Below are 57,671 nucleotides of genomic sequence, written 5' to 3' on the forward strand. Positions count from 1 at the left end.
ACGGAACCGGTGAACCTTCCGTGTTGTTGACATATAATTTATTGATGTCTTCAATGTTCATACGGTAACTGTTATCCGCCTGTGTCACGACACGGAAGTTACGGCCGTAGCGCGTGAAATCATTGATGTAAGCGGAACCCAAGTAGGATGAAATCGTGCTGTAGATAGAAGATATAGGCACAAGCATCTTTTTCGCCTGCTCCCTATTTACCGCAATTTTAAAGTTTGGCGAATTTGAATTGAAGAGGGTATAGGCCATTCCGATTTCAGGCCGCTGGTTTGCGGCACCCAAGAACTTGCCCACGACAGCCTCGAACTGTTTGATATCTACCGTTTGCTGATCTTGGATCATAAGTGAAAAACCTCCAGACGTTCCCAAACCTGGAATAGCAGGCGGGGTTACCGCAAGTACGCGTGCTTTGCCGTAGCTTGCATACTTACCCATGATAGCACCGGTAATATCCGCAGCGGTACGCTTACGCTCCGCCCAAGGTTTTAGCGATACAAACAAGGTCGCGGCATTCGACTTAAATGATCTGTTCAAAATATTGATACCAGCAATCAACGTCACGTGCTCTATCTCTGGAAAATCTTTCCGGAACTGATCGTTTAATTCCGTCAAGACCGCGGCGGTACGGCTGGCTGATGAGCCCTCCGGCAAGTTAACTCCTGCGAAGAAAGAACCATTGTCCTCCGTCGGAATAAAGCCTGTTGGCTTGGTAGTAAACATGTAGCCTGTGCCAATGAAAATACATAGCAGAATAATCAGGGCCAATGGCGCGCGGCGTATCGATACCCGGACACCTTTGGAATATTTGTGCGTTACACGCTCAAACCATAAGTTAAACTTGTAGAAGAATTTGTTCAAGCCTTTCGCGTCTTTGTTGACCGATGTCGGCTTTAATAGCAAGGAGCACAAGGCCGGCGTTAGCGATAAGGCAATAAAAGCCGAAAGCATAACTGAAACCGCAATAGTTATCGCAAATTGCTGGTAAAGCTTACCAACCATACCTGGGATAAAACCAACGGGTATAAATACCGCGGCCAAAATCAAGGCAATCGCAATAACGGGGGCGGTGATATCTTTCATCGCACGAACCGTAGCCTCGCGGGCACTCATTTTGTAATGATCAATATAATGCTGCACCGCTTCTACCACCACAATCGCATCATCCACAACAATACCGATGGCTAAGACGAAGGCTAACAATGTTAAATTATTAATGGAAAAACCAAATAAGGTAAAGAAGATAAAAGTACCGACAACCGATACCGGTATGGCCAACACCGGAATCAGCGTAGCTCTCCAGGATTGTAGGAAGAAAAATACAACCAAGGTCACCAAAATCAAGGCTTCCACCAAGGTGTGGATTACCGAATCGATCGACGCGTGAACTACTGAAACCGTCTCATAACCCACGACATAGTCCACATCCTGCGGGAATGATTGTTTCATTTGGTCCAAAGCTGCATATATACCCTCGGCTGTTTCCACGGCGTTACCTCCTGGTGTTTGTGCCACCATCATACCCGTAGAAATCATCCCATCTGTGCGGGTGGTGGTCGCGTAGCTGAATTGACCTAGCTCTACACGCGCAACATCTTTCAATAGAACAATGGATCCATCCCGGTTTGATTTTACGATAATTTCTTCAAAATCTTCTACAGAAGATAGATCCGAGTCGGTGATCACGGGGTATTCGAAGACCTGCGAATTTTGTAGGGGCGGCGCACCTACGGAACCACCTGGAATGCGAAGATTTTGTTCGGATATGGCTGTTGATACATCAGCGGGCGTTAACCGTAGTGCCGTCAGTTTATTGGCGTCGAGCCACACACGCATAGAAAACGGTTGACCAAATGCCGTAACATCACCCACGCCCTTTACCCGTAGGATAGCGTCTTTTACATATAAGTTGGCGTAGTTGGCCAAAAACTTATCATCGCGTGTTCCTTTGGGGGATACTAAAGACACCAGCATTAAAATGTCGGTGTTGGCTTTTCTCGTTACTACCCCTAAACGACGAACAGCTTCCGGCAAGGCCGGTTCCGCGATACCTACACGGTTTTGGACATCCAATGTCGCTACGTCAATATCTGTCCCCACTTCGAATGTCACGGTAATCGTCGACTGTCCGTTTGAGGTACTGTTCGACGACATGTAGATCATCCCTGGCGTACCGTTGATCTGGCTTTCAATAGGCGTAGTCACCGTTTGCTCAACGGTTTGTGCATCAGCGCCAGTATAGTTGGCCGTCACCGTCACCGTAGGTGGCGCTATGGATGGGTATTGACTGATTGGCAATGTCATGATGGAAATCGTACCAATGATCATAATCAAGATCGAGATAACGATTGCCGTGACAGGCCTTTTTATAAATACTTCTGAGATCATTTTATTTTTTTTAGTTTAGGACTTTAACGACTATTTCTGTGGAGCGTTATTGGCAGCAGGAGGATTCTCTACGACCTTCGCACCATTTCTCACATTCATCAGACCGTCAACAATTATTTTTTCACCCGCCTCAACGCCGGATTCCACCACTACATTTTCACCGACCTTCAGTCCTAATTTTACAGGACGGATTTCGGCTTGGCTGCTGTCATTAACCACAAATACATTGTACACACCTAATTGATCTTGTACACCTTTGAATGGAATAATAGCCTGTTCGCTGGATGAGGTACTCTTCACGTTTACGGTAAGGTTCATACCTGCACGTAATACATTTTGCGGGTTGCTAAACGTAGCGCGAACAGCAATGGTACCAGTTCTTGGGTCAACCGCTCGGTCGATGATCGAAACGCGACCAAAATCGGTATATGTCGTTCCATCAGGAAGCACGGCACTGATTTCTGTCGCTGATTTGCCAGATTGATAGGCTGCATATTCAGCAATTTCTCGTTCACTGATCTGAAACTCCACGGTGATGGGGTCAATGGTGCTGATGGTGTTGATCTCTGTGGTTCCGGGCGATACCAAAGCGCCTACACGAACCATGGAAATGCCGACCACACCACTGTACGGCGCACGTATAACCGCACGCTGTAGGTTCGTCTGTGCTGTGGTTAAAGCTGCTTGTGCCGACTGTACCTGTGCTTTTTGGTTACTTACTTCGGTCAATGCATTGTCCAACGTCTGTTTTGCAATCGCATCTTTATCGGCCAATGTTTGGTAGCGTGTCAAATCTTTTTCCCCGCGCTGTAAGGTAGCTTTCGCTATTTCTACAGCTGCTTTCGCCTGATCCACTGCTGCCTGGTATCGGATACGGTCGATCTCATAAAGCACTTGGCCTTTAGCCACAGATGCTCCATCGGTTACATTTATTTTCGTTACATACCCGCTCACTTCGGCAAAAATCTTGGTTTCCTGCAATGGGATAACACTGCCGGGGTAGCTCTTTATGCCTGATACAATCTGTTTTTCAACAGCAACGGTCGATACGGGAACGGCAGGCTGTTCTTGACCAGCCCCTTGTTGTTGCTTGGCCGGTTTGTCGCCAGACCCACAAGATTGCCAGAACAATCCTGAACTTATGATTAATGCCGAAAATAAAAAGTTCTTATTCATGGTTTCGTGTATTTCTTTATTTAATAAGGTTTGTTACTCTGTGATATCAACTGTTCCTAAAGCGCGTTGGATATCTAGCTTGCTAGCCAACACAGCATACAAGGCATTTAGATAATTTAGTTGGCTCGTCTTCAAATCTGTTTCTGCAGTCATCAACTCCAGGTAGGTTTTTACACCCGCATCGTACTGTAATTTGATGGTATTGTAAACATCTTCGGAAAGCTCCATGTTTCCTTTAGCATTGCGCCATTCATTCATATTCGAACGGTAGTTTGCCATGGCTGCCGAATACTCGGTGCTGATCTGGTTTTCCAGGTTTCGAAGATCCCAAGCTATGCGCTCTTCCTGCAATTCGGATTTACGGATTTCTTGGATACGTTTGGTTCCCGTAAATATCGGAACCGATAGCGATAGCCCTACGGATGAGCTTGGGAAATTCGTTGCATACAGCCTACTAAATTCATTGTTAAAAAAGTTGGCATTGTACATACCATAGGCGCCCAGCTGCGGTAAAATCTGCCATTTCTGATATTGGGTATTCAGCTTCTGAAGATTCTTTAACGTTTCTGTTTGGCGGTACTCCACTCGGTTAGCGTAGCTCAAAATTTCCGTTGTATCTAGCAGAATGTTGTTTTCCATGGCTTGGTTTTCAAATGAAAGCGTCATGGATTCTTTTGGGTTTAGCCCCAACAACATCTTCAGGTAATCGTATTTATAACTGCGCATCTCTTTGGCCGTCTTCAGCTCGGCATTGGCGTTATTTAACGATATTAATGCCCGTTTGAAATCGGTCTTATCCACCAAACCGGTTTCATAGCGTGCGTTCGCTTCGGTGTATTGACGTTGCAAGCGGGCTATGTTTTCGTTGATGATGTTGATCGATTCTTCAGATGTTAGTATGTCGTAGTAAGCCTTACTAACATCCACTACCGTACTGATTCTTGTGCTTTCAATGTTTTGGTCATTTTGTTGGCGTACGTATTTCGCAGCGCGCGAAGCTTGGAATAGTTCGGGGCTTAAGATTGCTTGATCGGCACGTACACCGAATGAACTCGTGTTTTTTTGACCCATCTGTATCACCTGCCCGTTGATCACGTTGGTAGGTATCTGGATGGCATGCGCCAAGGTTCCCGTGGCATTGATCTGTGGAAACCATCCAGACAGCGCAGAGGCTATTTCCCGTTCGCCGATCTCTTTGTCGATATCAGCTTGTATTAATTCTATTTTATTTTGTAATGCAAAGTCGATTAGTTCGTCTAATGTTGCATTGCTGTTCAATTTTCCATGATCCTCGGTCGATTGTGCGTAAGAAGTCCCCGCTATGCACGTCGCGAGTAGGAAAGATAAAGCAACTTTGTTAAATCTCATATTATTTATTGTTAACACCATTCCAGATAATTTCAATTAAATCTTCCCGCCCTTGCTTCTGCGCCTGACAAAACCCGTAGGTCACCATCTTGACATGTGATGTAGCGGCTCCGATATAGAGCGAGATCAGCGTCGGAAAGCTGACGTTCCGTATAATTCCCGCTTCTATGCCCTCATCAAGAAACATACGCATACGATCTGCCCCGTAATAGCTAGGGTTTTTCGTTTTCTGTATGAGTTCATAATAAGGTGAAGAATAAAATTGTTCTATAAACCAAAAGATCTTCTTATTGGCCAGGTAATAGTCAACTAAACGGTTCCAGATATAAAAGAATTTCTCTTTGTAAGAGAGGCTTTCTTCGACATTAAAGATGTGTTCGTTTGTTTTCACCCGACAATAAGCAAATAGCTCGGTTATCAGTTCGTCTTTCGACGCAAAGTAGTGGTAGATTGTACCAGTCGCCACATTGGCGTGCGAAGCAATTTGACTCATTGGAGTCCCATGAAAGCCATTCTCGTTGATGAGGGTTAAGGTACTTTCGAAAATTGCTTCTTTTTTGTTTAGCAATTGAACGTTCATTCGGTTGCAAATGTAGCGAAAAAGCGCAATTACAAATGTCAAATATTTGTTATAAACCGGCGTTTTTATTCTATTATGACAAAACGCTTCCTATGTTAAATCTTTGTTAATTATGTGGCGTGCTATTGGCAGGAGGTGGTCGATGCGTTATCTTTGCAACTTCATAATTTAGGTTTATAATTGGTTAGCAAAGGTTTCCATTCTCCCCGTTTGGAAACCTTTTTTATTTGCAGGATGCTAAGCCCTTTTTAACCTCTTCTTGCGTAAAGTTATCGTTGCTATTTCCAAATCTTGTGGTGATGTATGTCAGGATATAAGCAATTTCAATGGGGCTAAGCTGCGGCACGCCTGGCATGGGCCCATCATACGTTTCGCCGTGTATGCTGACAGGCTCATTCAAGCCGAATTTTACGATACAGGCTAACCGGTGTCGGTTTTCACGCTGGTATACCGTATCCGTAAGCGGGGGGTACAGCGCGCCCAAACCTTCTCCTTTAGCGCCATGGCAGTTTTGGCAGTGCGTTTGGTAAAGTTTCTGCCCATTCACGGCATATTGCGCAGTCTGTATGCTCACATTAGGCTGGCAGGAGAATGCTATGACTGCAATACCTAGACCAATAACCGCGAGGGAACGTATTTTCTTCTGCATAAGTGATTACGGACGCTCCTGTAATAGGATTTCCAAGTCAGTAAAGAGCTGAGCGACCTGCTCTTCGTTTGTACCGTCATAAGCACCTCGTATACGCTTTTGTTGATCAATAAGCACCAAATATCCTTGATGATCATAGCCGCCAGGCGCAGAGGCATCTTCTTTCGTATAGACCAAGTATTTTTCAGAAATGCCATAGATATCTTTTTTGCTACCCGTCACGAACTGCCATTGCGCATTGTCAACCCCAAGTTTCGTCGCGTAAGACTTGAGCACGCTTGGCGAATCATACTTGAAATCGATGCTGTGTGAAAGAAAAGCTAGCTTATCATTGCCTTTGTATTTTTCATACACCTTCAATAGATTTCGCTGCATAGTCGGGCAGATGCTAGGGCAATGCGTAAAGAAAAAGTTAGCCACATACACTTTATTCTCAAAGTCTTTATCGGTGATGATGGTACTGTCTTGATTAAGGAAAGTGAAGGCTGGTATTTGGTGATACAAGGTATCAACAACCGTTTTGCCATCCACCACGCGCTCCACGGCTTCCCGTTCGCCAATGATAGGAAGCTTCTTGTTATTTCTTCCTGTGCAAGCTGATAACAGTAAGGCTACTATGCAAACTGGAAGATAAGGTGTTCTGTATCCTGCCATGATTATTTTTTAAACGGTGCCAAGGTTTTTTGGGCACTTTTGTTTACCGTTTCGAATTCTCCTTTTAAGGTGCTTATGCGCTCCACTTCTGCGTGTTGATAGGCGACATCGCTGCTATCCGGATTGTACTCCTTCATCCACTCCATCATTTTATCCGTAGCAGACTCCAGGTCTCCTTTCAGTTTTGTCAGCGCTTGGCGGCTGGCTGCTGTATCGAGTCCCTGATGATCCGCCTTTACCGCATTAAAATTTGTCAGTAAAGAGTCTACCACTATACCCTGTCTATCAAAGTTCGAAATTTCCGGCATGATTTCATCATGCACCTCAATAGCCTTTTGCGAAATAATCTTTGGATCGTTTTTCTCTTCTTTCATGTTTTGACAGCTGGCTGTAAGAAGGAGTCCTATCGCTGTCGTGCTTAAAACTAAATTTTTCATATTGTTATTTTTATTATTTTGATGCTCATTCGCCAACCGGTGGATTCATGTGCACGCTCATCTTTAGCAACTGTATTCATTTTTTTTCCAGTCACCTCGTGGCCATTGTTTAGTGCCGCTGCTAAGATTCTGGCACATTAACGGTCGTACCGGCAACACGTGGTCTTGACAGATCACGGATGTAAATCTCATTTGTTGATCGGGCACAGAGCACGCCGGCTTGGTCGTAAATATAGATTTCAAACTCTCGGACGACTTTGCCAAATTTTGTTACCTCCTCTAACGCCTGTTGAACATCTTGCTCATCGATTTTGACTGTGAAAACTAGATGCTTAGCCGCTGGTTTGAGATAGGATATCTTCGCAGATTTAAGCCAGGTTACTGTTTTTTTTATATTCTTTCGTTTAAAGATCTGGTCAAGCAACAACGTGTGAATCGGATCCACGGAGGAAAAGATCGTGCCGCCAAAAATGGTACCATTTAAATTGCGATTTAGGATGCTCTTGCTGATCTTGATATCCATCTGTTGAAAATCAGGATATATCTTTTTTACCCAAATCCTTTGGAAGAAGAATGGGGGATAGCACCTGAGTAACCATTTCAACACTTTTGGGGAAAGCTGCATAATGCAAATATAAAACTCCCAACGATTATCGCATGATTCCATACTGTTTAATTCTTGTAATAAATGCAAAACGGTTGTAAATTGCTCTATTAAAACTTAGTCTTATGGAAGAATGGGATAAGCCGCGAAAAGTGTGGCTATTGGTATTGGTTGCATCGTTAGGTTATTTTGTAGACATTTATGACCTTATCATTTTTTCCATCGTGCGGGTGGAGTCGTTCCGGGATATTGGCCTAGCGGAAGAGTACATGCGATCCGAAGGCGAGTTTGTACTCAATATGCAAATGGCTGGTTTGTTGATCGGCGGACTCATATGGGGAATCATTGCGGATAAATATGGTCGTTTACGCGTGTTATTTGGCTCTATTTTGCTTTATTCATTAGCGAATGTGTATAACGGTTTTGTGCAGGATGTTTCCACCTATGCTTGGGTAAGGTTTATTGCGGGGATTGGTTTGGCTGGTGAATTGGGAGCAGGCATCACACTAGTAAGCGAATCCATGTCGAAGGGAAAACGAGGCTACGGTACGATGATTGTTGCAGGCGTAGGTGTATTGGGTGCGATACTGGCTTACTTTATTTCCGAGTGGTTTAGTTGGCGAACCGCTTATTTCGTTGGTGGTGGAATGGGCATTTGCCTGCTGTTCTTACGCGTAGGCATTTTCGAATCGGGGGTGTATAGGCAGCAGGAGCATAAGGATGTTCCGAAAGGTGATATACGACTATTGTTTGGTCATAAAGAACGTCTCCTCCGGTATGTTTACTGTTTGTGCATTGGGCTGCCCATCTGGTTTGTGGTCGGGGTATTGGTTACGCAGGCGCCCGAGATTGGAAAGGCACTATCTGCTCAAACACCCCTCAGCGCTGGTAAAGGCGTTATGTTCACGTATTTGGGGATTTCATTAGGAGACGTGATGGCGGGGATATTGGCACAATGGCTAAAATCGCGGAAAAAAGTAGTTTTCCTTTGCCAGATCTTGATTATTCTTTTTTCATTGGTGTACCTCTCCAGCGATGGAATCACAGAACAAAAATTTCTTTCTCTAGCTTTTTTAATGGGGGTAGGTGTGGGCTATTGGGCCACCTTCGTCACGATAGCAGCAGAGCAGTTCGGTACAAATTTACGAGCAACAGTGGCAACAACGGCACCTAATTTTGTACGAGGCGCTCTGATCCCATCCACAATTTTATATGGCTGGTTGCTGACCCACGTCGGGATTTTGTACGCGGCGATGGGTGTTACTTTACTTTTATCGGCTATCGCCATTTTTGCGTTAACACGATTAAAAGAAAGCTTTAATAAAGATTTAAACTATGTAGAACAGTAGGTGGGAGCGTGCGCTATGGAACGGCGGCCTAGCGATCAGGACATTTCTTACAGCGCTTACCCCGTTTGTATTTCTTGCAGCACTTTTTAAATACACAGCAGCCCATATCCGGATCGCACTTAAATCCCTTTTTGGTATCACCAAAAAAGGGATTATCCATTTCTTCATGCCCTAATGGGCTTGTTATCAGTTCCATCACGATACAAATATAGCTATTTAGATTTTATTTAAATAATGGTGATGTCTGATTTTTTTTCACGAAGATCCATAGAGATTTTGTTGGCGGCATCATCGATGATTTTCGGATCATCGGTATTATTGATAATGACTAAGTCGCAAATGGGTTTGTAGGGTGCTAAAAACTCCTTGTAGGATGGCACCACATGATTTACCCATTTGTACATCACATCGTCATGGTCATAACCCCTTTCTATCAAATCGCGGCGCAATCTTCTTTCCAATGCTACGGACTCTTCGGCATCCAAAAATATACGAAAATCGAGTAGCTCATTGACTTCTTCGTAATGAAAGATAAACAGACCCTCAACAATCAGAATAGGAGCAGGTTTGATCGCCAACATTTTTGGTTTTATATCCGGATTGTTGAACGTATATTCTTCCCGATAAACCGTTTGGCCGTTAAACAGCTGTTTTATATCGTGATAAAAAGCCTCCCGGTTGATGGAAGTGGGCACATCAAAATTGTAAAGCCTATTTTCCTCCCGCGTTTTTGTATTGGCCGGTATGTAATAATCGTCCTGCGATATCAGTGTAACATCTTCAGGTAAGAAATGATTGAGAAAACTCCTTAGAAAAAAGGTCTTTCCAGACCCACTACTCCCCGCTATCCCAATTACGTAAGGTTTGTTCATCTATGCACTATTTATCTAAAATTATTGCAAAGGTACACCATATGCAATTTCTATCAAAAATCTTCTATCTAATGCGCCGATATAACTTGCGGCAGACTTCGAGAGAATGACAATAGCGCCTTGTGTATCAGCGTTATCGGTAAACTTTCCGACTACTTTGGCATAGGTAACATTTTTGGTCATCGGGTTGGTGATTTTCAAGATGGTGCCTATGGGAGCGGTTTTGTGGAGCGCGAGGTTGCTTTTGCCATCGGTTTCCAAGTTTTCCATCCACACGCCTATACCTTTTTCCTGCTTCTCCCGAATGCCATAACGGTTAGCTTCGAATCCTAGGTCTACAGCATGCTGCTCTGCAAGGCTCGGCGTATCCACTATCGGATCGATAACAATTTCAGGCAGTGGTTCTTGATAGTCGGAATTCGGAATTTTCAGCAACTGCCCCTCTTTTACAGCGTCTGATGACAAATTGTTCATCTTTTTAATGTCGGCTACCGTTGTATTGAAACGCTTCGAAATGGCAAACAACGTTTCACTCTTGCCCACTTTATATTCGGTGAGTACTTCCTGCTCATCGGTTTGCGCGGATGCTACGGGGCGGTGGGGCTGCATCACTTGGGGTGCAGCTGTTCTCCCGGTCGGAACCTTCACGGTGTCGCCGGGCTTCAACGATTTCTTATTGTTCGCAGCCATGATCGCATTTACCGGCGCCCCATAGCGGCGCCCCAGCGCATAGTAGGTGTCTTTCGACTCCACTTGATGGATGATGACGAGCTGACCATTCACGATCTCCGAACCCACGGAGTCTGGAGCGTTCAGGTTGATCAGGGGACTGGATGATGTAAAAGCCGGTTTGGCTGTTAATAAAAAAGGTGAACATAGAACACCTATCATACCCAACTTTATGCAAGTGGAGAAACCTATTGTTTTTATCATACGGATGCAATTATACTAAATACGAAACAATTTCTTGTTTATTATATGACATTAAGAATATTTGATTTCCTAACTGAAAATAGGGTTGAGGAATCATTTTCTGCATGTCTTGCAAGAGCGTTTGCTCGTAAAGTAGCTTAGATGCATCGGTAACACAAAGGTTTAACTGATAAAGGTCGCCCTGTTTTTTATGGTATGTCCAAAGTAGTTTGTCGCCGGATCGGCTTAGCCATACATAGTCGGTATGTTCGATGTGTTGTACGTGATCGGGTAGTTTTCCGACAAAAGGTATTGGTATTTTGATGGTGCTTCGGCCTCCTTCATCGACATTCTGCGCATGTACTATTTTACCCGTCTGGATGTCGATAAATTCTTCGAAGCTGCTTTGTATACTTCTATGTCTTACTTTTACATGACCCGAAAATGTATCTAGCCAGGTATACTGATGCGATAAATAACGCGTTTCACCGTGTAGATCCAGCAACCAGATACCCTCTTTAATCGGTAACGAATCGCCAACTTTTTTAAGGACAAGTGTTTCGTGTCTGATAGCATCCAAGGTCCATTCCTTATCATCGAGTGGGCTGTCATCGAGTAAAATTTGTCCGTTAAAATCCAAAACGCATACGTATGCTTGCGTACTTTGCATATCGCGCAGTTCTACTGCGATCTGCTTTTTGTCCTCATCAAGCACTATTTTCCATATGTGATACGGAAACTTTTTCTCAAACGCTTTATATATTGTATATTCTGAATTATCCATTTTAAACGCCTTTCAACAATAGTTTTCTTTTCGCGCATAACAAATAATAATAGGTCTAGTGTTTAATAAATTCACCGTCCAAGTTACCGCAGCTAAAATTACGAAATGTAAGTGAATTAAGAATGCAAGGACTATCCTGTAGTAATGTGGTGTAGTGCACTAGTATAGACTTTGTAAACTATTGGTAATGCAGCCGAACCTGTGAATTTGATGTAATATCAGTCCAATCGACGACCATGTTGGGTAATCCGCTAGGTTGGTTAGGAGTACCGGAATTTGTTATTTTTAGTGGAACTTAAGCAAATTTTACTTGATTATCGGGCGGCAAATGTCGACGATATATGTGGCTTATTTCCTACATTATCAATATAAATTTTCTTGATGTTGTAGTATATTTGGGAAAAACACTTATGGGGAAACGACCGCGGATATCCAATCAAAAAGTAGGAGAAGTTATTATCGATACGGAACAATATATAGCTAACAAAGGATCTAAAAATGCAAGAAAGATTCTTGACAAAACGCTGGAAACGCATATCGAAATATGGTTTGATAAACACTTTTGGAACAGATACCAATTTGGTGATGATAATGGGGGCGAGCGAAAAGGTATCGAGCCCCTGATTATTCAAGGGCTCATTATCGAATCGTTAACTCACATTTTACACTATTCTTTCTATGTGCCTGGATTTTCATTTCTTAATAAAGTAGGGGGTAGAAGTTGTCCGCGGCTGGTGTTGAAGAAGAATACAGTAGATGGCATACTAAACGTGGTTATAGCCTTTTTTTACACGGATGACCACAAATACGAAATCACAGTCTATACTGCAATGTGCGTAGATGATTTTAAAGTACAGGACGGTCAATATATAATTACATTAGATGGTGCAAATAGCATTTTAGAACACTTTAGGAGAAAGACGTTCAGCGAGATCGACCACCTATAGTTTAAATACTTTAAAAAATATTTGTTATATATATACGTGTTTTATATATTTGTAGTATAGGAGACAGGATAATACTCTGAACAGTCTTTCGGGACAGGACAAAAATCTGAACAGTCTCTTTTAAAAAAGCTTTCATTAATTCGAGAGCTTTTTTGTATTAAAAATTATCGCACATAGTGACAAAATCGAAATTCGCCAAACCATCTCTTTTAATTATTGATTCGTTTTTAAGGCTACCTATAGCCGTAGTACGCTAAAAGCGAATAGCGAACAGCACAGAACTCTTGCAGCCTTTTTTTTACATGTTTCAAACATTATTTATTTATGCATGGAAAGCATTGGACAACGTGTTTTCAGGTGCTGATTATCAGTTGTGTGTGTGAGTTGACGATTTGAGTTCTTAGCAAGAAGAGAAAATAAATCTCATCTTTATTTTGATGGTTTTTCGTCATTCATTGTTTCATACAAAACCGTTAATCCATTCATTTTATAATTATAAATGCTTGGAAGTTGGATGACACCTAAATTGAGACGATTCAAAGAATGTCGTTCAGGAGCACTTAAATCTAAGCTTATCCTCAATATTAATCCAAGTATGCTGTTTACCTTTTTTTGGTCAAAGCTTGCAAGATGTCGAAATAAGTTAGTAAACAATGTTAACAAGCTTATCGAGCTGATTGGTTATTTTCTTGTCGTACCCATTGCGAGAATTAGGTGAGAATTCTTCTTCAACAGAACGGCAATACTCGTTACCGTCTACATCTTTAAAATTGAATTCGTATAAAACCTTTTCAATGGTTTCCCTTTTAGAGGATAGGGGAAGGAAAATTGTAATGTCATAAGTTCTGACTAGTCTATATTCCTTCATTTCGGAAATTATTTCAGACGCACTAGTTTTAATTGAATACTTAATTTGACAACTTGGGTCACAATTAATGTCTATAAAAATTTCCAATCCGTTTAGTGTGTTGCCATTCCAAGAATGTCGGTGGGAACTATGAATAGATAGGGATGGCTTAATTGACCTTAAGTATTTAAATTCCTCCATTTTAAATATTTTGTTTTGGTCGCGTTGCACATCTTTTTGGCTTTGTAAAGTTACATAAAGGAAAACAGCGGTTGAAAGTGTTACAAATATCATCATCCAGTCACTAACTGTACCCCAAATTTCAGGGTCAAACTTTTCGCTATCGGGAAATACCCAAACATTTAACAAATGTACCGCCGTACATATAACTAAAATTATAAGTAAACCCCATAAGAACATATTTAGGTAGTGATGTTTGTTTTCCTTTTCTTCCATAATCAGTGATTAATTATTCGAAAATAAGCATTTTGGTACAATACCTATACAATCAAAAACAGCCTAAAATAATTCGATTCATTATCAACCATTAATCAACGATCTTTCTGCTAAGCTGTGAAACCCGAATTGGAGGCTTTTTGTCCATTATTGCCAATCGGAAAATAGACACTGGTTTTGTCGTGCAAAAGTTGTACGGTATAACATCATCCACACTTGTGCTTATTAAGGCATTACACCAAACGCTAAACATTTCAAAACCCGACGTTAGATGCTTGTTTGATGCTTCCGGGACAGTCAACGGTAAAACTAGGTGAGAAGTAAGGGTGACAGACCGTCATAATCCAAAATGAACAAAAAATATTGTATATTTAGTCATTACAGAAATATCGACAATTAGTAAGATCCATATATGAACAAAATTACAAAAACCATATTAGCTTTTTTGCTGACGTTTTTTGCCTTCCTTCATCCCACGATTGCACAGAAAGTGTACAAGGTTGATATCAAGGATGAAATTGGTCCGAACGCATGGCGAACGATTGATATAGGCTACAAGGAGGCCAAGGCTGTAGGTGCATCCACGTTTTTGATTGAGCTCAACACATTTGGGGGCGCGGTAAATTTTGCGGATTCTATTCGATCCAAGCTGCTAAATGCCGATATGAAGACCGTCGTTTATGTGAATAACAATGCTGCATCAGCAGGAGCGCTGATCTCCCTCGCTGCAGATGATATATACATGCACAAAGGGGGCAGTTTGGGGGCCGCGAGTGTGGTAAACGAAAACGGCGAAATTATGCCCGAGAAATATCAATCGTACATGCGTGGCTTGATGCGGGCGACTGCCGAGGCGAAAGGCCGTAATCCGAAGATTGCTGAAGCCTTTGTCGATGCGGAAGTCTCCATTCCGGAGCTGAAGCCCGACGGTAAATTATTAACCTTAACAGCTTCAGAAGCTGTTAAGGCGGGGCTTGTCAAAGCCGAGGTAGCTAACTTAAGCGATCTCTATCAACTGGCGGAGATCAAGGCTGCTGACGTGGTGCAACATCAAGTGACCGTCGTCGATCAGTTAATCGGCTTTTTAATCAACCCGCTTGTCAGCGGAATTTTGATTTTGGGCATTATCGGTGGTATTTATTTTGAACTGCAAACCCCGGGTATTGGCTTTGCACTCGTTGTAGCCATCGTTTGCGGTGCACTGTTTTTTGCGCCCCTGTATATGCAAGGATTGGCCGACAACTGGGAGATCGCTATTTTTATTTTAGGCGTTATACTGTTAGCATTGGAAGTCTTCGTCATTCCGGGATTTGGGGTGGCCGGTATCCTCGGGATTATATTCGTGCTTTGCGGATTAGCTTTTTCTATGGTGGACAACGATTTTCTGGATTTTAAATTGACACAGCCTGGTCTGTTGGTTAACTCGTTCCTAATCGTTACGGGAGCCATGGTCTTAACCGTCGTGATCATGGTGATCTTTGGCCGTAATATCCTTCGTTCACCCGCTTTCCGTGTATTGGTGCTAGAGGACGAACAACAATCCAATCAAGGTTATACCTCGTCGCAGCAAAAGGCAAATTTGCTGTTGCAAAATGGAGTGGCGCGCACCGTGCTGCGTCCATCTGGTAAAATAGAGATCAACGGTGTGTGGTATGATGCTGTAGCACTTGATGGGTTTATTGATGTAGGGGAGGAGGTGTACGTGGAGAAGCATGAGAACTACAGCCTTTTTGTAAGAAAGCTGAGTGCTAAGCGAGACAGCAACGAGACAAAAACCACCTAGGCTTTATTCCCTCGTACACATATGGCTCAGACGAAATGAACGAACTATAGTAAGGTATTTATAAAACGAAAAAGCAGCAACCATTTGTTAAATGATTGCTGCTTTTGTGTATGTAGACTACTATTTACGCCGTTGTCTAAGTTAGCATGCTTGTTTCCCGTTTGGCAATCAAGATTTAAAACTTCGCACCAAACGTCAAAACTCCAGTCGTACGGCGGTGTTTGATATCGGCTACCGGGCTTGCTGTATTCCAAAACTCTTCCGCGATGGTATATGGCCGTACCTTATAATCATTTACAAAGTGTACTGCCGCGACATCAAGATAAAGGGTATTGCTTAATTTGAAACCTAAACCCAAGCTCCCGCTGTATTGCGTGTTATCCGCGTCGCGGTAGGGGTTTCCTAAGTAATTAAAACCGGCACGTCCACTGATGATGTTGGTAAATAAGAATTCACCACCGACACGAAGGTTGACCACGCTTTGGTACGCGTCTTTTACATCAGCATCCCAATCCGCTTCCAAACTAGCATCGCGATAGCCCACCGTTCTTCTCTTTATCGTACTGTAATCTACATACTCCGCATCCGCCGTGATTAAACCGCGACTGAAAAACTTAGACACACCTAAACCAAATTTCCAAGGCGTAATTTGGCGATAGCTATTCTCGTAGGGTGCGAGTTGAAAACGAGGGTTGGCGAACGCTGTCGTCGCATTCTCGTCTTGAAAATAATTGACACTAATGTCGTTTTCCGTGTAGGTATCCACCGTATACCAAGTGGGCGAGGTAATCGTGGCACCAATGTTCCAATCTACCGCGGGTTTGTAAATAGCACCTATCTTAAAATCGAAGCCAGAGCCTTCTGAAACTTGATAGCGGTTGTCCAGCATCTCATAGTTCTTATCCAGATATCGGAAGTTCTCGTGTGTAGGGTCCAAGAATTGGGAATCTGGATTATCTGGGCGAACATTGTCGGCTGTTTTTGTCCATCCAAACTCTGAAAATTGATCAGATATTTCGTTACGAAATGCCGTAAACCCGATGGTACCACCGATATAAAACTTATTGTTGTAATTTCCGCCAAAAGCCACTGCGCTTCGTGAGCTAAAGCCACTGCTCAATACATCGCTGATCTGGTCTTTATTCCCCGTTTCATTGGTTATAGGAAAGTAGCCGTCTTGGGCATCGGCGAAACGGTCAATCAACTTTAATCCTTGAAGACCCGTCGCTAAGCCGCTCATGCCAAAGTTCTGGATATTGTCTGAGTAAGCGCTCACGATCGTGTTGTCGGGGTTTACCCCTTCGAATAGTACGTGGTTGTTAAAGTTGTTTGTGTTTTCGTAGTTGAAACCTACGTTAAAGTTTTGCCAACCTTGATAGCCCTCATTTTTTGGGAAGTGAAACACCACACCGGCGTTGTCGATGTTGAATCGCCCTTTGTTGCGCGTGGCATTTGTGCCAAAAAATGTACCCTGATTCCGCGCATTGTTATAGGATGCTGTCACGGATATGTCGGACTGGCCGAAAAAGCCTAGTCCAGCGGGGTTACCCGTGATCGAACTGATATCGCCTCCTAAAGCCGTGTTGGCATTTCCAAGCCCTTTAAAGCGAGCTGTTCCTTTATTGAATTCCTGCGATAAGTTAAGTGCATCTTGTACCGTTTGTGCTTGGGTAAAGGAACCCAAAGATGTTACAAATAAAGAAGTGAAAAGTATATTTTTTATAGTCATATTCCGCTATTGATGTCATAAAAAAATAGCCAATATAAGAAGTTCATATTGGCTATTGATAAAGCTATTATCTTGTTCTTCCGCCGCCAGATCGAGCACCTCCGCCGCCGCCTGAGCTTCTTGCGCCACCGCCGCTAGACATTGATCCGCCTGAACTTCGTGACGTTCCACCCCGAGACATCGAACTGCCTGAAGAGCTTCGCGATGGTGTGTATGATCCGGAGCTTCTTGATGAGCCGCTACTTCTCGTTGCTGATGGTCTCGTCGTAGATCTGGAGGTATTACCGACTGCCGAACCACGACTTGAGCCAGCACGAGTGCCCACTGTAGGTCTGGATGTAGCTCTGGAGGAGCCTACTGTTCCAACTGTCGATCCGCCTCGTGTTGCACGCGCTGTCCCAACGCGGCTACCATTTGTTACACCAATGGTAGAGCGAGATGATCCGCCCCGTGACACGTTTCCGTTAGCGCGCGTTCTTCCGGTTCCGCTAACACGCGTGCCGTCTCCAGAACGCGTGCCGCCTGCGGCGCGGGCAGCACGTCCAGTCAGGATTCTGCCGCTTCCATCACGAACGATAGAAGATGACCCCCTTACGCGGGAAGTCCCTACGCGAGAATTATAAACTGAACGAGAGGCCGTGCGTACCGAAGATCCCGTAGGCCTTACGCGGTAACGATTGCCACCGAGGTAGTTGTGATTATGTCCGTAGAATGGATGTCCCCAAGCGTTGTAACCCCAGGCATTTCCGAAGCCCCAAGGAGAACCCCAGCCCCAGCCCATATTCCAAGGAGAGCCCCAGCCCCAGCCGCCGCCCCAGCCAAATCCCATTGACCAGCGACCGCCCCAACCCCAGTTGGAAAAGCCAAAGCCCATGCCCATGCCGGAATAACCGAACCATGGATCAAACCAGGGGTCATAGTAGCCCATGCCTGGACCTGCATAGTAGAAACGATTGATGCGGTTTGCATATTCAAGCCCTTCATCGTATTCATACCCTTCCACATACTCCTCATCAGCGTAGTCATCCGTGTAATGTTCGTTTTGCACATACTCGTCCTGGACTTCCTGTCCATCTGTGTAATAATAATCCGGGCTTTGGTAATCTCGTTGAGCCTTGGATTGATTATTATACATATCGTCTTTGTAAGCAACTTGCCTACTCGTTGAGCACGCGCCGAGCGCAACAACAGACGCTAGTGCCAAACTTCCGATTAATAATCTATTTTTTTTCATGATATCCACTACTATTAAAACTTTCGGTAAATACAGTCTTTATTACTATCTTAGACGCGTATTTTCGAGGAGGGTTTAATCCTGTCATCAAAAATATAAATAAAACTTCAGTGCTCACTAAAGTTTCACATTTACATTTAGTAACGAGGAAAATACACATATTGTTATAGAGAAATTTAAAAGTATACATGGGAAAAGGAATAACAAGCCGTAGTGAGGATTATTCGCAATGGTACAATGACTTAGTGATAAAGGCCGATTTGGCAGAAAACTCTGCTGTACGCGGTTGTATGGTTATTAAGCCGTATGGATATGGGATTTGGGAACGCATGCAAGCCATTCTTGACAAAAGATTTAAAGAAACCGGACATACCAATGCTTATTTTCCGCTATTTATCCCTAAATCATTTTTTTCCAAAGAGGCAGCGCATGTGGAAGGTTTTGCTACAGAATGTGCTGTAGTGACCCACTACCGATTAAAGAATGACGGCAGCGGCAACATTGTGGTTGATGAAGATGCAAAATTAGAGGAGGAGCTTATTGTTCGTCCGACGTCGGAAACGATTATCTGGAATACCTATAAAGGATGGGTAGAATCCTACCGTGATTTACCGATATTAGTCAACCAATGGGCAAACGTAGTTCGTTGGGAGATGCGTACACGGTTGTTTTTGCGTACCGCAGAATTCTTGTGGCAGGAAGGCCATACTGCCCACGCAACCCGAGAAGAAGCGGTGGAAGAGGCAGAGCGCATGCTCGAGGTTTATGCGGAGTTTGCGGAAAAAATTCTCGCAGTACCTGTTATTCGTGGTCGGAAGACGGAAAACGAGCGGTTTGCGGGCGCTTTAGATACCTATTGTATTGAAGCTTTGATGCAAGATGGTAAAGCACTACAGGCCGGAACATCACACTTTTTGGGTCAAAATTTTGCAAAGGCTTTTGATGTGAAATTTACGTCCAAAGAAGGTAAGCTTGAACATGTTTGGGCTACTTCTTGGGGAGTGTCAACCCGGCTAATGGGGGCCCTGATCATGGCTCATTCGGATGATCAAGGTCTTGTTTTGCCACCGAAGCTAGCGCCGATTCAAGTGGTTATCGTTCCTATCTATAAGACGGAAGAAGAGAAAGCGAACATTGACCAATTTGTGGATGCATTGACGGCTGAATTGAAGGGTATGGATATATCGTTTAAATATGATGACCGTGATACGCAACGTCCTGGATTCAAATTTGCAGAATGGGAGTTAAAGGGCGTGCCCTTACGTATCGCAGTAGGTAGTCGGGATCTGCAGAATGGAACCGTGGAGTTGGCACGACGCGATACGCAGACGAAAGAGACCGTATCGCAAGAAGGCTTGGCGGTCAATATCGAAAATACACTAGCGATCATCCAGGAAAATATCTATCAAAAGGCTTTGTCTTTCCGTGATTCGCATATTACCGAAGTAAGCTCTTATGAAGAATTTAAACAGGTGCTCGAAAATAAAGGTGGTTTTATATCTTGCCATTGGGATGGAACTTTAGAGACGGAGAAGCGTGTCAAGGAAGAAACAAAAGCGACGATTCGCTGTATTCCGTTGGATGCGAAGCAAGAGGAAGGCCTATGTGTGTTTACGGGCAAGCCATCAGCTCAAAAAGTACTTTTTGCGAAGGCATACTAAACTCTCAAAAGTCTGACAAAAATGACGAAGAAGGGAGAAACCTGTTGAGATTTTTAATTTTAGGTTGTGGATGGATCGGGGAAGCCTTGGCAGAAACGCTTGTGCAACAGGGCCACCACGTTTACGCCACAACAACCCATTCGGAGAAATACCAACGCTTACTGGCTGTTGGTATTTCTGCTATTTTAGCCAATTTCGATGAGGAAGTAGATTTAGCACACTTTCCTAAGGAAGTCGATTTTATTTTAAATAGTATTCCTGCAGTAAAACGATTGGAACAGCCTCTATTGGAAGCGCGCTTTGCTTCCGTAAGAAAAGTAGTAGCAAGTATCGCCTATCGTAAGCAATTGTTTTTAAGCTCTATTGGCGTCTATCCGGATATTGATGGCCGGTACACGGAGCGGAGTGCGCTAGGTGCCGATGCGCATAAACTTCGCTTTGCCGAAAGCTGTATGCTGGCCCTGCCGAACACCATAGTTTATAGGCTGGGTGGCTTATTTGGTGAGCAGCGTATTTTTGCAAAGTATTTTCAAGACAAGGTCTGCCATACAGGCGCTCAGCTTGCTAATTTTATTCATCGAGATGATGTTTTGACGCTTATTGTGCTGGGTTTCGACCAAAACCTGTCTTCATCCTGTTACAATCTCGTGGCGCCAGAACATCCCACGAAGCGGGATGTCATCTTGGCTTCCGCCGCGAAATATGACTTTAGACTTCCCCGTGCTTTTGAAGATCAAGATAATTTTAAAAAGTTTGTGTCGGGCGATAAGATTCGTCAGGAACTGAACTATATGTTTCAATACCCTTCACCATTGGACTTTTGATTGCCGAAAATCAATTGTTCTTCCTTGCTTACTCCCAACAAAACGCTAGCATATTCTACCAGGGGCTACCGGTCTTGAAGTCTTCACCGTGCAAAAAACTGCTGTAACATTTCATCGCTAATCCATACGATATTCTTCGAGGCGTTTTTCGCAAAATTAGGCATGAGGTCCAGTTCATTACTACCTTGTAAAAAAGACTTTCTTTGGCTACATTTGATAGAGGCGAGGCAAGGATACTTTTACGTTTTTGCTAACCCAAGAAGAAAATCAAAAGCCCTAGGTGACGGTTGGAATGCGTTTAACGTATATCTGCTTTGATTTTTTTGCTTTTTACTTTTTAATTTTAAATTTTCAACATGAAATTTGCAACGAAAGCTATACATGCGGGACAACATGCAGACCCTACCACGGGTGCGGTGATGACTCCCATTTACCAAACGTCCACCTATAAACAAGCATCGCCCGGAGAGCACAAGGGCTATGAATACTCTCGCGGTACAAATCCTACACGGAAAGCTTTAGAAGATTGCTTGGCTGCTCTGGAAAATGGAAAATTTGGTCTTGCCTTTTCCAGTGGGATGGCCGCGACAGACACGGTGCTGCGTCTTTTAAAACCTGGCGATGAAGTGCTCACGGGCGACGATTTATACGGGGGCTCATATCGCATTTTTACCAAGGTGTATGCGCAATACGGAATTAAATTTGTTTTCGTCGACACTTCTGACCTAGAAGCAGTAGAAAGCGCTGTAACGGATAAAACGAAGTTGATCTGGGTGGAAACACCTACTAATCCTACACTCAAGTTGGCAGACATCGAAGCTATCGGGAAAATTGCTAAAAAATATGCTGTTTTGTATGTCGTGGATAATACATTTGCGTCCCCCTACCTCCAAAACCCGTTGGATCTTGGAGCGGATATGGTTATGCATTCCGCTACGAAATACTTAAATGGCCATTCCGACGTGGTTATGGGTGCGTTAATTTTGAATGATGAAGCGCTTTATAAGCAGCTCTGGTTTTTCTATAATGCTGTTGGTGGCACGCCGGGCCCACAAGATGCTTTTTTAGCCTTGCGCGGATTGAAAACCTTGCACGTGCGTATGAAAGCGCATTGCGAAAATGCGCGGCAAATCGCCGAATTTTTGAAAACGCACCCCAAAATCGAAAAAATCTATTGGCCAGGTTTTGCGGACCATCCGGGACATGACGTGGCCAAAAAACAGATGCGTGACTTTGGCGGAATGATTTCTGTTGTGTTGAAGGACGCTGACTTAAAAGAGACCTTTCGTATTGCTTCTCGTTTCCAGGTGTTTACCTTGGCGGAATCGCTCGGTGGCGTAGAATCCTTAATTAACCACCCCGCTACGATGACGCACGGTTCCATTCCAAAAGAGGCGCGAGAAAGGGTAGGTGTCGTTGATAATCTATTGCGTATCTCAGTAGGTATTGAAGATGTTGATGATTTAATCGAAGATTTAAATCAGGTATTGGGCGATTGATATGCCCTGCAAAACAAAAAAAATCCTGGAGCGGGGAGCTTCAGGATTTTTTACTACTAACCAATTATTAACCTAAATTATGAATTACAACTATAACGCTGACTTTCTGCATTCCGTATGTTCGTAGGTTGGCCTTAACAAAATTTAACGTTTCACCAAATCTGCGCCCGCTTACAATTATCCTCTCTGTACCCATGACCGCCGTTATTTCACCTATCAACCTGTGTGAAACGTCTTGCTCAAACAGCGCGAGGGAGGCCAAAATGATCGTGTATATATTTCGATAAATTTTCAAAAATGTAATACTTATTTTCTATATTCGGGGACGAATACAATCTGACTGAATGCGGTGCTAGGACAAAATCTTGCATTTATGTCAGCATGGTAGATAGAAAGCGATGTAATATTCGTTTTGATTTTCGAAGCCTATAACAAAGGCTTTGATGACCCAATCGAATAAAACTTATGAATGCAAAAACAGGACTTAAACAATATCGGGAGGAATTTGATGCGCTACCGTTGGAATGGAAAATTTCACATACGTTGTCAAAACTTAAATTTCCGTTTATGCGTCATAACTATCTTTTCTGTAGTGTCGCCGATGATTACAATCGGGTGTATACGGAAATAGAAAAATCTATTGTAGACAGTAACAAGCCCTACCTTATCTCTGCCGATACGTTTACTGCAAAAACACTCTATCATTTCTTAGATGCAAATAATGGGAAAGTGATTTTTCTGAGCAATCCTGATCTATGGTGGGTCGCTGGCGTATCCGATGTGCTATGCGGGGCTTTGAATACCGCCCCCGATGGAATGCCTTGGTCCGTCGGCTATTCGGGTGAACAAACGTTTATCTTCACAGGCGTTTTGATTCTATTAAGCAACGAACCTGTAAAGATGTTGAATCATAACCAACGCCTCAAGTATATGCTACGCGACATTGGCATCACACAACTGTAAACGCCTATTTGACCTATTTATGCGTTGATCTTCCATAATATCGATTGTTGTTTCTATTTTCCTTCATGGTTCACAGCATGGTCGGTACGCTGCTTTTTTTTTCAAATAGCTGTATATCGGCAAGTTAATGCTTTTCTCTTTTTAACTATGCGCGTAGGATCGTGTACACGATGATGCCAATAGGCTTTTTGGATTGAAGTGCACAGCGGGAAATGGGGCTTCAGGTCATTATTTTTTTAAAATTTTATTGGAAGATACGGTTCAAAGTTTTATCTTTGTATCACTTTAGAAAAAAGGCATCCTGCCTACTTCAAAGTCGCTATTCCTGAATAGCTCAGCAGGTTAGAGCATCTGACTGTTAATCAGAGGGTCGCTGGTTCGAGCCCAGCTTCAGGAGCCCAAAAAAAGAAGGTGATCAAAACGGTCACCTTCTTTTTTTTATTTTTATCGAACAGCAGGGGCCAAACTAACCCCCGCTTCTTATTTTAGTTTCTTTAGCGCTTCCTTTGCTGCAGGTATGATATCGTCATCCTCTTCGTAATTCTCTATTATGCTGGCCAAGGTGCTTTTGGCCTGCCGAACATCGCCCTTGCGCGCGTAGGTATCTGCGAGTAGAATGAAGCTCTTGGCTACCCAATAATCCTGCGTACTCATATTTTCGATGACATCAAACGCTGATTTTTGCGCTTTGTCATACTCCTTGTTCTCATACTGTAATCGGCCGACACGGTAGCGTGCTTCTGCACTGGCCGCAGACTGGCCTTTGAGCGCAGCTAAATTCAGCTCCTTCATCGCAGATTCCTTATTGCCTTCCTGCTGTAGCGCCTTAGCACTATACAAATGTGCCGTAGCGATTTCCGCTTCAGAAGCCCGATCGTAATTCTTGATCAGTTTCACATAATTGTTCATCTGCTCAAAGTCGCCAATTTCAAAATAACAGATCATCAGGTTTGTTACAGCGTAGCCGTAATTCTTTTTATAATTGGCATTTAGCTCTAGTTTTTTGAGATGGACGATTGCTTCGTTGTATTGCTTCAAGTTTAGGTATAGCGCAGCAACCGTTAATAACGTGTTTTCCGTATACTGACTTGTCCAATCGTTCAAGATCATGTTTAAGTCGTGCAAGGCTTCTTGCGGATGTCCGGTGTGGTATAAACTTACCCCGCGGATATAGCGCGCATACTTCTCCTGTCTTGGTTTAGGGAATTTATCAAAATAGGCATTGATCGCTTCCACGGCCGGGCCATATTGCCCCCTGGAAAACAAAGTGCGACCTACTTGAAACGCCAGGTTATCCTGCTCCGCAACACTTAACTCTGTTACGTTACTGCTGGTCGCATAGTGAATATAACTCGTTGCATCGCCTTGATCAAGGTAAATATTTTCGATGGAAAGGAGCGCTTGTGCAGCCTCGCTACTTGTTGCATATTCCTTCACCACCTTTTGGAAGGTGGCCATAGCCGCTTCGGTGTCGTCCTTATTGTACTGCACAAGCCCGATAGTCATCAACGCCCTTGGAACGTAGCTGCTACGCGGATATTTCTCGATCATTTTTTGAAGCCCGTCGATAGCCGCATCATACTCTCCTTTGGTGAAATATACATACGGAATCTCAAAGGCCACATCGTCTGCATAGTTCGAGCTAGGAAATTTTTCCACCACTGCCCTCAAGGTGTTAAGCTTGGCTTCGTTGTCACCCTGTAAGCCCTGAATAATGCCATGCTGGAACAATGCATAGTCCTGATTGGGTGCTTTGTTGCTGATCAGCTGGTCATAGTACGCATTGGCTCGTCCGTAATTCCGCATGGATAGATAGGAATCTCCTAAACGAGCGATGACGTCATACCGAACATTCTTGTCCGAAGACCCCTCCCCGGTGGCCAAAAAGCGTTCAAAATGTTCCGCGGCCACGCTAAATTTGTTGATCCGAAAGGCTGCATAAGCCAGGGCATAGTTTGCATAATTATACACATCGGTGTTTCGGGCGGCCGGCAAACGAAGAAATCTGGAAAAGTTGTCCACCGCCTCTCCATACTTACGCACTTCGTACATGGCCTCGGCTTTCCAGTAGGTGGCCAAGGCTGCCATTTCCGCGTCAAACGGAAATTGCTCCGATCGCATGAACATGGATATACTGTTTTCGAAGGCCCGCTCATTATAGAATTCCATTCCACGGTAGTATGTAATCTTTTGATAGACCCTATCGGCTTTTTGATCCCTACTCTTGAATGATTCCAATAGGTAGACGGCTGCCTGAAAATTGCTGTTGCCCGACAAAACCTCGATCATCCGTGTTTCCGTCGTCTCTTCCCGTTTTGTACCGCGATCTTGTTCCGCATATTTCAACGCGAGATATTCTTGAAGAGGTTTCAACGCCACTTGAACAGAGTCCAGGCTATATAAGGTTTTAGCGTAGTTGAAGAGTGCATCTGTTTTCAGTTCCTCATCGAAATCCATTCTGGAAGCCTTGTAAAATGCATTGCGCGCACCCTGTTTATCACCTGTTTTCATGGCCATGTAGCCTAACGCAATGATCGAACTTTGATAAAAGGCATCTGCGGGCTCTACCTTCTTTAAAATAGAAGTTGCCCTTTCATATTCGCCAGCGCGATAGGCTAAGATGCCAATTCGGTTGTTGTCGATATTATTACGTCGGGCGTCGGGATACCTTTGCGGTAATGGACTGTGATAAGGTTCTTTAAATTCGTTCCTTTGTAAATACATGCCGGCTGCAATCTGGCGCAATTCGACCTCTAGCGCCGCTCGGTCAATTTTCATATCTGGACTGCGGCGTATTTTTGCGGCATCGGCCAGCATAGGGCGGTAGTCACGTACTATTTCGATGGAATCCATAACTGATGGTCGCCCTTCCTGCCGTTCGATAGATTGGCGCTTCTCCACTTGCTGCTTTTCCCCTTCCTGCGCGTATCCTGTAACCAGTAGTGTTACTAAGCTGCCCGTCAATAAAGGTTTCAGGTAATTATCGCATATCCTCTGTTTACGTATCATTTTCGTCTGTATATCTAAGCGTTTCCATTGTTCATTTGCAGTAAGAATAGGTGTGCTAGACCAATTCCTAAACGTATAACACTCCAAATCTAAAAAAATCCAATCAGAATAGATGAATGGGACTTACAAAGCCAGCGCCATTCTAAATCGATCTGGGGTTAAAATTTGTTAAAATTAAGCTTTTTTCTCCACTGCTTACCGGTTGCCTTTCCCTCGCGGTCATTTACGCCGCTGCGAAATGTTCTTGTTTCGTAGCTACAACTTGATAAACGTAAGCATCCTGCTTTTTTCTGAGGTTATCCATACTTTATTTTCACGAGGAGGATAGTTATCCTGATCGCATGGCATATCGAATGTTCGGATTTTGTAAAGTCTAAAATATTCGTTAATATTGCCTGCGTAAATTAAAAAAATAGTCCCTAAAGCCTTTGCCAATAGTTATTTATAGCGATCGTTTGAATAGAGGGCAGTTAGATTTACCAGTGGCTCAAGGTGTATAGCCTCTGGCTGCTTATCAAGAGCTGAAGGTTCGAAGCAGCTTCAAGGAGCTGATTTATACTGGCGAAAAAGCCGGTTTTTTTTTGTCTAAAAAGTTAAAAAATGAGTTTAGTAATAGTTGGTACGGTTGCGTTTGACGCGCTTGAAACACCTTTCGGAAAGACGGATAAAATTGTGGGCGGTGCGGCAACGTTTGCTGGTCTGGCAGCCTCGTATCTTTACGATCATGTAAAAGTGATCAGTGTTATCGGTGAAGATTTTGGAGAAAACATAGAGATCCTCAAATCACATGCTATTGATGTGGAGGGCGTGGAAATTGTGAAAGGTGGTAAAACATTTTTCTGGTCTGGTAAATACCATAACGATATGAACAGCCGGGATACGTTGATCACGGAGTTGAATGTGTTGGCTGATTTCGATCCTAAAATTCCCGCCTCCTATCAAGATTGCGAATATTTATTGCTAGGTAATTTAACCCCGCAGGTGCAAATCCAGACGTTGGAGCGTCTTAAAAAGCAACCAAAGTTGGTGGTGTTGGATACGATGAATTTTTGGATGGATGTCGCTTTGGATGATTTGAAAGCGGTCTTGAAGAAAATTGACGTGCTGACGATTAATGATGCAGAGGCTCGCCAATTATCAGGAGAATACTCGCTTGTGAAAGCTGCAGCGAAAATCCTACAAATGGGTCCAAAATATTTAATCATCAAAAAGGGAGAGCATGGCGCCTTACTTTTCGGAGAAGGGCAAGTATTCTCGGCTCCTGCATTACCATTAGCCGACGTTTTCGATCCGACAGGTGCTGGCGACGCATTCGCGGGGGGCTTCGTGGGTTATTTGGCGAAGGTAAAATCTATCAATTTCAACAATATGAAAAATGCGATCATTTACGGATCGGCGTTAGCATCATTTTGCGTGGAGGAATTTGGGACGCAAAAGCTTCAACAGTTGTCGCAAGACGATATCCAAGATAGAATTCGGAAATTTATCGCTTTGGCGAAATTTGAGATTAGCGAATAGTCGCTAATCTCAAACCAGTTTTCCGATTAAAAGAAACTTCTCAAATACCCATATGCCATGTGGAGCCTCAGCAAGTTCATCGGTTAAATCTTGTCCCGCCCAATGTTCGTAGTGTTTACCGTCCTTCCACAGACGACTACGCGTTACGTCATAGATTAACCCATTATACGAAACCCAGATGTCGGGCTTATCCTGACCGTTTCGCAGCGCTAACTGCGATCGGGTGTAACATGGTAATTCCATTGTACGAGGAATGCTATAGGCTTTTAGTTGCCACCAAATTTGTAGGCATGCAAGGTTCTTTTCATGGCTTTACGCGCCACATGTATCCTTGTTTTTACTGTTCCTATCGGAATGCTTAGGTGGTCTGATATTTCGTGGTACTTATACCCTTCGAAATACATCGTAAACGGGATATAATAATCGTCCGTTAGGGTAGAGAGGGCATAATTAATATCTTCCATAACAAATTTGTTTTCTCCGCGGTTGCTTGTTGCAGAAACGACGAGATTAGCGTTGGTGATTTCCTCTTCCTTTGTAATAAAAGAGTTTGTTTTTACCACCCTGCGGTAATTGTTGATAAAGGTATTTTTCATAATGGTGTAGAGCCATCCCTTTAAATTTGTTCCCTCTTTGAAGTTGTTGAAGTACGTTACTGCTTTCAGTAACGTGTCTTGTACCAAATCATTTGCGTCATCCTGATCTCTAGTGAAATTTCTTGCATACGTCCTTAGTGAATCAGCCTGTTGAATAACCAAAGTGTTGAATTCTAATTTGTTCATACTAGATTGGATTAAATGTTCCTAATTTGCTTAACGAACTACACGTCCAGCGTTGAAGATTTGTAATTCATTCGCATGAATACGGTTTCCAAGAATAATGCAAATGGCGTGCTAAACTAATTAGACCAGATGAAGTCTAAATGAAAATTAGGTTAAGATAATGTTAGGTAGCGGTATAAATGTTTCTTGATAAGTTATTCTGAATCATATATTTCGAATATACAATGCTTATCAACAGCTTTCGTTAACAAATGTTGAAAACTTTTATAAAACATTTACCTCCCTTTCTAAGTTGATACCAAATTTTTTATACACATCGTTCATTATTTTAGACGATATAGTATATATTTCTAGACCGCTTGCTTGGCCAGTGTTGGTGATTACCAAAGCCTGGTTTTTCCAGACGGCCACATTGCCAACGACTTTCCCTTTCCAACCGCAGGCTTCGATAAGCCAGCCGGCCGCTATTTTCGTTTGCTGCTCATCGATAGGGAAGGATACTATTGTAGGATGAGTCTGCTTAAGTTGATTAAAAAGATCCTTGCTGATAATAGGGTTTTTGAAAAAGCTGCCGGCGTTTCCAACGGTAGAGGGATCAGGTAATTTTTCCACCCGAATGTGAGAAACGACCTGTGCAATATCTTTTATAGTAGGGTTCATAATGTTGCGCGCCGCTAGTTCCGCGTTGATTGCTCCATAGGACGTGTTGATTGCAGTGTGTAGCCCCAGTTTATACGTTACAGACGTGATGATAAATCGACCTTTATGTTCTGTTTTAAAGATGCTGTCTCGGTAGGTGAATTTACAATCCTCTTTGTTAAATGTGGTAAATGTCCCGTTGTGGCTGTCGAACGCTTGACAGGAATAAAAAACATGCATCAGCTCCGTACCGTAGGCTCCAATATTCTGGATTGGTGAGGCTCCAACGGTACCCGGGATTAAAGCCATGTTTTCGACGCCTGGAAAACCATGGTTAATACAATACCAAACAAAGTCATTCCATACTTCACCGGCTTTGGCGGTGATATAGATATAATTTCCTTCAATGAAATGACTGATGCCTTTGTTGGCCATATGAATAATAGTTCCTTCATAATTTTTGGTAAAAAGGACATTACTACCGGCGCCAAGTACGAAGAATTGGTTCGCGAAGATCTGTTGATCATAAAGAACTTCCAGCTGACTTTCTTGTTCTATTTTTACAAACTGTTTGCAGGTAGCGTCAATCCCGAAGGTGTTGAGCTTTTTCAGTGAAATATGCTGTTGGAGTTCGTTTGCCATTTTGTGCTGACTAATTCTTTTAAAAATTCAAAAAAAGAATTAACTTTATAATTTTGGAGTAAAGATACTACAAACAGTATTATTAAAGGAATAAATTATCATGCCCAAAAACGTAGATATAAAAAGAGCCAAGATATTGGAAGTCGCTAAAAAGCGCTTTGCCCATTTCGGTATGGCCAAGACAACTATGGCCGAGATCGCAAAGGATCTCTCTTTCTCGAAGGCACTCTTATATTACTACTTTCCCGATAAGAATAGTCTGTACATGGCTGTTTTAGAGTATGTTATCAATGAGATGATCAACAAGGTGGATGCGTTTGTGGCAAAGGCATCTAATCTGGAGAAAGCTATTCTCTTCGCTATTGAAAGCCGGATGGAATTGATGCGGGAGAACTATAACCTTTTTGAGTATTCCAGTTCTTTATTTATGCAGGATCCGGCAGAGCTTGGTAAAAGTTTGGGACCTTTCTTCGATCGTATACGTGATCAATTTAGTCGCATTCTGTCCATTGGTGTTAAAAATGGCGAAATTGTCGTAGACGACCTGGACGAAACTGCCGAGCTTTTGTTGTTCTCGCTGATGGGCATGCGTACCGGAATTTTGAGTAAGGACTTGAATAATTGTTTGTTTCCGACGCCCGACGAGTTCGAGCTTATCCTAGCCAAGCAAAAGAAGATGATCAGCATCTTTTTGCGCGGACTAAAACCTAACGTCCCGATGCCGCAAGATGTTTCATAATGACTTCTGCGTGAACCCTTGAATTTTCAATAAACCAAAGGTGGGTATTCAGTCCGCCACAAACTACCCCTGCCAGATAGAGTCCCGGAATGTTTGTTTCCATCGATTCAGGGTCATGGGTTGGAATTCTAGGTGACTCGTCTGGAATGGCAACCCCGATCGCTTTTAAAAAGGCGAAGTTGGGCTGGTAGCCGGTGAGTGCCAAGACAAAATCATTTTGGATCGTCACCTCGCCCTTTGGCGTTTGTAGCCTGACAGCCGTCTCTGTAATCTCTTTCAGTGCACTCTCATAAAATACGTCGATCTCCTGAAAAGCGATCCTATTTTCAATATCGGGTTTCACCCAATATTTTACGCGTTGACTGATCTCTTTTCCGCGTACCACTAGTGTCACCTTCGCGCCTTTTCGGTAGGTTTCCAACGCCGCATCGACCGATGAATTGCTTGCTCCGACGACGAGAACGTGTTGCTGCGCATAGTAGTGTGGGTCGTTGTAGTAATGTGATACTTTGGGCAGCTCTTCCCCCGGAATATTCAAGAGCATCGGGATATCATAAAAACCAGTCGCTACAATCACAGCCTTTGCCGTGTATCGGTCTTTGTTCGTTTGGACGTGGAAAACATTGTCCAGCTTTTTTACATCAATAACTTCTTCGAAAAGGTGCGTGTTCAACTTGAACTTGTCATTGACGCGCCGATAATATTCCAGCGCTTCTGCACGTTTCGGTTTGGGCAATGTTGTTACAAAAGGTGTATCGCCGATTTCCAGTCTTTCGGACGAGGAGAAAAACGTCATGTTTGTCGGATAGTTATAGATGGAATTGACCAAACAGCCTTTCTCGATAATCAAGTGTGAGCGACCCGCCCGCTGTGCTTCGATGCCGCAGGCTATACCGATAGGTCCTGCTCCGATAATCAATACATCAAAAAAGTTATCCATTTATTGCTTTAATTTTTTCATCTTCCGCTATAGCTGCCGAGCGGGCGATAAGTTCCTGCGTTACGCGGTGTAAATCTCCTGAAATTTTACTCAAGAACTGTAATTGTTCTGTAATTAAACGATGCTCCTCTTCATCTACCGTAGGTTCGGGGAATGTAGGTAAATGTTCGTTTGTTTTGAAATCATGCTGAAGCTCGTCTGGCGAAGGTAACAAGACAATAGCCTTCTCCAGATCGCTCAAAATACGCTTGAGCAGCTTGACGTGCTCTTTGCTAAACGTTGATATATCGGCTTGATTCACTTGCGTTAACAGATTGGCCGAATAGGACGAAAAGATGTGGTTCAAAATAACAAATCGGTTTACTTCTTTCGTATACTTCTGTCGCCACTTTGGCTCGGTCAGCATGCGTTGAAACGTGGAGCCCATATTGGCCGAAGCAATATAAACCTCCTTACGCGCAAGCTTGTAGGCTGTTCGTGATAGGTTCTCACCGCCCAAAATTTGCACGGCTTGTGCGATATAATTGTAGTTGGCGAGTAGGAGGCTGCGCATATTGCCACGAAATTGTGTGCTTTCCCAGTTCGGAAAAATAAGGTAGTTGGATAAAAATGCGATCACGCCGCCTAAAAAGGTGTCGAATATCCGCTCTTTAGCCATCTCGAACGTATTCATGCCATTGAAGCTGAGCATGATTAAGACATACGGCGTCATAAACATAACGGCGATAATGTAGTTTATCCGGAATAAGCTATACGCTGTCAGAAAGAAAAATATGAGCAATACAAAGCGTATAGCTGGATCATGTATGGTAAATACGATGGTAGCACCAATAATACCGCCCACGACGGTGCCGATAAGCCTTTGCAGGTTTCGCTCTTGCGTGAGACCAAAACCAGGTTTCAAGATGACCATGATCGTCAGCAACGTCCAGTATATCCCATTGGGATTGAAATCAATCAGGCTGAGGGTGAGATAGGTGCCTGACAGGACTAAGGCCATACGCAACGCGTGTCTGAAAACAGAAGATTCCAAACTTAGGTTATTCCTAAATTTCTTCCAGTCGATTTGGTCGCGGGTAATAAATTGGGACGCCGAGTCTATTTCCTGGCGCGGAATATCCGATATCTTCGTCGAGCTGTAGCTGTAGATATCTTCGAGATATTTGACGATGCCGCGGATATTGATGATGATTTTTTTAAGCGGAATGGTATTGATGGATAGCTTATCAAGCTTCTCCACTTCATCGCGCAGGTCATGAATATCGGATTCAAAGCTATAAATAGGCTTAGGCATTCGATTGGCATTGATGGCATAGGCCATGTTGTCCATTTCGTGTGTAAGCTTGACCAGTACATCCTTAAACGGAACCAATACGCCATACTGGCCGTATGTTGTTTTTATCGCGTTGTAGTCATATTGGGTAGTCATACTCTGCTCGAAAAGATCTACAATGTCCGAAAATATCAAGGTTAAGAATCTTCCGATCTTTGTTGTGTCCTTAATAGAGCGTTTACTTTGAAATAAAATATCACGAACCAGCTCTTGGTGCTTATGGACTTCCACCTGCTTTTCTATGAGTTTGAGGTAGTTTTTATCGATGTCAATTTTTGGATCGTAGAAATTTGCTTTAAGCCGAATGTAGTCTGCCACATGCCTGATCGATTCGGATAACTCTTGCTGGGCAACCCGGTATGGCCTGATCTGTAAGATAGACATGCTAATCAACATATACCAAGAACCTCCGATAGCGATATAGATGAGGTACATCCACTTCTCCATGTCCACAAGTTCATGATGTACATTAAACAACATCATAAGCGTACACATAGAACCTACGGTGGCTGCTCGGGCATTAAACACCGCAAGCATGGCGAATGAAAAGCTTAGTAGAGCCACCACGATCGTCGTAAGCGCGACGGAGAAATTGACGTGTATAATGATCACGTATGTTAGCATGCAGAGCAACGCGGTAGAAAGCATACCCAAACGTCGGTGGGAGGGCGCACCTGGCGTATCTGACAATCCGACCAACAAGGCTCCGAGTGAGATCAATGTGCCGATGCTAAAATAGCCGAGCGATGCTGAAACGAGGACGGGGACAATACAGCCGACCGTGATCTTCACGCCTTCGGAGAAGTACTGTCCATAAAAGAAATTCCTTATTTCTTTGGTTTTTTCCATGAATTGCCTGTCATTATGTATGCTGCTACAGAGAATCGTACGCGCGCTGCTCAAACTTAGATAAATTCGAAAATATATGCAATGGTAAATCGTTCAATAGCTACCCTTGCATGCTGCGGGTATCAACGATCTGAAAATAACGCAAACAGTTTTAGCGATATGTTGGTTAGATATCTGGATATGATCGTATATTTAGATTTTTCCGAGGCAAATAGTCGCCTATTCGACGGTCGGGGATGAACGTTTTAACGAGGGAGGTTATCCAAGTTCTCTATTGCCTAGCATAGCACATCAACTAATTTATGGCTGTGTTTTGAATTATTTTCAATAATTAGGTCGATATGCTAATTGTTTTGCAGTAAAAACTTGTGTTTATTTTAAATATTATATAATTTAGAGCGGTTCGAATCCAATAGTATTCGATCCTATGTTATTCCATAATCTTAAGCATGAAAATCAGTCAAAAACAATCCGTTTTTCACAACGAAGTATTAACACGCTTTGACTTATACAAAAGTTTGTTTTTAACCTTGCCCTTCCAGCGGGTAAAGCATACGGGAACGATACTCCCATTTTTCTCTACGCATTGCGAAAAAGGCGTTGATGAGCATCTGACGCCGGAAGATATTATAGAGAGCTTTTTTGGGCAATATGAGCAATATGTGCAGGAAGAAGATCGAATAGATTTTCTTTTCCGTATTGTCCAATACATTGAACGACAAGTTGTTCTTTTTGATGCTGTCGAAGATTCGGCGTTTCAAAGTGTAGGCAAAACGGATGAGTCAGGTATCCTGCAAGGACTTTTTCAACGTGCCCAAGACAATCCTGAGCTCAAGAGAGACATTGTTGAAAAGTTGCGTGATTTTTCTGTCAGACTGGTGTTGACAGCGCACCCGACGCAATTTTATCCGGGTCCTGTGTTAGCCATTATCACCGATCTTATCGATGCCTTAAAGCGAAACGATGTGCCCAATATCCAGTCGCTGTTACAGCAGTTAGGCAAAACCCCCTTTATCAATAAGGAGAAGCCTACGCCCGTAGATGAAGCGGCGAGCTTGGCTTGGTTTCTTGAAAACGTGTTTTATAAAGTTGCCTCCGAAATTCAATCAAAGATCGATAGTGAGCTCGAGGTGCCCATAGAGGATGTTAAACAACTGATTGAACTAGGCTTTTGGCCAGGGGGAGACCGCGATGGAAATCCGAATGTGAATGCGGAAAGTACGAAGAAAGTGGCCAGCATGTTGCGTACCATTTTGTTTCGTTGCTACTACCGCGATTTCCGGCTTGTACGCCGGCGCATTACCTTTCGCGGTGTAGAAAAGTATCTGGACGTTTTACAAACTTTATTTTACAACAATAGCTTCAACCCCGCAGAAAATCCAGTCGATGAAACGCCTGTGATTCTAGAAAATTTAAATGCCGTGAAAGATGTGTTGAACACGCGGCATAACGGATTATTTGTGGAGCTCGTGGAAGATCTGATTCGCAAAGTGATCACGTTTGGCTGTTATTTCACCACGTTGGATATTCGCCAAGATAGTAGCATATTGCGCAACACCTTTAATTATCTGGTGGAACGTTATCCAGAGACGGGTATTGCGTTACAAGATATTGCAGACTCCGAGGAAGCGAAAGAAAAGCGTATTCCATTTTCCGAGCTGAGCTTAGGCTTTGATGCGGATGCTGATAAACTTATCGTCGACACGCTGGAAGTGATCGAGCTCTTGAAAGCGATACAACAGAGCGGAAGCGAACGTGCCGCACAACGGTTTATCATCAGCAATTGCCAGCAAGCTTCTGATATTTTGGGTCTTATGCAGTTGTTCTTGTGGTCTGGCTGGAAGAAAGAATCGTTAACGATAGACTTTGTCCCTCTTTTCGAAACCGTTGACGATCTTAAGCGTGCGGCGGACGTTATGCGTAGCTTGTATGATAATGAGCGCTATGCCGAGCATATCAAACAGCGCGGTAATAAACAGACGATTATGCTTGGTTTTTCGGACAGCACAAAAGATGGCGGCTACCTGATGGCTAACTGGTCCATTTACAAAGCTAAAATCGAACTGACTGCTATTGCACGCGAATATGACGTGGATCTAGTTTTCTTCGATGGACGAGGCGGCCCCCCTGCGCGCGGTGGTGGAAAAACGCAACGCTTTTACGCCTCTATGGGTAAAGAAATTGCCAATGAGCATATACAGCTTACCATCCAGGGACAAACGATCAGCAGTCAGTATGGATCTTTGGAAACCGCACAGCACAACATTGAGTTATTATTGCAAGCCGGCATCATTTCCGAAATTCAGCAGAAGGATGGTGATACGCTGACGAAGAAACAGAAAGAGGTGATCGACCAGATGGCGCAAGAAAGCCATGCGAAGTTTATGTCGCTGCGGAAGCATCCGTTATTTCTGAAGTATCTGGAGACCTTAAGTCCGTTAAAGCAGCTTTCTGAGGTCAATATCAGCAGTCGGCCGGTGAAGCGTAATGCAGGTGGCGAGCTACGCTTGGAAGACCTACGCGCTATTAGCTTCGTAACGTCATGGAGCCAGCTGAAGCAAAATATCCCGGGTTTTTACGGCGTTGGAACGGCCTTGCGCTGGGCGGACGAAAACAACCTATGGTCTTACGTGAAAAATCTGTACGAAAGCTCTGGTATGTTTAAGACGATCATCGATAATTGTATGATGTCTATGACTAAATCCAATTTTGATGTGACAGCCTATATGCAATACGACGAGACATTTTCTGAATTTTGGTCGATGCTGAAAGAAGAGTATGAACTTACGCGGAGTTATGTGATGAAGCTGAGCAATTCTTCTGTGCTTATGGAGCATTATCCTATCGAGCGGGCCTCCATACTGGCACGTGAAAAAATCGTGTTGCCGCTCTTGATTATACAGCATTATGCGATACGTGCGTTACGGGATAACGGGTTATCGGAAGACAAGGAAGCCATTTATAGAAAGCTGATAGCACGCACGATTTATGGTGTGGTAAATGCGGGGCGTAATCTGGCTTAAAATGTTTATTTGGAACGGTAAACCCGATTATTTTTATATTTTTGTAGCATAAAAAGAAAAGAGATGAAATTTAAAACTTTATTTGTTGCCGGTGTATGTGCCAGCGCTTTGTTAGCTTCTTGTAATCCACAGACTGCTAAAGAAAATCAATTAAAGTATACGCATACAAGCTTAGCTGATGGCGACGCGTTTCAATTTTTTGAAATCGTAGGTGCTAAGGTTGTCTACGAGGCGGATTATGCGAAGTATGCACAAACTGCTGCTACTTCCGCGCAGGTAAGACAACTTGCTGCCAAAGCGCAAGAAGTTTATGCGGCGATCATACCGGGCTTGGATAGTTTGGCTATCTTGAAGCAAGTAGATTTCCCGGTGAAAGGTGCGCAACCTTTTGCGGCTCCACATGAAACTGTACATTCCGCTGCTCATCAAAATCATGCAGCAGACTCGGCTACTGCGGATCTTCACGCCACTGCCAGCCATGATCATGCAGGCGCTTATTCCGATGAGAGCTATATGCACCATGTTCAACATGAGGCTGCGGCTATCAAAGACCAATTCGAAAGACTAACCCGTAATACAGACAAAGATCTTCGTTCCTTTGCTAAAGCTAATGTAGAAAAGGTTAACGAACTGTTTGTTATGGCCGGCGGAAAAGAAGATGCGCATGCGCACCACTAAAAAATAACAATAATCAAATGGAAAGGGATGCAATTATTGTGTCCCTTTTTTTTATTTTTAGAGGTAAAATAATAATAAGTTAACATCATATTAATATTGCATTTGTTATTATTGTAGAATTTAATGTCAAACACTAATTCCAAACATACTATTTGTGAGATACGGAGCAATAGATATCGGGTCGAATGCGGTTAGATTATTGATCGCGGAGGTCAACGAAGAAAGCAATCCAATAAAGTTTACAAAAGAAGCCCTCATTCGCGTTCCCCTGCGGCTGGGTGACGACGCGTTTATCCATCAACATATATCGGTGCCAAAGTTCGAAAACATGGTAAAAACGATGCAGGCTTTTCGAAACTTGATGGACGTTTACCGCGTGAGTGATTACATGGCCTGTGCAACATCTGCCATGCGCGATGCAGACAATGGTCCAGAGATCGTTAAAGCGTGCAGCAAGATAGGCATAGATATACAAATTATTGACGGCGCAAAAGAAGCTGCTATTATCTACAATAGCAACCTGCAGGAAAATATGGACAAAAACAAAGTCTATCTTTATATTGATGTGGGTGGCGGGAGTACGGAGATATCATTGTTTGCAAATGCACAACTGGTAGCCTCGCGCTCGTTTAATCTGGGCACGATCCGCATCCTCGATAATCAAGATAGTCCAGACACTTGGGACGATATGAAAAAGTGGGTGCGCGAACATACGAAAATCTATAAGAATATCTATGGCATCGGTACAGGTGGTAATATCAACAAGCTGTCGCGGATTGCAAACGAGAAAATGGATAAGCCTATGTCTTATGCAAAGCTAAAAGCCATATACCTGTATTTAAGCTCCTATTCGCTGAAAGATAGAATTCATGTTTTAGGTTTGAAACAAGACCGCGCGGATGTTATTATACCAGCCGCGGAGATCTTCCTAACGATCATGAAAGTAGGTCATTTAAAAAATATTGTAGCCCCCAGAGTGGGTTTAGTCGATGGTATTATTCAGACTTTGATAGACAGGAACTTAGCAAAATAACGCTATAAATTCTTTAAAATCTTTTCCGAATGTCCCAAAAAGCGTTACTTTTGCTAACGCAATGCCCAGGTGGCGAAATTGGTAGACGCACCATCTTGAGGGGGTGGCGCCTTATGGGCGTGGCAGTTCGAATCTGCTCCTGGGCACATCAAAAAAAAGACTTTCCGCAGGGAGAGTCTTTTTTGTTATTGCGTGCATGCGCGCTCAAGCCCGACTTACAATTTATTTGCTGCTGCGGTAATCTCCGCGATGTCTAGTACTTGAATTTCCTGTTCTTTATCCTTCATTTTCACGCCGTCGCGAAGCATGGTCATACAAAAGGGACAGGCAGCGGCAACAATGTTTGCTTTTGAAGCCAGCACGTCTTCCATGCGCTCGATATTGACATCTTTTGTGCCCGCCTCTGGCTCTTTAAACATTTGTGCTCCGCCGGCACCGCAACAAAGGCCATTACTCCTGCAGCGCTTTAGTTCTACCAAATCAGCGTCTAACACTTCCAGCGCCTTTCGCGGGGCTTCATAAACCTCATTGGCTCTTCCGAGGTAGCACGGATCATGGTAGGTAATGCGTTTTCCTTTGAAGCTATGACCATCAGCCGGTTTTAATTTTCCTTCGTCAATTAAGGATTGGATCAGCTGGGTGTGGTGGATTACTTCGAAGTTACCACCCAGATTTGGGTATTCGTTTTTCAGGGTATTGAAACAGTGTGGACAAGCCGTCACAATTTTTTTGACGGCGTATCCCTCCAAAATCTGTATGTTCGTCATGGCCTGCATCTGGAATAGGAACTCGTTGCCGGCGCGTTTCGCTGGGTCGCCTGTACAGCTTTCTTCCGTACCTAGTATGGCATACTTTATACCGACGTGATTTAATATCTTACAGATGTCTTTCGTGATACGCTGTGCACGCTCGTCAAAGCTGCCCGCGCATCCTACCCAGAACAAAAGGTCTGGTGTTTCTCCTTTGGCCAGCATTTCTGCCGCTGTAGGAATATGAAATGTCGTTTCCATACGCTGTTGTATTAAGAATTTGCCCAATTGGCTCTGTCTGCTGGTGAATATTTCCAAGGAGCGCCGTTGTTTTCTAGATTGCTCAGCATGGCGTTAATACTTGAGGGGCCTTGTGATTCTTCCATAATAGCATATTGGCGTAACCCCATAATAATCTCCAATGGATTGATATTGACAGGACATTGCTCGACACATGCATTACAGGTGGTGCATGCCCAGATTTCCTCCCGCTTGATGTAATCATCCAGTAGCGACTTTCCATCATCGTGAAAGGTTTTGTTTGTATCGATGTTGCGGCCTACTTCCTCTAGGCGATCGCGCGTATCCATCATGATCTTGCGTGGCGATAGCAATTTACCGGTTATATTGGCAGGGCAGGCCGCGCTGCATCGTCCGCATTCGGTGCAGGTATATGCATCAAGCAAATTTTTCCAGGTGAGATCGTGAACGTCCTTCACACCAAACCGTCCAACTTCCGCAGTTGGTGCAGGAACGGTGGGATCTATCATTGCTCGGACTTCCCCTGTCACCGAAGGCATGTTTTCAAACTTCCCCTTCGGTTCAAGTTTCGAGAAATAGGTGTTTGGAAAAGCCAGCACGATATGCAGGTGCTTTGATAAAGGCAAATAGTTCAGGAAAGCCAATACGCCGATGATATGAAACCACCACGCCGTGCGCTCGATGCTGATAAGCCAGTCGACGTTGTTCGGCAGCATTAGGGCTAAGTACTGGCTTATGGGGAAGGCGCCGGCCGTAGGATAATGGCCGAACGATTGCAATTTGTAATCAGCAGCATTCATCAGTAGAAATGCAGCCATCAGGAGTACCTCCGTTATCAGGATAAGATTCGCGTCGGTCCTTGGCCATTTGGTCAATTCTCGGCCACCGAAGCGATAAATGCGCATCAAATTCCGGCGAATCAAGAAGATGACACAGCTGACCAGTACGGCAAAAGCCAACAGCTCGAATGCATAGATTAAAAAACTATAGAAAGGACCCAAGAAGGAAAAGACCCGATGACTTCCAAACACACCGTCGATAACAATCTCCAACATTTCTATGTTGATGATGCAAAAGCCAACGTATACGAAAAGATGTAAGATGGCCGGGAGGGGCTTTTTGAACATTTTATTCTGCCCAAAAGCAACCAATAACATCGTTTTTAAACGTCTTCCCGGCTGGTCATTGCGCTTTTCATCTTTTCCTAATTTGATGTTTCGATATATACGACGGGCATTTCGAGTAAAAAATGCGATGGCTGCAAGGAGCAAAATCAAAAAAATAACTTGACCGATCATAAAATTCTTTCAGGTTCTAACAAATATAAAGATACAAATTAATACTATGCTAGCATAATATTAATTTGGAGAGATTACAAATAAGTAGTGAGATTTTTGGTAGTGAGTAGTGAGTAGTGAGTATTGCGTAATGCGTAGTGGGTAATGCGAAAACTGAACAGGAATGACTCCACGGGGTCAAATGTATATAGCCACAAAATCCGCCATGATTTTCGACCCCACTAGGGGTCGGTTTTAAATTGTAAATGATTTGCTATCGATGTATGACCTCTACGAGGTCAATCAGTACGTATAACGTTTAGCGTGACAGGATCGCAATTCTTCTTTGTTGACTTTTTACTTTCAACTGCACGTTCCATTATTAAACGAAATGTCGCCTCAGTTTTGTTGCGTGTGCCATCATTTGCCTTCGCACTGTCCAATAAGGATGCAACAAAAATAAGCGACGATTTTTTTGCTTCCATTTTTAGGAAAAAAGGAAGGCCTTGTCCTGGCAAAGGGCGGAAGCATTAATTCTTCTCGCCCTCTGTAGAATTAAAGTTTACTTTCTTTTTTGATTTTTCGCTTCGGCACCACTGGTTTCAACGCCTGTTTCGCTGCATACTGACCTTCTAGGTACGTAATTACTTCCAGCGCTATATCTTTGCCTGTGGCACTTTCTATGCCTTCCAGGCCGGGTGAAGAGTTCACCTCTAGAATAAGTGGCCCACGCGATGACGGCAGCATATCAACGCCAGCCACGGTTAGCCCCATGGCCTTCGCCGCGGAGATCGCGGTTTCCTTTTCTGCTCTGCTGAGTTTCACAATTTCTGCGGTGCCACCCCGGTGTAGGTTGGATCGGAATTCGCCTTCCTTTGCCGTTCGCTTCATCGCGCCCACTACTTTGCCATCGACCACGAATGCACGTATATCTGTACCCTTCGCCTCTTTAATATATTCCTGGATAAGAATGTTATTTCCTAAACCATAAAAGGCTTCGATAACCGATGAAGCCGCTTTTTTTGTTTCGGCCAATACAACGCCGATACCCTGCGTTCCTTCCAATAGCTTAATCACCAGCGGCGCTCCGCCCACCATATTGATCAGGTCGTCTACGTCAGAGACGGAGCGGGCAAATCCCGTAATCGGGAGTCCCAGACCAGCACCAGACAAGATCTGCATACACCTCAGCTTGTCCCGCGAGCGCGTGATAGCTTGGCTGGGGTTGGCTGATACCACGTCCATAACTTCAAATTGGCGAACGATGGCCGACCCATAGAAGGTTAATGACGATCCTATTCTTGGGATAATGGCATCAATATGTGATAGATCTTGACCTTTATAATGAATGGTGGGCTTTCCTTGTTGTATGCCCACATAGCATTTGCTATGGTCAATGACTTGACAGTTGTGTCCACGTGATTCGGCAGCCTCGACCAAGCGCTTTGTGGAATAGAGGTTTCTATTCGTCGATAATACGGCTATATTCACTGAGAAAAATTTATTGAGATGAACAGATAAATCGATAATAAGTTTTAGGATATGTTTTTCGCCAGATGCTTTTTGGAAACGTCTACCAGAAATTTGCCACTGATAAAATTTCTACCTAATAGCATCGGGTAGGACATAGAGGATCGGTCTCTCACCGATAGTTTGATGGTAAATAAGGTGTTGAATAGTTTTATTTTCGTTAAAAAAATGTGTCTCGTTTCAGCCTGCCCGAACGAGCTGCGCACGACGCGCTCGCGATGGATAGGGAATGTGAGCTGCACGACCTCCGCGTTGTCATCTTCCGGATGCCCCGCAATGTAGCAGCGGATGTAGCGATGTCCATCCTTTTCAAATACTTCGAAATCTTCGCAATGGAGTACCGATGTTTCTGCACCCGTATCAATTTTCGCATAGATGTTGTACAATCCCAATTCTGGAAGATCTACCGTTTCAATACTACCAATAATACGTTTCTCTTTCAATACGACCATTAGCACAGCGTTTATTCGTAAACAAACTCGCCATGGGGCGAACGGATGGTCACCTTTTTGCTGGATGCATCCTCAACCCGGCCTATAATTTGTGCAGCTATACCAAACGATTCTGACATAGCGATACAATCTGCAGCAATTTCTTCCGGAACATAGAGTTCCATACGATGTCCCATATTAAAGACCTTATACATCTCTTCCCAGTTCGTATTAGACTGTTCCTGAATAAGCTTAAAAAGTGGTGGAATCGGAAATAAGTTGTCTTTGATGATATGCACATCGTCCACAAAATGTAGGACTTTTGTTTGTGCTCCACCCGAGCAATGCACCATGCCGTCAATTTGCGCCCTATATTTATCCAATATGGCTTTGATAACTGGTGCGTAAGTTCGCGTGGGCGAAAGAACCAGTTTACCTGCTGAAACGGTCTGCTCGTTTGCTACAGTGATTTCATCCGTTAGTTTACATCCGCCGGCAAAAACCAATTCGTAGGGAACGGCAGGATCATAACTTTCCGGGTATTTTTCTGCTACATATTTATGAAACACGTCATGACGTGCGGAGGTGAGGCCATTGGAGCCCATTCCGCCATTGTACTCTTTTTCGTAGGTTGCTTGCCCATAAGATGCCAAACCGACGATAACATTTCCAGCCTTAATTTTATGATTTGAAATCACTTCTTCGCGTTTCATACGGCATGTTACCGTACTGTCCACAATAATCGTCCGGACCAGATCACCCACATCAGCTGTTTCTCCACCGGTGGAGAAAATACCTAAACCTAAATCGCGTAATTCCTGCAAGATCTCCTCGGTCCCGTTGATAATTTCAGCGATTACCTCGCCGGGTATCAGGTTTTTATTTCTCCCAATGGTGGATGAAAGCAAGATATTGTCTACAGCGCCAACACATAGTAGATCGTCTACATTCATAATAATTGCATCTTGCGCGATGCCTCGCCAAACAGAGATGTCGCCCGTTTCTTTCCAATATACATAGGCCAATGATGACTTTGTGCCCGCTCCGTCCGCGTGCATAATGTTGCACCAGGCAGCGTCATTGCCCAAAATATCGGGTATGATCTTGCAGAAAGCTTTTGGGAAAAGCCCTTTATCAATGTTCTTGATAGCATTGTGCACATCCTCTTTTCCTGCGGATACACCTCGTTGGTTGTATTTTAAGTCTGACATCTTGCTTGCAAAAGTAACAAACACAATGCTATTCTTAAAACCGAAAAGAAAAGAAATTAGGTTAGCACGGCATGGATGGTTTTCCAACGTTCCAAAAGCCGGTCTTGGTTGAAGCTGGCATTTGCTGGGCTGCTGCTGGGCAGTGTGTAGTAGCTTATTCCCTCGCTTCGCTGAAAATACTTGTCGAACAGTTTTTCCGCCTTTTGGCCGTTGAAAAAGATGGCTTGTATACCGGGTTGGGTTTCCAATAATTGGGGGATGGGGTTTGGCACTTCTTGTAAGATGTCCAAGTCCATACTCCCTTTGCGGAACGCGGTTTGACACACATCCCATAAAGCAATTCCATGTCTATGTAATAGCGCCAAACGCGCTGGATAATCCGTGGGCAGGTCCTCCTCAAACAGATGAAAGATAAGCTTCCAGAATCGATTCTGCGGATGGGCGTAATATTGCTGTTCAGCTAATGAACGATCACCGGGCAGCGAGCCCAAGATAAGCACCTTGCTGTTTGCTGGAACAATCGCATCAAAAGATTTCTTGATCATACTTCGAATATAGCAAAAATAAAAATTGGCGACGATGCCTTTACTTGCCAGCCTATAACCTGTATGTTGCAATGTTTCATCCGATCAAAAATGCAGGAAGGATGGAATCTGTTTACGAATTGGTTCGTTGCTTGTACCTTTTTTTCACAGTAAGCCCATACGCTTCTAGTAGGAGATAAACGCAAATGTGACTTTTATAACATAGGGGTTAAAAATTCATTAAAGTGAGGTCAAAAAATGGTCTACATCAGCCAAATAGATCATTGCTTTAATTGTTCATTCACTTGTTTTTGAATCACGCGCAATCGTGTGCGTAAAGGGATAAATAAAATATAGATTAACGCTAATATTTTGCATTATTTATCTTAAATAATATTTTATATTCAATAGTATTATTTTAGTAACCTCAAGTTTGTTTCATATTTTTTAAAAAAATACTTTCTATATTATGTATTAGTTGTATTTTTGTTAGGTACCAAGGCTGCTTGGCCAAGAGTACGATGCTTATGAAAATTACGCCATGCTGGTCAACCTGAGGATGGATTCGCTCAGGTTGATCAATGGTGATCATTATGGGATCGATAAGGATATTGTTAATTTTTTAGAAGGAGATATTAGGGTTCATCTCTTCGGCTGTGGCTTAGTTTGTTGCAGTTTGATCCAGCAGGCTAAAACAACACATCTTTATACTCCGCATTTTTATCAAACACACTCTTCGCATACGGGCAGAGCGGCATAATTTTCACGTGTTTGTTTCTAGCAAATCCAATTCCTGCCAATACTAGTTTCTTGGCTAATCCTTGTCCATCAAACCCGTTCTTGACTTCGGTGTGGTCAATAATAAATTTGGAATCGCCCGCCCAGGTATAGGTCATTTCGCCGGCGAGCTGCTCATCTACAAAAATTTCAAATTTCCCTTTTCGTCCATCGTTCTGTTTAATCTCAATCATGGTTTTCTATATTAAATGTGTGATCGTTTGTTTTCATCGATGCGATATTGCTGATGGGCACCTCCCTCAAGCTATTTGACTGTCACGAGTAGTTCGCTTTCAGCTATAGCCGCAGGTGTCAGAACCAGCATCTCCCATGGAATGGCGTTTCCATAGCGCTTTTTCAATTGGCTGCGTACGAGCGTGTGATCAACATGAAGCTCCTTCATTTTTTGTAATCGTCCAATTTTGAGACCGGTAGCCTCTTCATAGACCTTATAGACCAACTCGGAACAATACATACGGTCATTTGTCCACGCAAATGCTGCGTCGTAAGGCTTGCCTTCATACTGCTTCAGGGATACTTTCATTTTGGCTAAAGCTTCCTTGTCAAGCAGCGTTTGGGCATGGCGTAAGCGTTTAATATGAAAGGTTTTATTCATGCCTTGCGCAATCCAATTTTTTAAAAGCGTCTTCTTAACCGGCTGCACGGCCTCCCATACATAGATTTGATTGTGCTCACGCCATATGATTCCGCAATGCGAATAGGGCGAACCTGTGGCCAACATAATGGCTTTACTTTGTTCGGAAAGGGAGGTTTGGAAAATGATATCGCCACTTTGAACGACATCCCACGAGATGCTGTCTCCGTAAAGGCTACTATGTGCTGAGGCAAGCAGATCAGTGCGCGCAACGGTGTAGCCCGTGCTAAGAAACAGCATCAAGCCAAAACAGCAATACTCCCAACCTTTTTCCATTGTTATGCAATTTATGCTAAAAATAGTAAAAAAGATGTAAAGTCTTTAGCTATGCATGGCCATGCTCATCCCGAAGCGCTGCAACTTCCGCATGCGCATTTTTTTGAACTTCCAACTGGCTCTTGATCATAGCGGATAGTTCTTCAGGCATATCCTTTGCCGCCTGCCATACATCTGTATAGATCTTCTCGAACACAGCTTCGCCTTTTTCACAAGATTGAAGGACGCTGTAACGATCTTCGCCGGCAATGCTCACACGTACATCCATCCACATGCGATAGAGTTTTCCCATGCTGCTATTTGTTTCGGCAGGTTGCTCGCCTTCCCGCACAAGTAGGGGCGTCAACGCCGCTTTGAATTGCTGCGACTGCTGTCCAAGCTTTTCAAATAATGATATGATGTCTACATCGTTTTCTGCATCTACAAGGTCTATTGCCTTGGCATATCCCGCTATTCTGTCGTTGTTGATGGCAATTAAATCCTTCAATAGCGCTGTGTCTTTGTCGTTTAAATTTCCCATACCTGCTCGCTTTTTTATTTAAGACAATGTTTGACCGGTTTTGATTGACGTATTGCATAAAAAAAGTATATTCTCATTTCTTATCCGTATTACTACCTCAGGCGCTTGAACTTGGCGACATAGCGTGCTATATTTGTGCTTTATGGACGAAAAAATGAAAAAACAGCTTTTTACCGCGGGGTTGATTGTACTTCGCAACAATGCTATATTGTTAGCATACAGCCGGAATAAGCAAGCGTGGTATCTACCCGGTGGAAAAATCGATGCTGGTGAATCTGCAAAGGAGGCCTTGCTCAGAGAGATCCAAGAGGAACTAGGATTAGGTCTGGACGGAGATAAACTGACGTATTACGGTCATATTACCGCGGATGCGTACGGGGAAGAAAATCTGGTTATGGAGCAGGACTGCTTTTTATATCCCGCTTTGGAAGATATGCGAGCGAGCGCGGAGATCGAGGCCGTAGATTACTTTACGCTGGAAAGTTACAGCCGTCAAGACGTTCAGGTGGAGGGTGTTCTTGTAGCCTTCAAACGATTATTAGCGGATAATCTTTTATCTCGCTAAGGGTTGTCGTTGGTGCATGCTCCTTATTCAAATGTTTTTCGCTGGCTATCACCCAGCAGATCGGTGGAGAATAGAAACTCTTTAATGTTAGCCCGTAGCGCTGGCGATGTAGCAGTCGCGTATTTTTCTAAAACGATCGCAAGATCCTCTTCTTTATTGCCGTTATATCCTAACATAGCGGGAGCATTGTGCTGCACCGTCAGTCGCAAGAAATGTATCTCCAACATACCTGGTTCTGCGTGGATAGCCTGTTCGAGGTAGTCTTTTCCTTTCTTGAACGCATTGAGCTTCTTTAGCGGCGATGTTACATGCTCGGGCCACACCGCATAAAAGGCGCCCGCGTAAGCAAGCTCCAGTGCTGTAGGAGATTGCATACGGTCAATTATGTCCAGCTGTTTTTTACAAAGAGCAGCATCTTTCCTTGCTTTTGGATAGCTCTCGCGAAATTGCTGAACATTGTTCTGGGCGTAGCTCACCGAAAAAGTAGCGAGCACTATGAATAGAACGAGTAAAGATTTTCTCATGTCGATTTCTCCTTGTCTTAGGTTAACGTGAAATATACAGAATAGTTTCCACGACTTGTTTTCCATAAATTGTTTCCATTTTCACGATTTGTTGATCGAAATTGTTTTGCATTTGCGCAGTTTTGCTATTTGTCGAATCAAAAGGTCGTGTTCCAATAACAATTTTGGATCTGTTTCCGGATTTCGCTTAATATTTGTAGGTTTGATAAGCAAAAAGCCTTAAAATATGAAACGTCAATTAACGCTGTGGGATGCAATAATGATTGTGATGGGTTCCATGATCGGAAGTGGTATTTTTATCGTCAGTTCTGACATGATGCGGCAACTTGGATCCGGATATTGGCTTTTTACGGTGTGGATTTTGACGGCGGTAGCGACGGTCTCTGCGGCGATATGTTATGGTGAGCTGTCTTCTATGTATCCGCGGGCTGGCGGTCAGTATGCCTATCTAAAAGAAATTTTTGGTCGTATGACTGGATTTCTCTATGGGTGGAGTCTTTTTGCAGTGATCCAAACGGGTACGATCGCAGCGGTTGCAGTCGCTTTCGGTAAATTCGCAGGCTATATCTTTCCCGCTTTGAACGATGCGGCGCCCATTTATCAACACGGTACATTTATGATTACCTGGATGCAAATCGTTGCTATCGGCGTGATCCTTTTACTCACTTATATCAATACAAGAGGACTGCATTCCGGCAAATTAGTGCAGTCTATTTTCACGGCTGCCAAAATTATCGCATTGGTGGCGCTGGTATTTGGTGGTATCAATCTCATGCAAAAAAGCTTATTTGCGGAAAATATGCAATTCGGCTGGTCAGCTTTTCAACATACTGGGGAAGGGGGAGGATGGAACGCTATTGATGGCACGACCTTGTTGGGAGGTATAGCGGCGGCCATGGTCGGAGCAATTTTTAGTAGCGTGGCGTGGGAAAACGTTACGTTTATATCCGGGGAAGTGAAAAATCCAGAGCGTAACATTGTACGGGCGATGGTCATTGGAACCTCGCTTGTCATGCTACTTTATCTGTTGTGCAACTACGTTTACACAGCAACGCTCACACGTGATGAAATAGCCTTTGCAGCAAACGACCGGGTGGCTATAGCCGCAGCAGAAAAATTATTGGGTAAACACGGAACGCTAGCCATGGCGCTATTGGTTATGGTGTCTACCTTCGGTTGTGTGAACGGCTTGGTACTTTCCGGAGCGAGGGTTTTTCAAACGATGGCCAAAGATCGTCTTTTTTTAAAACAGGTTATTCCAAATAATAGTCGAGACGTGCCCGCAAGATCGTTATGGCTGCAAGGCGCTTGGGCTTCCATGTTGTGCCTTAGTGGGCAATATGGTAATTTGCTGGATATGGTCTCCTTCGTGATTGTTATTTTCTATATGATCACCGTGTTCGGCGTCGTTTACCAACGCTGGAAGGCACCAAAAATGGATAGACCCTATAAAACGTTTCTATATCCACTTCCTATCTTCATCTATTTGTTGATCGGCATCCTATTTTGTGGTTTGCTCATTGTGTACAAGGGCGAGTATACCTGGCCCGGATTTATTCTGGTACTGGTCGGAATTCCTATTTACTACGTTTTTAACCGGAAGGCTCATGTGTAGCACTGTTGCTGCCTAAAAATAAATGTTTACGCTCGCCAAGCATCGAGGTGGCGATGGTATAGAATTTGTATTGTTTCTCGGTAAATAATAATAACCTGTCTATATGGATACGACTACAGATCTGTCAAATTTAATCTACCGAATCGATACCAAAGAAGCACTGGACCAGATGATCAATAGCCGGTACTTTGGCGAGCGTGTTTTTGTCGATCCGCCTACGTTACATACGGAATTGAAAAACCTCGTCAGGCTGGCAAACGACCTATTTGTCTACGGTGAAGAAAATCGGAGCACAAAATCTTTTTTTGATATTTCGGACGTTAGCGACTACACGTTCAAAGGACCATTTTGTCATGTTATGAACTATTTTTCGAGGAAGGTTGAATTTATTCGCAATGGTGCCGATCCGGGAGAATATACCGATGAGGATCTTGAGCATTTCTGCGATGATTCGGTAAGCAATCCGATGGTTCATTTTGGTAATTTCACCATCGGTCGTCGCCTCTAGCGCACGTAAATCGAATAATGGCCCGGGATAGCATGCAGTACGGGCCTATTTCCAGCGCAGCCCGGGTGAAGGCTACACAGCACACACATCCCTATCAGGGTGCTGTACTATTCATGGATTTAGCGATGATCAATATAGACAACCTACCGAATACGTGCTGCTCATCCTGTTCCCAAGAGCTCGTCCAGCTTTCTGTGCTGGTGATCAGCAGATCATAGTGGTTTTCAAGGGGCAAGTTGGCCGCCTGTCGCTCGCTGCTGATCACGTTGTTTGGGAAGTCGTTTTCCAATTTGTGAACGCGTTCCGCTAACGGGCTTTGCTGCAGCCCGGCTTTCATAAAAAGCAACTCAATTTGTGAGTCGTTGCAGCGTATTAAGCGTGTGGCAAAGGACAAAAGGTGTAGATCTTGCTTTCCGAAGATGGGGATCAGAATACGTTCGGCAGATTTGAAATTTTTGTTGATCAAGATTGCTACAGGGATCTGAACCTTGGTAATAATTTGCGTAAGTCCTTCGTCAAAACTATGCTTTTTGAAAAGTTGTTCCTTACCTGTTACGGTATTCATCAGTTTCTCCGGGTTGATGAGTCGCGTCGTAAAGCCCAACACATTACCCAGCAGCGTACCTTTGTAGATGGATTGTCCAAGCCCCACAAGAAGTAAATCAAAACGTTCTTCGTTATTCACGACGTCAATGATTTCTGCGTCAATGTCCGAGGACATTTTAAACATTGTAGTAAGCTCCCTATCCAACACCTTAGACTCTTCAAAGAGCACTTCAAATTTTTCCCGCTCCAATTGATCGGTGTCATAGTGATGCAGTTTTTCACTATCCACAATATGCATGGCGGTAATTTGGGTGTTTTCCGATTCTGTCTTACTTAGGTTGTGGGCTAGCCGAAATAGCGCTCGACCGGATTCGGGGTTGCTAAATGATATCAGGACTTTAAAATGCTCGGTTACCTTTTGGATCACAGTGTCTCCTTTTTTTCTTCGAAAAAGCCAGTCAATAAAGTCTAAGGTTGGCCCGGTCATAAACGTGGTTGCTAAAGCCATGATAACCATCATCGAAAACAACTCGGGGGTAAGCACCCCTAGGTCATAGCCAATGTTTAGGGCAACAAGTTCTGTCAGCCCGCGGGTATTCATCAGGGCCCCAATGGCGAGGCTATCTCGCCAGTTTTGCCCAACAAATTTAGCAGCGAGTGCACTACTGACGAACTTACCTACCACAGCAACCGCAAAAATAAGCGCTGCTATTTTCCAAAGGTAAGGCTCGTTTAATAAGCCTATTTGTGTGCGAAGGCCTGTGAATACGAAGAATAATGGTAGTAACAATACGAGCGCTACATCTTCAACCTTTTCAATGAATATGTTCCGGAACTTAATGTTATCTGGCATTATAGCGCCGGCAATGAATGCACCGAACAATGCATGTATGCCTATGATTTCGGTGGCGTAGGCAGACAGAATGAGCACCAGGAAAAAAATCGCCACGATGCTTTTGCTCAGGCTTTCTTTCGAACTGTTCAACTCGCCGATACGCAGCAAAAACGGGCGTACCACCCGTATCATAATGATGACATATAAGATGGCTAATACGATGGTGTAAGCCGCACTGCCAAACGACCCCGCTTTGACGATGGCAATAACAGCGGCTAAAATACACCAAGCCGTGATATCGTCAGCAGCGGCGCAGGTGATCACAATTGTACCAAGCCTCGTTTTATTTATTCCCCTTTCCTGCACGATACGTGCCAGCACCGGGAAAGCGGTAATACTCATCGCAATACCTGCGAAAAGGCCAAACGAAAGAAACTGCACGTTGGCCGGTGCAAACTGGTCGTACAAAAAATACGCTAACCCTAATCCCATAACAAATGGCATAATGATGCTCGCATGACTGATGACCACTGCGTCATGCGCCTTATGCTTCAAGATTTTCATGTCAATTTCCATCCCCACGATATACATGAAGAGAATAAGTCCGATCTGACTGAGGAATTGAAGATTGCCTAACGACTCCTTGGGGAAAAGGGCTGCTGAAAATTCGGGGAAGTACATGCCGATGAGGGAGGGGCCAAGTACGATGCCGGCTATCATTTCTCCGATAACGGCGGGTTGTTTAATTTTTACACATATCCAAGAGAATAGCCGTGCAACAAGAATAATCGTCACAATCTGTGCAAGCAGAATAGCCAGAGGATGCTGGATGTTATGAACAAGCGATGTCAAAAAATCTGACCATTGGTTGTTGTCACCCGTTGGTATTGTTATATGTTTACCACTTTCCAGCTTTACGCCGTTGAGGATAATCCAATACATCAATAGGGAAAAAACACCTATTATCCCCACATAAAATATCGCATTCCTGAATTTTCTCATCGCTATCGTTTGACCAGTCCTTGTATGATGCAATGATACAGGTAAGGTATTGATCTGGCAATTTGTATCGTCAATTATGGAACAAGAGCGGAGTATTTTGTAATGAAGCGAGTGGATAGACCCTCGTTGCCGGAGTAGCGGTAAGGCTTAACCTATCATAAAAGCCCTTTTTTTGTGGGATGAAGGGTTTAACGAAATGGGGTCGGTTTCGTTCCAAGGGCGGCAGCAGCTGCAATTTCTTCAATTCGCCGCCGTCTTGTTTCGGGCTTCTTAGCCAAGACGGTCCATTGCAGCAGTGCTTTTCTACTCGACTTACTGAGGTTGCTGAAAAATGAATACGCTTCGGGTGCTTTCATAAGTGCTGCTTCCAGATCGGCTGGAATATGAAAAGCCTCTACTTCGTCCAAGACCGTCCAAGATCCGTTTTCCTTGGCAATCGCTATTGCCCGGAAGCCCGCAGCAGCCATCAAACCGCTTGCTATCAACTGTTCAATTTTTTGTTTGTTAATCTTGGACCAGGTGCTTTTCGCCTTTCGTTTCCCAAAGAATTGTACAGAAGAATGTTCATCTACCGATTGTTTTATGCTATCAATCCAACCGAAACATAAGGCTTGGTCGACCGCCTCCGTCCATGGAACACTTGGCCTGCCGGACTTCTTATTGAAGCATATCATCCAAACACCGTCTGCTGTAGCATGGTTTTCCAGCAGCCATTTCCGCCAGGCCGTAGCATCTGAAAAATGTATCTGTTGTATCTCCGTGTTGGGCATAGAAAGGATATGATGTACACAAAGTACTTAAAAAATGGCAACGGATAAAAATATAGCGCGAATAAATCTTTAAAGCTACTGCCGTATAATGACATATTATCCATAAAACTTAATACCGATTTAACATGAATAGGGTTAAATTGCGTGATGTTAATACTATTCATAGGCCTCGTTGCACTATTGGCTGTCGTAGCTATGTGCAACATGGATTCGATAAAGAAAGCCTTTTTGTTTCTGGTACTGCTATTTATTTGTGGACTGACGATTTACCTGTTCATCCATTATCCGGGTTGGTCGGCGATTGTTATCACCCTGATGATTATCGGCGGAATTCGGTTCGGTAGGGTGCGCTAGCTGCCCGTGTATTTTTCATCTAAACTTGCTATCTTCGCACCATAGACTATGGAATATACATTTCGAAAAGCAACCTTAAATGAAGGAAGCGCCATTTGGGCGATCTTGCAAGACGCCATTGAACGAAGAAAGGCAGACGGCAGTGCGCAATGGCAAGATGGATATCCGAACCCAACCGTCGTTGCGCAGGATATCGAACATGGGCAAGGCTTCGTTTTGCTTGATGGCGAAGAAATTGTTGGGTATACAGCGGTATTGATCAATGATGAGCCCGCCTATACGAACATCGAGGGTAAATGGCTCAGCGATGCGGATTTTGTCGTTTTTCATCGGGTAGCCATTAGCGCAACCCACTTGGGAAAAGGGCTTTCAAAAGTGATGCTTTCCGAGATAGAGAGATTTGCATCGGCGAATAATATCCGTAGTGTACGTGCCGATACAAACTTTGATAACGCTGCTATGCTAAAGCTATTTTATCGTGCAGGTTATAGGTACTGCGGCGAGGTTTATTTTCGCGGCAGCGCGCGAAAGGCGTTCGAGAAAGTATTATAACATGTGGTGGTTGCTGTTGTTATATAAGCGCTTTAAAATGCTTCTCCGTTAAAGATATAAAAGTTAGCGCCTTCTCGTGTAAACCCTACATCAAAACGGATGTAGATATCTTTTTTCGGGAACAACAAATAACGCAAGCCTACACCGCCAGCTACCCGTACATTGCGCATTTGGAAACCACCTAAGGTTGGGGACACCGCTCCTGCGGACGCGAACACGGAAGCGCCCAGCCTTTTACTGAAGCCGAAAGGCAACATACGGTATTCCGCTTGGACGGCTATCAGATTCCTATCGCGATAACGCCCCAGGTAGTAGCCGCGCATAAGTCGGTCGCCACCCAGCATCGTTAATTGGTTGAAGGGCACCTCTCCATGTAGGAATTGACCCTTCACTTGCCATGCCAAAACATTGTTTTTTGCTATTTTATGAAACGAGCGAACCTCCATATTGACGGTACCGAAGGAGTAGTCACTTACAAACCCGGAGAATGTCTTGAGATAAGCAAGCTCCGCAAACAACCCCTCCCGAACATTTAATACATTGTGTCGATTGTCATACACTAGACCTAAGCCGAATCCGAGGTTTTGGGTACCGTCGCCGCCGACGGGGATTGGATAGGGGCTTCCCTCTTCCGGCTGCTCGAAGTTAACGCCAGATAGCAGTTGATAATCTAGTTCCGGGCCGACAAACAGATTCTTTTTTATCCGCCGGAGTACGCGTTGCTTAAAAAGCACCTGGAAAGCATCTACCACAGCCGGGTGATCTCCAGCTGTATTGGGGCCAATGCCGTAATAGGATAGTGGAAATTTTTGAATTTTGGTTTCTCCCAGAAAAAACCACTTATCTTGATCGCCATAAATGGCATTATCCAGCACAATTCCATACTGACCTTTAAATGTGAAAAATGTGAAAGCCTGCATTTCACTGAGCCGATTTAATGTGTCACCTTTCGCATAAAATAGTTTTAAGATGGAGGCGCCCAGCTCTACACCCGTTTCCGGCGCCGACGCAAAGGTGGGATACACAGTAAGCGTTGACTTTTCTGCCGACGTAGTATCGTTGATAATGGAGTTAACGTAGCGACCCACCCAACCATTTTTAAAACCCTGTGCTTTTGCTGTGGATAGTCCTAAAATACCGTACAAGAAAAGAAAAAAGAATGGATTGCGCTTCTTCATTCGCGTGTTTTAACATTTACTTTAACCGCTTAAAAATAGATAAAAGATGCTGAATCACCGTAAGGCTGATCCGATATTTTTTAAAATAATTGACTAATATAGCCTGAAAGTCAAATAAGGAGGTTTTTCTTCCTTTTCCCAAGTGCGTCTTACTGTACAAAGCTTTTTTTCACGGTAAAAAATGATCAGTTGAAGCAAGATGCTTACCTGTACAGTATATACCGTGTTTACGCTAAGTCATAAAGCTTTTGATGTTCTTGCTCATTTTCGTTGGTTAGCGCTACGCCGCGTGAGCTTTGAACCCCTTCATTTGGTTGTAGGACGGTCTTTTTTTTGTATTTTTACGAAAAAACATATGCTGTTGCAGACGCTTGAGCAGGAAGTCGATAACACGCGAAAATGTCTACGGGATATTCTCCAGAAAGTTACTCATTTTAAATTGGCCGCTGATTCACGGAAGATGGATATCTTACGTTTGTTTGTTCTTAGACGGGCATGGCGGCATGGTAATTTCATGACGGATAGCTAGATGAGCGTATTGTCACGACGGGTATCGATTCGTTTCACGACCACGCAGCTTTATTAAATAGATGCTAAAATGAATACAGGATTTGAAATTCAGCCTTATGTTGGCGTTGGACCTCTAAAATTTGGTATGACACAGGAAGAGGTCGCAAAAAAACTGGGTAAACCTGATTCTATTCGGGATCAGGGTGACGAGATCAGAGAATCTCGAGCGGGTCACGACCTACAGGTGGTTTACGCGAAGAATGGGGGTGGGATTGTAGAAATGGGGTTTGGTAGTGGTATAAGATCATTGCACTACGATGGTATTTACGTTTTTGAAGAAAAGCCACTCGATGTGTTGACGCATATCACCGCGTCAGGAAGTAAGATTTATGAACTCTTGGGATTTTTAGTTCTCTTGGATATGGGCATCACCTTTACGGCCTTTCATAATCTAGACGATGATGGCGAAGATGATGATAATGGAGAAAAAGCTGTAACCGTATTCAAATCAGGTCGATGGGATAATTTTCGAGATAGATTATCTGAATATAAGATTTAAACCCGTTAAAATACCTCTGACGGAATAAAAAAATCAGCAATATCCGTTGTTGCAGATTGCTCTACACGATTGCGACAGATTATTGAAAGGTCGATAAGTATTTATCAATTTTTTTTTTTTAATATAAGTCCTAGTAGGGCTTATTTTTTTTTGATGAAATATTTAATAAATTGCATTAATCAATTTTAAACAGGTAAAACGATATATGTCAATATATGCACAATATAGTCCAGAGGAATTATTTTTCTTGGTGCAGCGAGATGATAACTTAGCATTTGACGAACTGTACCAACGAACATGGCTGAAGCTTTTCGTAAAAGCCAATTCACGGCTCAATAATGAGCTTCTCGCTAAGGATATTATACAGGACCTTTTTGTCGATTTGTGGAATAAACGGTCTTCGAAACGTATTGAATCAGTAGAGAAGTACTTGTATCAAGCTGTTAAATATAAGGTCATTGATCAATTTCGCAGGCGTACCATGCGATTTGAAGTTGTCGAAGACTTTATTGATACCTTGTGTGATGTGGAGTGTGCAGATGGTAGAACGCTGGAAAAAGAATACCATGTGTTCGTAGCAAACTGGATAGCTTCTTTACCCAAAAAAAGACGTCAAATTTTTACACTACGATTTATAGAAGACAAGACTACGCGTGAAATTAGTAGTATGCTTAACATATCAACCAAAACAGTGCAGAATCAGCTCCTCAATGCAACAATGCTTTTGAAACAAATGCTTAAAAAAATCATGTACGTATTTCTTCTGCTTGCTATATATCACGTTCTTAAGATATCAACAATTATATAAGCTACGGTAAACAAGCTTTTCATTCTTAATAGAATCTTATTTCATCATCTTTAAAACTACGAAGTACGCATAATGGAAAGAAAAATGAATACGCCATTCGAAATACAGCCCTATGTCGGCGTTGGATCGCTGAAATTTGGCATGACCGCCGATGAGGTGGCCGCGGAAATAGGGCTTCCCGATCATATTGAAGATCAAGGCGATGAGATTATGGAAATTCGAGAAA

53 protein-coding genes and 2 tRNA genes (2 of these 55 running past the window's edge) are annotated in these 57,671 nt (G+C 43.5%); 22 read left to right on the forward strand and 33 right to left on the reverse strand.

Annotated features, from left to right (window positions below; all coding sequences use genetic code 11):
- The 8 genes from B0I21_RS00515 to B0I21_RS00550 form a co-directional block, all read right to left on the reverse strand.
- Nucleotides 1-2,395, reverse strand: partial view of an efflux RND transporter permease subunit gene (locus tag B0I21_RS00515; RefSeq protein WP_133638397.1) — the 5' portion only. 776 nt of this gene lie to the left of the window's left edge; only the first 2,395 of its 3,171 coding nucleotides appear in the window; it begins with the start codon at nucleotides 2,393-2,395; its stop codon lies beyond the left edge, outside the window.
- 30 nt (nucleotides 2,396-2,425) lie between these two features.
- Nucleotides 2,426-3,571, reverse strand: coding sequence for an efflux RND transporter periplasmic adaptor subunit (locus B0I21_RS00520; protein ID WP_133638398.1), 1,146 nt, complete (start codon nucleotides 3,569-3,571; stop codon nucleotides 2,426-2,428).
- Nucleotides 3,572-3,604: 33 nt separating this feature from the next.
- A complete protein-coding gene (locus B0I21_RS00525) occupies nucleotides 3,605-4,939 on the reverse strand; it encodes a TolC family protein (RefSeq protein WP_243835901.1) in 1,335 nt (444 codons plus the stop codon).
- A gap of 1 nt (nucleotide 4,940) precedes the next feature.
- Entirely contained in the window at nucleotides 4,941-5,519 is a 579-nt protein-coding gene (locus B0I21_RS00530) for a TetR/AcrR family transcriptional regulator (protein ID WP_133638400.1), read from the reverse strand.
- A 223-nt stretch (nucleotides 5,520-5,742) separates the two neighbouring features.
- Complete coding sequence (locus B0I21_RS00535) at nucleotides 5,743-6,168, reverse strand: c-type cytochrome (RefSeq protein WP_133638401.1); 426 nt, start codon at nucleotides 6,166-6,168, stop codon at nucleotides 5,743-5,745.
- A gap of 6 nt (nucleotides 6,169-6,174) precedes the next feature.
- Nucleotides 6,175-6,822, reverse strand: coding sequence for an SCO family protein (locus tag B0I21_RS00540; RefSeq protein WP_133638402.1), 648 nt, complete (start codon nucleotides 6,820-6,822; stop codon nucleotides 6,175-6,177).
- Nucleotides 6,823-6,824: 2 nt separating this feature from the next.
- On the reverse strand, nucleotides 6,825-7,259 hold the full coding sequence (locus B0I21_RS00545; RefSeq protein WP_133638403.1) for a transposase: 435 nt from the start codon (nucleotides 7,257-7,259) through the stop codon (nucleotides 6,825-6,827).
- 121 nt (nucleotides 7,260-7,380) lie between these two features.
- Nucleotides 7,381-7,926, reverse strand: coding sequence for a DUF4442 domain-containing protein (locus B0I21_RS00550; protein ID WP_317130157.1), 546 nt, complete (start codon nucleotides 7,924-7,926; stop codon nucleotides 7,381-7,383).
- Between the two features lie 62 nt (nucleotides 7,927-7,988).
- Between B0I21_RS00550 and B0I21_RS00555 the strand changes: the two genes are divergently transcribed.
- Nucleotides 7,989-9,212, forward strand: a complete 1,224-nt coding sequence (locus B0I21_RS00555; protein ID WP_133638404.1) for an MFS transporter — start codon at nucleotides 7,989-7,991, stop codon at nucleotides 9,210-9,212.
- Between the two features lie 227 nt (nucleotides 9,213-9,439).
- Here the strand turns inward: B0I21_RS00555 and B0I21_RS00560 are convergent, their stop codons facing one another.
- From B0I21_RS00560 to B0I21_RS00570, 3 genes are read right to left on the reverse strand one after another with little or no spacing between them, the layout of a single operon-like run.
- Entirely contained in the window at nucleotides 9,440-10,084 is a 645-nt protein-coding gene (locus tag B0I21_RS00560) for a uridine kinase family protein (protein ID WP_133638405.1), read from the reverse strand.
- Between the two features lie 21 nt (nucleotides 10,085-10,105).
- Nucleotides 10,106-11,017, reverse strand: coding sequence for a DPBB and LysM peptidoglycan-binding domain-containing protein (locus tag B0I21_RS00565; RefSeq protein WP_243835902.1), 912 nt, complete (start codon nucleotides 11,015-11,017; stop codon nucleotides 10,106-10,108).
- A gap of 10 nt (nucleotides 11,018-11,027) precedes the next feature.
- Nucleotides 11,028-11,780, reverse strand: a complete 753-nt coding sequence (locus tag B0I21_RS00570) for a hypothetical protein (RefSeq protein ID WP_133638406.1) — start codon at nucleotides 11,778-11,780, stop codon at nucleotides 11,028-11,030.
- Nucleotides 11,781-12,190: 410 nt separating this feature from the next.
- On the opposite strand from B0I21_RS00570, the gene B0I21_RS00575 reads away from it, so the two are divergent.
- On the forward strand, nucleotides 12,191-12,727 hold the full coding sequence (locus tag B0I21_RS00575) for a hypothetical protein (RefSeq protein ID WP_133638407.1): 537 nt from the start codon (nucleotides 12,191-12,193) through the stop codon (nucleotides 12,725-12,727).
- Between the two features lie 643 nt (nucleotides 12,728-13,370).
- Here B0I21_RS00575 and B0I21_RS00580 read toward each other — a convergent pair.
- Nucleotides 13,371-14,030, reverse strand: coding sequence for a hypothetical protein (locus B0I21_RS00580; RefSeq protein ID WP_133638408.1), 660 nt, complete (start codon nucleotides 14,028-14,030; stop codon nucleotides 13,371-13,373).
- A 412-nt stretch (nucleotides 14,031-14,442) separates the two neighbouring features.
- Between B0I21_RS00580 and B0I21_RS00585 the strand changes: the two genes are divergently transcribed.
- A complete protein-coding gene (locus B0I21_RS00585; protein WP_133638409.1) occupies nucleotides 14,443-15,813 on the forward strand; it encodes an NfeD family protein in 1,371 nt (456 codons plus the stop codon).
- 175 nt (nucleotides 15,814-15,988) lie between these two features.
- On the opposite strand, the gene B0I21_RS00590 is transcribed toward B0I21_RS00585, so the two are convergent.
- Both B0I21_RS00590 and B0I21_RS00595 read right to left on the reverse strand, forming a co-directional pair.
- Nucleotides 15,989-17,542, reverse strand: coding sequence for an OmpP1/FadL family transporter (locus B0I21_RS00590; protein WP_133638410.1), 1,554 nt, complete (start codon nucleotides 17,540-17,542; stop codon nucleotides 15,989-15,991).
- Nucleotides 17,543-17,609: 67 nt separating this feature from the next.
- Nucleotides 17,610-18,776, reverse strand: coding sequence for a hypothetical protein (locus B0I21_RS00595; RefSeq protein ID WP_243835903.1), 1,167 nt, complete (start codon nucleotides 18,774-18,776; stop codon nucleotides 17,610-17,612).
- Between the two features lie 188 nt (nucleotides 18,777-18,964).
- Between B0I21_RS00595 and proS the strand changes: the two genes are divergently transcribed.
- The 5 genes from proS to B0I21_RS00620 all read left to right on the forward strand — a co-directional run bounded on the left by proS (nucleotide 18,965) and on the right by B0I21_RS00620 (nucleotide 24,120).
- Nucleotides 18,965-20,437 carry a proline--tRNA ligase gene (gene proS / locus B0I21_RS00600; RefSeq protein ID WP_133638412.1) on the forward strand — a complete coding sequence of 491 codons (1,473 nt, stop codon included), beginning with the start codon at nucleotides 18,965-18,967 and terminating at the stop codon, nucleotides 20,435-20,437.
- A gap of 44 nt (nucleotides 20,438-20,481) precedes the next feature.
- The gene (locus B0I21_RS00605) at nucleotides 20,482-21,261 is read left to right on the forward strand and encodes an NAD-dependent epimerase/dehydratase family protein (RefSeq protein ID WP_133638413.1); all 780 of its coding nucleotides are present in this window, start codon (nucleotides 20,482-20,484) and stop codon (nucleotides 21,259-21,261) included.
- A gap of 356 nt (nucleotides 21,262-21,617) precedes the next feature.
- Nucleotides 21,618-22,760 (forward strand): cystathionine gamma-synthase, encoded by a 1,143-nt coding sequence (locus tag B0I21_RS00610; RefSeq protein WP_133638414.1) that lies wholly within the window; start codon nucleotides 21,618-21,620, stop codon nucleotides 22,758-22,760.
- Between the two features lie 465 nt (nucleotides 22,761-23,225).
- Complete coding sequence (locus B0I21_RS00615; RefSeq protein WP_133638415.1) at nucleotides 23,226-23,723, forward strand: hypothetical protein; 498 nt, start codon at nucleotides 23,226-23,228, stop codon at nucleotides 23,721-23,723.
- Between the two features lie 323 nt (nucleotides 23,724-24,046).
- Nucleotides 24,047-24,120 (forward strand) — tRNA-Asn (locus B0I21_RS00620).
- 83 nt (nucleotides 24,121-24,203) lie between these two features.
- Here B0I21_RS00620 and B0I21_RS00625 read toward each other — a convergent pair.
- Nucleotides 24,204-26,732, reverse strand: coding sequence for a tetratricopeptide repeat protein (locus B0I21_RS00625; protein WP_133638416.1), 2,529 nt, complete (start codon nucleotides 26,730-26,732; stop codon nucleotides 24,204-24,206).
- A 600-nt stretch (nucleotides 26,733-27,332) separates the two neighbouring features.
- On the opposite strand from B0I21_RS00625, the gene B0I21_RS00630 reads away from it, so the two are divergent.
- A complete protein-coding gene (locus B0I21_RS00630; protein WP_133638417.1) occupies nucleotides 27,333-28,250 on the forward strand; it encodes a PfkB family carbohydrate kinase in 918 nt (305 codons plus the stop codon).
- A 9-nt stretch (nucleotides 28,251-28,259) separates the two neighbouring features.
- On the opposite strand, the gene B0I21_RS00635 is transcribed toward B0I21_RS00630, so the two are convergent.
- The 3 genes from B0I21_RS00635 to murB form a co-directional block, all read right to left on the reverse strand.
- On the reverse strand, nucleotides 28,260-28,493 hold the full coding sequence (locus B0I21_RS00635; RefSeq protein ID WP_133638418.1) for a cytochrome b5 domain-containing protein: 234 nt from the start codon (nucleotides 28,491-28,493) through the stop codon (nucleotides 28,260-28,262).
- Between the two features lie 23 nt (nucleotides 28,494-28,516).
- Nucleotides 28,517-29,032: an RNA polymerase sigma factor gene (locus tag B0I21_RS00640; protein ID WP_133638419.1), complete on the reverse strand. Its 516-nt coding sequence runs from the start codon at nucleotides 29,030-29,032 to the stop codon at nucleotides 28,517-28,519.
- A gap of 264 nt (nucleotides 29,033-29,296) precedes the next feature.
- Nucleotides 29,297-30,313 carry a UDP-N-acetylmuramate dehydrogenase gene (gene murB, locus B0I21_RS00645; RefSeq protein ID WP_133638420.1) on the reverse strand — a complete coding sequence of 339 codons (1,017 nt, stop codon included), beginning with the start codon at nucleotides 30,311-30,313 and terminating at the stop codon, nucleotides 29,297-29,299.
- Nucleotides 30,314-30,413: 100 nt separating this feature from the next.
- Between murB and B0I21_RS00650 the strand changes: the two genes are divergently transcribed.
- Nucleotides 30,414-31,052, forward strand: a complete 639-nt coding sequence (locus tag B0I21_RS00650) for a TetR/AcrR family transcriptional regulator (protein WP_133638421.1) — start codon at nucleotides 30,414-30,416, stop codon at nucleotides 31,050-31,052.
- Here B0I21_RS00650 and B0I21_RS00655 read toward each other — a convergent pair.
- Nucleotides 31,021-31,992, reverse strand: coding sequence for a YpdA family putative bacillithiol disulfide reductase (locus B0I21_RS00655; RefSeq protein WP_133638422.1), 972 nt, complete (start codon nucleotides 31,990-31,992; stop codon nucleotides 31,021-31,023). The two genes, B0I21_RS00650 and B0I21_RS00655, sit on opposite strands and share 32 nt — an antisense overlap.
- The gene (locus B0I21_RS00660) at nucleotides 31,985-34,174 is read right to left on the reverse strand and encodes an FUSC family protein (RefSeq protein WP_133638423.1); all 2,190 of its coding nucleotides are present in this window, start codon (nucleotides 34,172-34,174) and stop codon (nucleotides 31,985-31,987) included. Before B0I21_RS00660 ends, B0I21_RS00655 begins: the two co-directional genes overlap by 8 nt.
- Before the next feature lie 449 nt (nucleotides 34,175-34,623).
- Between B0I21_RS00660 and B0I21_RS00665 the strand changes: the two genes are divergently transcribed.
- The 4 genes from B0I21_RS00665 (at nucleotide 34,624) to B0I21_RS00680 (ending at nucleotide 39,054) form a co-directional block, all read left to right on the forward strand.
- Nucleotides 34,624-37,197, forward strand: a complete 2,574-nt coding sequence (locus B0I21_RS00665) for a phosphoenolpyruvate carboxylase (protein ID WP_133638424.1) — start codon at nucleotides 34,624-34,626, stop codon at nucleotides 37,195-37,197.
- Between the two features lie 63 nt (nucleotides 37,198-37,260).
- Complete coding sequence (locus B0I21_RS00670; protein ID WP_133638425.1) at nucleotides 37,261-37,875, forward strand: hypothetical protein; 615 nt, start codon at nucleotides 37,261-37,263, stop codon at nucleotides 37,873-37,875.
- Between the two features lie 154 nt (nucleotides 37,876-38,029).
- Nucleotides 38,030-38,908 carry a Ppx/GppA phosphatase family protein gene (locus B0I21_RS00675; protein ID WP_133638426.1) on the forward strand — a complete coding sequence of 293 codons (879 nt, stop codon included), beginning with the start codon at nucleotides 38,030-38,032 and terminating at the stop codon, nucleotides 38,906-38,908.
- Nucleotides 38,909-38,971: 63 nt separating this feature from the next.
- Nucleotides 38,972-39,054 (forward strand) — tRNA-Leu (locus B0I21_RS00680).
- Nucleotides 39,055-39,123: 69 nt separating this feature from the next.
- Here the strand turns inward: B0I21_RS00680 and B0I21_RS00685 are convergent.
- From B0I21_RS00685 to B0I21_RS00725, 9 genes are all read right to left on the reverse strand, one after another.
- Nucleotides 39,124-39,918, reverse strand: coding sequence for a (Fe-S)-binding protein (locus B0I21_RS00685; protein WP_133638427.1), 795 nt, complete (start codon nucleotides 39,916-39,918; stop codon nucleotides 39,124-39,126).
- Between the two features lie 11 nt (nucleotides 39,919-39,929).
- Nucleotides 39,930-41,216 (reverse strand): 4Fe-4S dicluster domain-containing protein, encoded by a 1,287-nt coding sequence (locus tag B0I21_RS00690; RefSeq protein ID WP_133638428.1) that lies wholly within the window; start codon nucleotides 41,214-41,216, stop codon nucleotides 39,930-39,932.
- 534 nt (nucleotides 41,217-41,750) lie between these two features.
- The gene (gene rimK, locus B0I21_RS00695; RefSeq protein ID WP_133638429.1) at nucleotides 41,751-42,686 is read right to left on the reverse strand and encodes a 30S ribosomal protein S6--L-glutamate ligase; all 936 of its coding nucleotides are present in this window, start codon (nucleotides 42,684-42,686) and stop codon (nucleotides 41,751-41,753) included.
- A gap of 44 nt (nucleotides 42,687-42,730) precedes the next feature.
- Nucleotides 42,731-43,177 carry an ATP-dependent zinc protease family protein gene (locus B0I21_RS00700; protein WP_243835904.1) on the reverse strand — a complete coding sequence of 149 codons (447 nt, stop codon included), beginning with the start codon at nucleotides 43,175-43,177 and terminating at the stop codon, nucleotides 42,731-42,733.
- 11 nt (nucleotides 43,178-43,188) lie between these two features.
- Nucleotides 43,189-44,367, reverse strand: coding sequence for an AIR synthase related protein (locus B0I21_RS00705; protein ID WP_133638430.1), 1,179 nt, complete (start codon nucleotides 44,365-44,367; stop codon nucleotides 43,189-43,191).
- Nucleotides 44,368-44,423: 56 nt separating this feature from the next.
- A complete protein-coding gene (locus B0I21_RS00710; RefSeq protein WP_133638431.1) occupies nucleotides 44,424-44,912 on the reverse strand; it encodes a DNA-deoxyinosine glycosylase in 489 nt (162 codons plus the stop codon).
- A gap of 668 nt (nucleotides 44,913-45,580) precedes the next feature.
- Nucleotides 45,581-45,862 carry a GNAT family N-acetyltransferase gene (locus tag B0I21_RS00715; RefSeq protein WP_243835905.1) on the reverse strand — a complete coding sequence of 94 codons (282 nt, stop codon included), beginning with the start codon at nucleotides 45,860-45,862 and terminating at the stop codon, nucleotides 45,581-45,583.
- Nucleotides 45,863-45,933: 71 nt separating this feature from the next.
- A complete protein-coding gene (locus tag B0I21_RS00720; RefSeq protein ID WP_133638432.1) occupies nucleotides 45,934-46,599 on the reverse strand; it encodes a YiiX family permuted papain-like enzyme in 666 nt (221 codons plus the stop codon).
- 49 nt (nucleotides 46,600-46,648) lie between these two features.
- Entirely contained in the window at nucleotides 46,649-47,119 is a 471-nt protein-coding gene (locus B0I21_RS00725) for a PA2169 family four-helix-bundle protein (protein ID WP_133638433.1), read from the reverse strand.
- 154 nt (nucleotides 47,120-47,273) lie between these two features.
- Between B0I21_RS00725 and B0I21_RS00730 the strand changes: the two genes are divergently transcribed.
- On the forward strand, nucleotides 47,274-47,684 hold the full coding sequence (locus B0I21_RS00730) for an NUDIX hydrolase (protein WP_133638434.1): 411 nt from the start codon (nucleotides 47,274-47,276) through the stop codon (nucleotides 47,682-47,684).
- Nucleotides 47,685-47,707: 23 nt separating this feature from the next.
- Here the strand turns inward: B0I21_RS00730 and B0I21_RS00735 are convergent, their stop codons facing one another.
- Complete coding sequence (locus tag B0I21_RS00735) at nucleotides 47,708-48,208, reverse strand: hypothetical protein (RefSeq protein ID WP_133638435.1); 501 nt, start codon at nucleotides 48,206-48,208, stop codon at nucleotides 47,708-47,710.
- 226 nt (nucleotides 48,209-48,434) lie between these two features.
- Between B0I21_RS00735 and B0I21_RS00740 the strand changes: the two genes are divergently transcribed.
- Together B0I21_RS00740 and B0I21_RS00745 are read left to right on the forward strand one after the other, a co-directional pair.
- On the forward strand, nucleotides 48,435-49,823 hold the full coding sequence (locus tag B0I21_RS00740; RefSeq protein WP_133638436.1) for an APC family permease: 1,389 nt from the start codon (nucleotides 48,435-48,437) through the stop codon (nucleotides 49,821-49,823).
- A gap of 103 nt (nucleotides 49,824-49,926) precedes the next feature.
- Entirely contained in the window at nucleotides 49,927-50,331 is a 405-nt protein-coding gene (locus B0I21_RS00745; protein WP_133638437.1) for a hypothetical protein, read from the forward strand.
- Between the two features lie 94 nt (nucleotides 50,332-50,425).
- On the opposite strand, the gene B0I21_RS00750 is transcribed toward B0I21_RS00745, so the two are convergent.
- On the reverse strand, nucleotides 50,426-52,714 hold the full coding sequence (locus B0I21_RS00750; RefSeq protein ID WP_133638438.1) for a cation:proton antiporter: 2,289 nt from the start codon (nucleotides 52,712-52,714) through the stop codon (nucleotides 50,426-50,428).
- 188 nt (nucleotides 52,715-52,902) lie between these two features.
- Nucleotides 52,903-53,484: a YdeI/OmpD-associated family protein gene (locus tag B0I21_RS00755; RefSeq protein ID WP_133638439.1), complete on the reverse strand. Its 582-nt coding sequence runs from the start codon at nucleotides 53,482-53,484 to the stop codon at nucleotides 52,903-52,905.
- Between the two features lie 147 nt (nucleotides 53,485-53,631).
- Here B0I21_RS00755 and B0I21_RS00760 point away from each other — a divergent pair, with 147 nt between their 5' ends.
- Together B0I21_RS00760 and B0I21_RS00765 are read left to right on the forward strand one after the other, a co-directional pair.
- Complete coding sequence (locus B0I21_RS00760) at nucleotides 53,632-53,838, forward strand: hypothetical protein (protein WP_133638440.1); 207 nt, start codon at nucleotides 53,632-53,634, stop codon at nucleotides 53,836-53,838.
- Nucleotides 53,839-53,886: 48 nt separating this feature from the next.
- Nucleotides 53,887-54,390 carry a GNAT family N-acetyltransferase gene (locus tag B0I21_RS00765; RefSeq protein WP_133638441.1) on the forward strand — a complete coding sequence of 168 codons (504 nt, stop codon included), beginning with the start codon at nucleotides 53,887-53,889 and terminating at the stop codon, nucleotides 54,388-54,390.
- Between the two features lie 32 nt (nucleotides 54,391-54,422).
- On the opposite strand, the gene B0I21_RS00770 is transcribed toward B0I21_RS00765, so the two are convergent.
- A complete protein-coding gene (locus B0I21_RS00770; RefSeq protein ID WP_133638442.1) occupies nucleotides 54,423-55,568 on the reverse strand; it encodes a BamA/TamA family outer membrane protein in 1,146 nt (381 codons plus the stop codon).
- Nucleotides 55,569-56,166: 598 nt separating this feature from the next.
- Between B0I21_RS00770 and B0I21_RS00775 the strand changes: the two genes are divergently transcribed.
- The 3 genes from B0I21_RS00775 to B0I21_RS00785 form a co-directional block, all read left to right on the forward strand.
- Nucleotides 56,167-56,637: a hypothetical protein gene (locus tag B0I21_RS00775; protein ID WP_133638443.1), complete on the forward strand. Its 471-nt coding sequence runs from the start codon at nucleotides 56,167-56,169 to the stop codon at nucleotides 56,635-56,637.
- A gap of 205 nt (nucleotides 56,638-56,842) precedes the next feature.
- A complete protein-coding gene (locus tag B0I21_RS00780; RefSeq protein WP_133638444.1) occupies nucleotides 56,843-57,445 on the forward strand; it encodes an RNA polymerase sigma factor in 603 nt (200 codons plus the stop codon).
- 72 nt (nucleotides 57,446-57,517) lie between these two features.
- On the forward strand, nucleotides 57,518-57,671 hold the 5' end (the start) of the coding sequence (locus tag B0I21_RS00785; RefSeq protein ID WP_133638445.1) for a hypothetical protein. The gene runs 191 nt beyond the window's last position; 154 of the gene's 345 nt are visible here — the first part of the coding sequence; the start codon lies at nucleotides 57,518-57,520; its stop codon lies beyond the right edge, outside the window.

The sequence above is a fragment of the Sphingobacterium paludis genome (assembly GCF_004364125.1).
Taxonomy (GTDB): domain Bacteria; phylum Bacteroidota; class Bacteroidia; order Sphingobacteriales; family Sphingobacteriaceae; genus Sphingobacterium; species Sphingobacterium paludis.

What these genes read in the sequence shown, in the direction of transcription:
- B0I21_RS00520 (WP_133638398.1), bottom strand. Translation starts at nt 3,571, where the DNA reads ATGAATAAGAACTTTTTATTTTCGGCATTAATCATAAGTTCAGGATTG.
- B0I21_RS00525 (WP_243835901.1), bottom strand. Translation starts at nt 4,939, where the DNA reads ATGAGATTTAACAAAGTTGCTTTATCTTTCCTACTCGCGACGTGCATA.
- B0I21_RS00530 (WP_133638400.1), bottom strand. Translation starts at nt 5,519, where the DNA reads ATGAACGTTCAATTGCTAAACAAAAAAGAAGCAATTTTCGAAAGTACC.
- B0I21_RS00535 (WP_133638401.1), bottom strand. Translation starts at nt 6,168, where the DNA reads ATGCAGAAGAAAATACGTTCCCTCGCGGTTATTGGTCTAGGTATTGCA.
- B0I21_RS00540 (WP_133638402.1), bottom strand. Translation starts at nt 6,822, where the DNA reads ATGGCAGGATACAGAACACCTTATCTTCCAGTTTGCATAGTAGCCTTA.
- B0I21_RS00545 (WP_133638403.1), bottom strand. Translation starts at nt 7,259, where the DNA reads ATGAAAAATTTAGTTTTAAGCACGACAGCGATAGGACTCCTTCTTACA.
- B0I21_RS00550 (WP_317130157.1), bottom strand. Translation starts at nt 7,926, where the DNA reads ATGGAATCATGCGATAATCGTTGGGAGTTTTATATTTGCATTATGCAG.
- B0I21_RS00555 (WP_133638404.1), top strand. Translation starts at nt 7,989, where the DNA reads ATGGAAGAATGGGATAAGCCGCGAAAAGTGTGGCTATTGGTATTGGTT.
- B0I21_RS00560 (WP_133638405.1), bottom strand. Translation starts at nt 10,084, where the DNA reads ATGAACAAACCTTACGTAATTGGGATAGCGGGGAGTAGTGGGTCTGGA.
- B0I21_RS00565 (WP_243835902.1), bottom strand. Translation starts at nt 11,017, where the DNA reads ATGATAAAAACAATAGGTTTCTCCACTTGCATAAAGTTGGGTATGATA.
- B0I21_RS00570 (WP_133638406.1), bottom strand. Translation starts at nt 11,780, where the DNA reads ATGGATAATTCAGAATATACAATATATAAAGCGTTTGAGAAAAAGTTT.
- B0I21_RS00575 (WP_133638407.1), top strand. Translation starts at nt 12,191, where the DNA reads ATGGGGAAACGACCGCGGATATCCAATCAAAAAGTAGGAGAAGTTATT.
- B0I21_RS00580 (WP_133638408.1), bottom strand. Translation starts at nt 14,030, where the DNA reads ATGGAAGAAAAGGAAAACAAACATCACTACCTAAATATGTTCTTATGG.
- B0I21_RS00585 (WP_133638409.1), top strand. Translation starts at nt 14,443, where the DNA reads ATGAACAAAATTACAAAAACCATATTAGCTTTTTTGCTGACGTTTTTT.
- B0I21_RS00590 (WP_133638410.1), bottom strand. Translation starts at nt 17,542, where the DNA reads ATGACTATAAAAAATATACTTTTCACTTCTTTATTTGTAACATCTTTG.
- B0I21_RS00595 (WP_243835903.1), bottom strand. Translation starts at nt 18,776, where the DNA reads ATGAAAAAAAATAGATTATTAATCGGAAGTTTGGCACTAGCGTCTGTT.
- proS (WP_133638412.1), top strand. Translation starts at nt 18,965, where the DNA reads ATGGGAAAAGGAATAACAAGCCGTAGTGAGGATTATTCGCAATGGTAC.
- B0I21_RS00610 (WP_133638414.1), top strand. Translation starts at nt 21,618, where the DNA reads ATGAAATTTGCAACGAAAGCTATACATGCGGGACAACATGCAGACCCT.
- B0I21_RS00615 (WP_133638415.1), top strand. Translation starts at nt 23,226, where the DNA reads ATGAATGCAAAAACAGGACTTAAACAATATCGGGAGGAATTTGATGCG.
- B0I21_RS00625 (WP_133638416.1), bottom strand. Translation starts at nt 26,732, where the DNA reads ATGATACGTAAACAGAGGATATGCGATAATTACCTGAAACCTTTATTG.
- B0I21_RS00630 (WP_133638417.1), top strand. Translation starts at nt 27,333, where the DNA reads ATGAGTTTAGTAATAGTTGGTACGGTTGCGTTTGACGCGCTTGAAACA.
- B0I21_RS00635 (WP_133638418.1), bottom strand. Translation starts at nt 28,493, where the DNA reads ATGGAATTACCATGTTACACCCGATCGCAGTTAGCGCTGCGAAACGGT.
- B0I21_RS00640 (WP_133638419.1), bottom strand. Translation starts at nt 29,032, where the DNA reads ATGAACAAATTAGAATTCAACACTTTGGTTATTCAACAGGCTGATTCA.
- murB (WP_133638420.1), bottom strand. Translation starts at nt 30,313, where the DNA reads ATGGCAAACGAACTCCAACAGCATATTTCACTGAAAAAGCTCAACACC.
- B0I21_RS00650 (WP_133638421.1), top strand. Translation starts at nt 30,414, where the DNA reads ATGCCCAAAAACGTAGATATAAAAAGAGCCAAGATATTGGAAGTCGCT.
- B0I21_RS00655 (WP_133638422.1), bottom strand. Translation starts at nt 31,992, where the DNA reads ATGGATAACTTTTTTGATGTATTGATTATCGGAGCAGGACCTATCGGT.
- B0I21_RS00660 (WP_133638423.1), bottom strand. Translation starts at nt 34,174, where the DNA reads ATGGAAAAAACCAAAGAAATAAGGAATTTCTTTTATGGACAGTACTTC.
- B0I21_RS00665 (WP_133638424.1), top strand. Translation starts at nt 34,624, where the DNA reads ATGAAAATCAGTCAAAAACAATCCGTTTTTCACAACGAAGTATTAACA.
- B0I21_RS00670 (WP_133638425.1), top strand. Translation starts at nt 37,261, where the DNA reads ATGAAATTTAAAACTTTATTTGTTGCCGGTGTATGTGCCAGCGCTTTG.
- B0I21_RS00685 (WP_133638427.1), bottom strand. Translation starts at nt 39,918, where the DNA reads ATGGAAACGACATTTCATATTCCTACAGCGGCAGAAATGCTGGCCAAA.
- B0I21_RS00690 (WP_133638428.1), bottom strand. Translation starts at nt 41,216, where the DNA reads ATGATCGGTCAAGTTATTTTTTTGATTTTGCTCCTTGCAGCCATCGCA.
- B0I21_RS00700 (WP_243835904.1), bottom strand. Translation starts at nt 43,177, where the DNA reads ATGGTCGTATTGAAAGAGAAACGTATTATTGGTAGTATTGAAACGGTA.
- B0I21_RS00705 (WP_133638430.1), bottom strand. Translation starts at nt 44,367, where the DNA reads ATGTCAGACTTAAAATACAACCAACGAGGTGTATCCGCAGGAAAAGAG.
- B0I21_RS00710 (WP_133638431.1), bottom strand. Translation starts at nt 44,912, where the DNA reads ATGATCAAGAAATCTTTTGATGCGATTGTTCCAGCAAACAGCAAGGTG.
- B0I21_RS00715 (WP_243835905.1), bottom strand. Translation starts at nt 45,862, where the DNA reads ATGATTGAGATTAAACAGAACGATGGACGAAAAGGGAAATTTGAAATT.
- B0I21_RS00720 (WP_133638432.1), bottom strand. Translation starts at nt 46,599, where the DNA reads ATGGAAAAAGGTTGGGAGTATTGCTGTTTTGGCTTGATGCTGTTTCTT.
- B0I21_RS00725 (WP_133638433.1), bottom strand. Translation starts at nt 47,119, where the DNA reads ATGGGAAATTTAAACGACAAAGACACAGCGCTATTGAAGGATTTAATT.
- B0I21_RS00730 (WP_133638434.1), top strand. Translation starts at nt 47,274, where the DNA reads ATGAAAAAACAGCTTTTTACCGCGGGGTTGATTGTACTTCGCAACAAT.
- B0I21_RS00735 (WP_133638435.1), bottom strand. Translation starts at nt 48,208, where the DNA reads ATGAGAAAATCTTTACTCGTTCTATTCATAGTGCTCGCTACTTTTTCG.
- B0I21_RS00740 (WP_133638436.1), top strand. Translation starts at nt 48,435, where the DNA reads ATGAAACGTCAATTAACGCTGTGGGATGCAATAATGATTGTGATGGGT.
- B0I21_RS00745 (WP_133638437.1), top strand. Translation starts at nt 49,927, where the DNA reads ATGGATACGACTACAGATCTGTCAAATTTAATCTACCGAATCGATACC.
- B0I21_RS00750 (WP_133638438.1), bottom strand. Translation starts at nt 52,714, where the DNA reads ATGAGAAAATTCAGGAATGCGATATTTTATGTGGGGATAATAGGTGTT.
- B0I21_RS00755 (WP_133638439.1), bottom strand. Translation starts at nt 53,484, where the DNA reads ATGCCCAACACGGAGATACAACAGATACATTTTTCAGATGCTACGGCC.
- B0I21_RS00760 (WP_133638440.1), top strand. Translation starts at nt 53,632, where the DNA reads ATGTTAATACTATTCATAGGCCTCGTTGCACTATTGGCTGTCGTAGCT.
- B0I21_RS00765 (WP_133638441.1), top strand. Translation starts at nt 53,887, where the DNA reads ATGGAATATACATTTCGAAAAGCAACCTTAAATGAAGGAAGCGCCATT.
- B0I21_RS00770 (WP_133638442.1), bottom strand. Translation starts at nt 55,568, where the DNA reads ATGAAGAAGCGCAATCCATTCTTTTTTCTTTTCTTGTACGGTATTTTA.
- B0I21_RS00775 (WP_133638443.1), top strand. Translation starts at nt 56,167, where the DNA reads ATGAATACAGGATTTGAAATTCAGCCTTATGTTGGCGTTGGACCTCTA.
- B0I21_RS00780 (WP_133638444.1), top strand. Translation starts at nt 56,843, where the DNA reads ATGTCAATATATGCACAATATAGTCCAGAGGAATTATTTTTCTTGGTG.